This window comes from Burkholderia sp. Ax-1724 (assembly GCF_011752995.1).
In the GTDB taxonomy this organism is placed as follows: domain Bacteria; phylum Pseudomonadota; class Gammaproteobacteria; order Burkholderiales; family Burkholderiaceae; genus Paraburkholderia.
The window spans coordinates 338,883-383,812 of the sequence record NZ_VWWL01000003.1 but is presented as its reverse complement, the minus strand read 5'-3'; the positions used below and the strand labels follow the sequence as shown (position 1 = coordinate 383,812).

Sequence of the window (44,930 nt, the reverse complement as noted above, 5' to 3'; positions counted from 1 at the left end):
TGCTCAATATAGCCACGTCGATCACTCCGTTCCCCCGCCCGTTGCCGAGCAGGTCAGTGTTCTACGTGGGTCAAGATTCGATGCAAATTACTGCCGAGGGTGGGTCAGGATTCCGTGCAAATCAACAGCGAGCAGCTTCGGAGACACGCTGGCTAGCTTCATGCGCCGTCTGACCGTGAGCGGCGAGGCTGAGAACAGTGCCGCAATGTAATCGACGCTACGGCCTTCCTCCGCGAGCAGCCGGTAGGAGCGCAGCACGTCGAACGGATCGAGTCCTTCGCGCTCGCTGTTCTCGATCAGCGAAATGGCGAGGGCTTCGCCTTCGCTGACGATCCGCACGGGCACCGGATAATCGGCGGTGATGTGCTTCTGTTCGAACAGCAGGTCAAGCGCAGCCTCGCGACGCTGGCCCGCGCAGACACCATACTTGCGTTGCCTGCCACGTGATCCCTTCATCTCGTGGACGACGAGATTCTGCAGCAATCCCTTCGCACGGATATTGGCAGCGAGTCCCGGAATGCCCGACAGGGGATTCGTGCGCGCATTGAGCGGCGAGCGTCGCCGGCTGGCATACGGCACGGTCGCGATGGGCTGCTCGTTGCCGAAGTGGGTTTCGAGCGGGGAGGCCGCTTCGGCGGTTTCTACCTGAGTGGTTTCGATCTGGGCTTGCATGATTGACTCCCGAAGATTGAAAAAGCCGGGGCCGTGGTGTTGCCAGAACCTGTCAGGAACCGACCCGGCGAGGAGTCCTGACAGCTAAGGGCGCAATGGGCCGCGAGGCGTGCTCCTGGCGCTTACGCCTTCATCTGGCGCATGGCCTCAGCGAGCATCCACAGCGCGCGGTTGAGCTTCACGTTCTCGTCGATGCCGGTGATGGGACGCGTGGACATGGCGCGACCGGTGCGCGAGCGGCCATGCAGTCCGCCTTTGGTGAGGTTTTCCTGCACGCGGTTAAAGACCGTCCAGAGGTCGTCGCGGCGATCCTCGAAGCGACGCGGAGCGAGCAACTGGTTTTCGGTGATGGGGGCCGGTGCCTCTGCGTCGGTCGGGTCGTAGCGCAGGGCGAGCGCGGAGCGGGCAAACGCCTGCTGTTCGTCGCGATCGAGCGTCACGTCGCGCATGGCGTCCTTCTGCTCGCGGATCAGGTCGAAGCCGTCGAGCACATCGAATGCGCCGTTGATGACGTTCTGCACGATGTTGCCCTTGTGCGGCACGCGGATATCGACAACGTTCTCGCCCGCGACCATGCCGTTCTGGCAGACGAAGCGCAGCACGCCCGCGAGCATCTGGTAGCTGCTGGTGCCGTCGTGCGAGTTCAGGAGGACGATGTCGTTGGCTTCGTCGCCGTTGATCTGGTCGGCGTGGCGAAGGCGAAGCATGTGCTTCGTGTATTCGCGTCTGCCCTGATCGCGCACGCGGGTCTGACAGATCATGAACGGCTGGAAACCTTCGTTGCGCAGGCCGCGCAGTACGTCGATGGTGGGAATGTAGGTGTAGCGTTCCGAGCGGCTTGCGTGCTTGCCGTCCGCGAAGATGGACGGCGCGACGCGCAGAATCTGGTCGTCCGACAGGGGCGAGTCGGCCCGAAGCATCGGTGAACCGTAACGGAAAGAGGAAGTGAGTTGCATGACTATCTCCACAGCTAGAGGGTTGACGTACGGGCTGTGGGATGGCCCTGGTGCTTACGCGGGAAACCTTCCCGGTGGAACTCGGGGTTGGCTTCTGCTTTTGCCTGACACCCTGTTTCCTGCCCGTGCGACCCAGGGAGCCGGGGGCGGGGCGGTGTCAAGGAAAGAGGCGAGGGATGGTGCGGGCAACACGGTTCTTCGCCCCCGCCCTCGGCTACGGTCGCGGGACAGGGCAGGAAACGGGGCGGCAGGCAGATGCCAAGGTGCGAGTTCGACGGAAGGAATGGCGAACGCGTTTTCTGCAGCGTCAGATTGAGGTCGAGCGCGTAATCGAGTGTGTGCGCGGCCAGACGCCGCAAGCGACCCCGGCGGCGCTGCAAGATGATCCTAGGCAACTGCTTTCGGCCGCAGGCCCTCGGCGGGATCGGAGATGAGACGGTGCGTCAGCGCGAACGGGCGGGAGAGCTTTTTTCGATCCTTCGCCCGGGGCGCAAGCGGGCGCGGGAGTATCCGGCCTTGCAGGCATGGGCGGGTATTACAGGTGAGCCGTTGCGGCAGGTTCTGAAGGCGCTTGACGAGCCGGGATGCGCCGAGGCATACGCGTTTTTCACGTCGCCCAACGATCTGCTGGGTGGCCTGACACCCATCGAAGCGATGCTTGGCAAGATAGGTTCGGAAAGGGATGTCGACGACGATGCTCGACGGCTTCTGTCGACATCCCCGAGCGATCGAACGGAAGCGGTCTCTCACGCAGCCTAGGCCTATGCGGCGGTGCTTGCGTCATGAGTGCTGCGTCGTCGGGCGGATTCCGAGGCCGGGACCTGGAACTTGAGCTGCTGGATGCGAACAGTGAACCCCTGGTCCGCCTGTTCGCGCATCCGGGTGGGGATTGGGACCCGCCAGAAGAAAAGTACCGGAATCTGCGCGTCGACCCGCCGGCTGGCCACAAGGATGCGTTTGCGGTTCTTTATACCGGCAACACGCTGGCGACAGTCGCGATCGAGTGTCACATCCTTGCGGCGGACGCGGCCGACCGGTACCTATTTGCACCGGAGCCTTCGAAATCAACGCGAAGCGCGATGAAGACGCGAACGGATTGATGCGCCTCCAGTTCAAAATGAACCTCAGTGAAACTCGGATTCCGACGTGGGTTTGCCATCAAGGACGCCGCTAGCCCCGTTGGTCTCCCTGCGAGGATATGGACCGGTGTAGCCAAGCCTCCGGGATATGTCTTCGCCCGTGCGTTGAGTGAGTTCGCGGATGTGTGCTTCCTGTGGGCGAAGCCGATAAGTCGGCCCCGTGACGCTGACGCCGGCCAGCATGTGCCCGACTTCATTCCAGATTGGCGCCGTAATTCCGCTCATGCCTTCGAACATGTTCTCATGCGAGATCGAGATCCCGCGCTCGCGAATACGCTCCAGTTCCACGAGCAGGTCTTCTTCGTCGATGATGGTGTGCGGCGTAAATGCTTCCAGAGGGCTGCGCCTCAGATAGGTCTGGCTCCATTCGACAGGCTGATAGGCAAGCAGCAGCTTGCCTATCGAAGTGGAGTGAAGCGGACGGCGCAGTCCCACCGGAAGGGAGAATCGCACCGGCTTGCGCGTTTCAATGATCTCGATGGTTTCGGCAAGCTCTTCGTCTTCGGCGAGAATGCCGAGCTGCACCGTTTCGCCGATATTCGCGAAGAGCGCCTGCAATGCAGGGCGCGCAGTCGGCAGGAAGCGTTCCTTGGCGGTTATCGCCGCGGCGATCGCGTAGGTCTCCGTGCCGAGACGGTACATGCCCGATACGTTGATGACGTAGCTCGATGCCTCGAGCGAGCGGAGGAGCGTGAGGAGGCTGGTCTTCGGCAGGTGCGTCAGGGCGGCCAGTCTGGCCAGCGTCAAGCCGTTCGTGCTGATCGCCAGTTCGTAAATTACCTGCAGCACCCGGGCGGGCGAGCGTGTCGTCTCGTATTGTTTGCGCGAAGTTATGCCTTCCGCGTCGGACTTGTATCTGTTCATCACCGTGTCTTGGCGGAATCCGGGAATTGCGTTGACCTGTGTTCCGCGCCGGGCGGCGGGCTCCCGTTCACCGCAGCCACCGGCAGGCCATTATAGCGGAAGCAATTTTCCGGAGGCCGGGGCTCGAGTGGGCCTCCGCGCGGCGTCGCGCGGAGGTGCGGGCCGCGTCGGCCGTGATGCGGCGATCAGCCTTGCTGGTCCTGGAAGTAAAGCTGAGCGGGGTTGTCGACGAGGATGCCATGAAGCGTTGCCGGATCCTGCGCCCACTGCGCGAGCCGGTTCAACAGTTGCCCGTCGTCCGGAACGTCCTCTTCGTACGAGACGTGCGGCCAGTCGCTGCCCCACAAAACCCGTTGCGCATTGATGGACACGAGCGCGCGGGCGCGTTCGTCGTCGGGCGAGAAACGCCATGCCGAGAGCTTGACCCACGCCTTGCCTTCAGAGAGCAGATCGTGAAGGCCGCGAAAGCCCGGTGATGTCATCGAACTTCCCTGATACACATGCGCCATGTGATCGAACACGACCGGCACGGGCAGCCGCCGCAACAGGGGGATGAGTGCTTCGATATCCTCAGAATCGATGAAAAGCTGGACATGCCAGCCGAACGGCTGGATTTTCGCGGCGATCTCAGCGATCTCATCCACGCTCGTTCCCCCCGCCACGACGCGCTGGAGCCGCACGCCTCGTGCGCCGCGCGCATGCATGGCGGCGAGCGTATCTTCATCGACGTCCGGCTCGACCACGACCACCGCGCGGGCATGCTCGCCCATTTGCTCTGCCGAGTCCAGCGTGCACGCGTTGTCTTTCGCGAAGAAGCTCGGTTGGACGATCACGTTTCGTTCGATGCCGGTTGCACGCTTCATGCCGAGGTAGTCGCCCAGCGTCGACTCGGGCGGTTGCAGCGAGCGCGTTTCGCGCAACGGGTACTGCCCGAATGGTCCGACGATGTGCATGTGGGTGTCGCACGCACCGGGCGGAACCGCGAAGGACGGCGGTTGGATATCTCGACGGAATCCGAGTGGGTTCGCACGGGGTGGCGTTCGATTGACGGTCATGGTCTTGGGTCGGGAGGGCCGGTTCACTCAGGCTCGGTGTTTTCGGAACGGCGGTGGCCGGTGGCCGGGTCGCCAGCTTGTGTTTTCATGCTAGGCATTCCGATATCGGACGTCAATATAAAATTCGGAACAAAACTTGTTGACGGTTCCTGAACTCGTGCGGTTTAATGTTCCGAAATAAGAACGAATATTGATTTTCGGAACAAAATTTGCCGAAACAGGAGACATGACATGGCGGGACAAGTGGTGCGTATCGGCGCTGGGGCAGGCTTTGCCGGAGACCGGATCGATCCGGCGCGCGATCTCGCCGAGCGCGGCAATCTGGACTACCTCATATTCGAGTGCCTGGCGGAGCGCACGCTGGCCTATGGGCATTTGCAGCGGGCGCAGGACTCGGCCCGTGGCTACAACCCGCTGCTGGAGAAGCGGCTGAACGCGGTGCTTCCCGCCTGCATGGCGTACGGCACGACGATCGTCACCAACATGGGGGTCGCGAATCCACGGGCCGCAGCCCACGTCGCGATTGAGGCCGCTCGCAGGATGGGCCTGCGCATTCGCGTGGCCGTGGTCGAGGGCGACGACGTGACTGCCCGCATTTCCGATGCGACGTTCTTGCCCGAGATCGGCAGGACGGTTGGCGAGTCCGGCTTGCGCCTTGTCGGCGCGAACGCGTATCTGGGCGCGGAAGCCATTCTTCCGGCGCTGGACGCGGAACCCCACCTCGTGATCACCGGACGCGTCGCCGATCCCTCGCTCTTTCTCGCGCCGCTGGCGCATCGTTACGGCTGGAAGCTCGACGACTGGGCGACGCTCGGGGCGGGCACGGCCGTGGGCCATCTGCTCGAATGCACCACACAGGTCACGGGCGGCTACTTTGCCGACCCGCCGTATAAAACCGTGCCAAATCTCGCGTACGTGGGTTTTCCGCTTGCCGAGGTCGATGCCGACGGAAGCGCCGTCATTACGAAGCTGGAACGGACCGGTGGATGCGTCACCGACCTGACCGTGAAAGAACAATTGCTTTACGAGGTGCATGACCCGAGCGCGTATCTCACGCCTGACGTGACCGCCGACTTTTCCAACGTCCGCATCGACGATACCGGCGGCGACCGGGTCGCTGTCAGCGGTGCAACAGGGCGCGCGCGTCCCGACCGGCTGAAGGCGATCGTCGGCTTCGACGGCGGCTTCCTGGCGGAGGCGGAGTTCAGCTATGCCGGCCCTGGCGCGGTGCAGCGCGCGCAGCTCGCAGCGGCAATCGTCGAAGAGCGCATGCGCAACGTTCACGGCTGCGACGAACGCATCCGCCTCGATCTGATCGGCGTGAATGCGCTGCACGCCACCGCCATCCGCCGGCCGGTCGAGACGCAGGACGTGCGTTTGCGGGCGGCGATGCGTACCGGTAGCCGCGACATGGCGCAGACGCTTCTGTCCGAAGTCGAAAGCCTGTGGGTTGCGGGGCCCGCGGGCGGCGGCGGTTACCGGGGCAGTGTCAATGCTTCGGTCACGACACAGGCCGTGTATGTCGGCCGCGATTCTATCGAGACGAAGGTGGAGGTGTTGCAGTCATGAAAAGAACGGTTCCGCTCCGTGAGATTGCGTCGGCCCGTACCGGCGACAAGGGCAATGTGTCCTGTGTCTCGGTCTGGCCTTATGACCCTAAGCATTACGAAGATATCAAGGCTTCCTTGACGGCGGAGCGCATCGCGAAAGCCTGGCCGGATCTATTCCGGGGCCCGGTCGAGCGTTTCGAGATCCCCGCGCTCCAGGGTCTCAATTTCGTGATCCACGATGCGCTGGAGGGCGGCGTGAACGCTTCGCTGAATCTGGATTTTCATGGCAAATCGTTCAGCTTCCTGCTGCTGGAGCTACCAGTCGAAGTGAGCGATCTCTAACTTTGCGGCGGGAACGGACGGTTATCCGAATACATAAAATAAATTCAGGAGACAAAAATGCAGAACACGGTTTATGCCGCGACGCGGCTCGACAGATTACCGCTGAGCGCTTTTCACTGGCGCCTGTTTTTTCTGATCGGAACCGGGTTATTTCTCGATGCGTTCGACGTTTATCTGGGCGGTGTCGTCACCGGCACGCTGCTCAAATCCGGCTGGTCGACGCTGGAGTTGAATGCCTGGTTTACGACACTCACCTTCGCCGGCCTGACGGTGGGCGCGTGGTGCGCGGGTGTGCTCGGCGACCGCTTTGGCCGGCGCTTTTCGTATCAGCTCAATCTGCTCATTTTCGGTGGCGCGTCGATTGCTGCGACCTTCGCGCCGAGCATGTACTGGCTCATCGCGCTACGGTTCATCATGGGAATTGGCATGGGGGCCGAGATCGTCGTCTCGTACGGCATGCTCTCTGAGTTCGTGCCGCCCCGCTATCGCGGCCGGCTGCTGGCCGCGCTTTCCCTTTTTGCGAATTCAGCGGTGTTTGTCGCGTCACTGGCCAGCCTGTGGATCATTCCGGCTTTCGGCTGGCGCTACATGTTCGCGGTCACCGGGGTGGCCGCCGGCATCGTCTGGTTGATGCGCAAGAAAATGCCCGAGTCGCCGCGCTGGCTCGTCAGCCAGGGGCGCTTCGACGAAGCGCAGGCGGTGCTGGAGGCGATCGAATCTTCCGTTGCCCGCAAGCATGCTCTGCCCGACTACCTGCGCGAAGATCCCGTGCAGCCCGAGGCCGTGCCGCTCGGCGTGCTCTTCAGGACGCCGGTGGTGTGGCGCACGATTGTCGGCTCACTGATCATGGTGACGATCGGATACAGCATCTACGGGCTGATCAACTGGCTGCCGTCGTTTTTCGTGCACCAGGGTTTCAATATCGTGAAGTCGCTGACCTATAGCACGGTCATGTCGCTCGGCGCGCCGGCCGGCACGATTATCGGCATATTCGTTGCGGACCGGTTGGGCCGGCGCCCGGCGATCATTGGCGCGGCGCTCGCAACGGCCGTCATCGGGCTGGCCTACCAGCACACGACGTCGAGCACGGCGCTGCTGTTCGCCGGTTTTTGTCTCGTTGCGGGAATCTACGTTCTGGTGGCGGTCGGCCAGGGCGCCTACGTGCCGGAGCTGTTCGCAACGCCGTACCGGCTGCGTGGCAGCGGCATTTGCGGCACGGCTGGCCGCGCGGCCAGCGCGCTGTGCCAGTTCTTCGTGCTCTGGCTCTTCACGGTGGGCGGCGTGAACATGGTGGTCGGGTCGGTGGTGGGCATCCAGTTGCTGTTGGCGGTGATGGTCTGGCTACTGAAAATCGAGACGAGCGGATTGCGCCTGGAGGAGACAGTGGGCGATGGCGGGAGCTTCGGGGCACAGGATCAGCAAGGCGCGGTCAATGTCAGTCACTGAGCGCTAAAGAGCGACGGCAGTGCGGATTCGGTGGGGTTCAGAGTATAGATTATTTAGTCATGCGAACTTAAAAGATGGCATGAACCACCGTAGCGGAACAGATCATCGGAGGCAGGGCGTTGCCATGAAAATACGTTACATGATCGGGGCAGTGGCATTGAGTCTTTATGCTTCGAGCGCGTGGAGCCAGTCGTCGGTCACGCTTTACGGGTTGATTGACGAAGCGATCCGGTACGACAACCATCAGACGCCGTCCGGTGGTCACAACATCACGATGGGTACGGGCGGTGCGATTTTGGGGAGCCGCTGGGGATTGCGCGGCGTCGAAGATCTGGGCGCCGGGACGAAGGCCATCTTCACGCTGGAGTCGGGCTTCATTGCGAATACGGGCGCCATGGCGTTTCCCACGCCGAGCGGGCAAACCCGCATATTCGGGCGGCAAGCCTTTGTCGGACTGTCGAAAACGGGCTGGGGCACGCTGACGTTCGGCAGGCAATATCTGCTCGCCTATTTAATGGGTGCGTCGCACGACACATTCGCATTCGCCAACTATGCGGCGACCTGGGGGTTCCAGGCGGCCGGGCTGATGGGCGGCGCGCGGCTCGACAACACCGTGCAGTACAGCTCGGACAACTTTCACGGATTCAGGCTGAACGGGGCTTACACGTTTGGCGGCGTGGCCGGTGACATCCATCGCAATTCGTCGCCGGCGGTGAGTGTCGGCTATGACAACGGCGCGCTCAGCGTGGGCGTCGCGTACCAGATCGTCAACGACATCGGCGGCGAAGTACCGGCGAATAGCGGGTACGGGAACACGTATTTCGGCATTGCCATTCCACAAAGCTTGCAAAAGATTTTCATGGCCGGCGCGACCTGGACGCTCAGCAACGCCGCACTGTACGCGCAATATATTTACAGCCATGTTTATCCGGCGGATTACCGGAACGATTCGATGTCGCTGGGCGCAGCGTACCGGTTCAGCCCGGCATGGGAAATTCGCGATGCGGTCTACGTCGATATCTTGCATCACGCGGCAGGCGAGGGCGCGAGAATTACCACCGGCCCCATTCTGTTCTATCACGTCTCCAAGCGGACGGACCTCTATACCGGATTCAACTACAACCACCTGAGCGGCCAGTGGACGAAGCTGGCGTCGACCAGCGGATTTACCCAGTCTTTTAACGGCTACAACTCGCTGTTTGAAGGCGTGCTTGGGATGATTCACCGATTCTGACCGGATATGCGTGCGTACGCGGCTTCTCGTTCGCGAAGCACAGCATTTCTGTTTTACGCAAGCGCAGCTAGTTTGGAGGAAACGCAATGAACTCGGCAGGAAGGCTGGAAGGCAAGATCGCGCTCGTCACGGGCGCTGGATGCATCGGACCCGGATGGGGCAATGGGCGCGCAATCGCTGTACGGTTTGCCGCCGAGGGCGCGCATGTCGTCGCGATCGATCGCGACCTCGCATCGATGGATGAGACGCTGGAGCTGATCCGGCAGTCGGGAGGGCAGGTCACGCCATACGAGTGCGACGTGACCGACAGCGGGGCGATCGCCCAACTCGTCGCGCAAAGCACGGCGCGCCTGGGCCGCATCGACGTGCTCGTGAACAACGTGGGGGCGCCGGCGCCAGGGGGGCCTGTGCAGCTGAGCGAGGCGCAGTGGGAAAAGCAACTGGAGCTGAACCTGACGACAACCTACCTGATGTGCCGGCACGTGTTGCCGGTGATGGAGCAACAGGGCGCCGGCGTGATCGTCAATATCGCTTCGACGTCGGGCATTCGCTGGACGGGCGCTGCGCAGGTCGGTTATGCGGCAGCCAAAGCCGGCGTGATCCAGATGACGCGTGTCGTGGCGGTCGAGTACGCGCAAAAAAATATCCGCGTGAACTCGGTGGTGCCAGGGCTGCTGCATACGCCGCTGGTCGACACGACGGTCGCCCGCAACCAGACCGGCGGCGATGTTGAATTGCTGCTGAGCAAGCGTAAGGCACGCATCCCGATGCCATTCATGGGCGATGGCCGGGACACGGCCAACGCCGCGCTGTTTCTCGCGTCGGACGAGGCCCGTTTCATCACGGGCACCGAAATCGTCGTAGACGGCGGCATGAGCGCGCGCTGCGACTGACGCGAAACGGCGCTTGCGCATTTCGCCCCTTTCTGCAACTCAATACGGAGTTTCCATGGCACGCATTCCCTATCCCGATCTCAGCGCCGGTGAAATCGCGCCGCTGGTCGATCGCATCGTCGCCGAGCGCGGCCGGATGCTCAATCTCTATTCCATGCTGCTGCACAGCCCGCCCGTTTGTGAGGGCTGGCTCTCGTTCCTGACCGCGATTCGCCAACGTTCTTTGCTGCCCGCGCGGGTACGCGAGATGATCATCATGCGTATCGCGGTCATCAACGACGCCGACTACGAATTCCAGCAGCATCGTCCTATTGCGCTGTCCGTTGGCGTGAGCGAGGAAGAAATCGACGCGTTGCGAATGGGCCGTCTGAACGGATTCGACGACCGCGACCGGGCGGTGCTCGCCTACTGCGACTCGATGACGAAAAACGTGCACGTGCCGGACGACATCTTCGCGGCTGTACGGCGTCACTTTGATGATCGGGAACTTGTCGAAGTGACCGCGACGGTCGGAGCATACAACCTGGTGTCGAGGTTTCTCGAAGCGCTCCATGTGGATCACGACGATTAGCGTGCTCGCGCGCATCGATATCGCTTTACGACGAAACTGTCTGGAAGAACATCCATGAATCATTCAAGGAAGGTCATCATTACCTGCGCGGTCACGGGATCCATTCATACGCCCACGATGTCGCCGTATCTGCCCGTTACTGCTGAGCAGATCGCGCAGGCGGCGGTGGACGCTGCCGAAGCGGGCGCATCGATCGTCCACCTTCATGCAAGGAACCCCGCCGACGGGCGGCCGACTCAGGACCCTGAAGCATTCGGTGCGTTTCTGGGCGAGATCCGGCGACGCTCCAACGTGGTCGTCAACATTACGACCGGCGGCAGTCCGCACATGAGCGTGCAGGAGCGCCTGAGGCCAGCGCTGCACTTCGCGCCGGAACTGGCCTCGCTGAACATGGGGTCGATGAATTTCGGGCTGTATCCGATGCTGGACCGATATGCGCAATTCGATCACGCATGGGAGCGCGAGCATCTCGAGAAAAGCCGCGATCTGGTCTTTCGCAACACGTTCGCCGATATCGAAACGGTTCTCACCTCATGCAGTGCGCAGGGTACGCGTTTCGAGTTCGAGTGCTATGACACATCGCACCTCTACAATCTCGCGCATTTCGTCGATCGCGGGCTCGTCAAACCGCCATTCTTCGTGCAGAGCGTTTTCGGGCTGCTTGGCGGGATCGGCTCGCATCCCGAAGACCTTGCGCATATGAAGCGGACGGCCGACCGGCTGTTTGGCGCCGACTACGTATGGTCCATTCTCGGTGCGGGACGCAACCAGATGCGCCTCGCCGCGATCGGCGCGGCTCAGGCATCCTGCGTGCGCGTGGGGCTTGAGGACTCGCTTTGGATCGCCCCCGGCGAACTCGCGAAAAGCAACGCTTCTCAGGTTGAGCAGGTGTGCAAGATTTTGGCAGGGCTTGCGCTCGATGTGGCAACGCCGGACGAAGCGCGGGCGATGCTGGGGCTCAAAGGCTCGGACAACGTTCGGTTCTAGATCGCGCTATCGGCGACGTTCAGGAGCCGCTCGCACGGCAGGGATCTGGTGCAAATCGCGCGGATGTGAATCGGTTAGTCGTGCAGAAGGGCAAGTCACTGATGCATGTGGCACCGGATCGTGGCAAACGTAGCGGAGGGCCGTGTCGGGTTGAGTAGTTTTACGGCAAGCGGGGGCAGGGAGGACAAATCTGGAGGGTGACGGAACAGCAGTTTCAATCGACTGCGCCACCGGCTGGCGTTGTTCTGCATAGCCCGTCGATATAGTCCGCCCACTCCTGCATCACGCGGCGACGATTGTCGTCGAAAGTTGTCCTGTCATAGGCCTTCTGCACGTCGCCTCGTTTCGCGTGTGCGAGTTGCGCTTCGAGAACATCGATGTCGATGCCGAGTTGCTCCCGGCCAACGGTCCGCAGCATGCCGCGGAACCCATGAGTAGCGTGTTTTCCCTGGAAACCCATCTCGCGCAGGGCCTTGCTTAACGCGTCGCGATGTAAATGCGGAGTCTTCTGACGAGCCGGAGACGGAAACACATAGTGTCCGCGGCCTGTAAGCGACTGCAATTCGCCGAGCAACGCAACCGCTTGCTTGGGTAGAGGCACAATATGGTCGTGGCGCATCTTCATCCGCACGGCCAGAACATGCCATTCGCCCGCTTTCAGGTCAATTTCGTCCCACGGTGCAGATGCGACCACGCCGGGGCGTAAGCTCGTGAGCATGGTCAGTTTCAGTGCGGCCCTGGTAATCGGCGACTTGTAGGTATTGATGGCTTGCACTAGCGAGGCGATCTCGGTGGGTTTCGTAATCGCCGGGATGTGGCCTTTCTCGTGTCGCGGGATGACGCCGCGCAGCGACAACGGAACACCGTCGTCTCGCAGGCTATGGTGGATCGCATACGTCACGATGCCGCCGACGTATTGGCGAGCCTTCGTTGCGAGATTGGGGGCATGCGCCGCTATTGCTTCCAACACCGGTTTGACTTCCGACGTCGCGAGCGTCGAAATGGGCTTGCTGCGTAATGGCGGGATCAGGTATTGCCGAACTACGAACTCCGCTTTGCGGTAAGTCTCGTCGGCCCACTCCTTGCGCTTGAACGCGAGCCAATTCTCCGCGACGAGACCGAACGCTCCTTCAGCGATGCGTTTGCGTGCAGCGGCCTCGGCTCTGCGATGCTCGACCGGATCAGTACCATCACGCACGAGACTACGCGTAATCGCAGCTGACTTGCGCGCGTCGACGAGTGTAACTTCGGGATAGGGACCAAGACTGAGAAAGTTCTCCTTTCCCGTACTCGGGCGACGATAACGGAGCAGCCACGTTTTGCTTCCGTCCGGCCAGATGCGCGGGGCAAGCCCGTTACCGTCCGAGAGCAGGTAAGGGCGTTCGCGCGGTTTGGCGACGCGAAACACTACTTCGGACTTCGGTTCGGCGTGTTTGGGCATCGCTCGGTACCTCGATTCCGTGTATACGCAAGAAAGAGTGTACGCAAAAATCGCCGATGCCACCGGTATATGACGGCTGTCCACGGAAACAAAAAACCCCGTAAGACTTTGATCTTACGGGGTTTCTCGAACTACTGCGGCTTACGCCGGAACAACCGTTGGTGCCCAGGAGAGGACTCGAACCTCCACGGTGTTGCCACCGCTAGGACCTGAACCTAGTGCGTCTACCAATTCCGCCACCTGGGCACGTCTTCAAGCTAGACCGCTATTTTAGCGTGACGATCAAGTTTGTCAATCCCTGCTTCAAACAAACTTTCCTGTCCGCCCGGTCGAATCGCGCAGCGAAGTTGCTTTCGCGACCGATCCCCCCGTCCTGCTCATCCGAGCCGACCGATCGTAAAACAGCCTGTCGGACTACCGGGTCTTACACAAAAAAGTAGAGCCGCCCAGAAGGCGGCTCTACTTTTGAATCTGGTGCCCAGGAGAGGACTCGAACCTCCACAGTGTTGCCACCGCTAGGACCTGAACCTAGTGCGTCTACCAATTTCGCCACCTGGGCAGGTGATGAACAGCAAAGAACGCCATTATAGCGACCGATTCAGGTCTGTCAAGCATCGCGCCAAAGTCGATCGAAGCCCGGCGCAAGCTGTCGCGCCATGTCCGGCAGAGGTCGCAGACGCCCCGCTTGGCGCGCGGCACGGGTGTTAGAATGCCTCGCAGTACTGCGTTGGCCTCTGTCGTTCGTTGGCATATCGGCAGGGCCTCGAGCGGGAGCCGGCGCTTCGCCGTCTCCGGTGAGTTTGCAACGCAGTCGCAGTAGAGCACGGCAGGCGCAACAACCGATGCAACGAGAGGCGCTGTGCAGTTGCAGCTTGCAACCGAGCGCATATCGCAAACGTCTAACAGGCCGGGCCCTCACGTCGGCCGACGTCCATGCAACGAGAAAAAATCATCGACAAGCCCTTGAGCAAATTTCCGTATCCGATTCCAAGCCGCGAAGAAATCCTCGGCGTGCTGCGCACGAGTGAAACGCCGCTTGCCGCGAACGACATCGCCGAAGCCTTGTCGATCAAGCGCCAGGAGCGCGAAGGATTTTTCAAGCGTCTCGGCGCGATGGAGCGCGACGGCCAGATCCGGCTCGATCAGCGCAACCTCTATCAACTCACCCATCCGTCGAACTTCGTCGCGGGCCGCGTGCAGGGTCATCGCGACGGCTACGGCTTCCTGATTCGCGACGACGGCCAGGACGACCTGTTCCTGCCCAACGGCGAAATGCAAAAGGTCATGCACAACGACCGCGTGCTCGCGCGCATCGTCGGCTATGACCGGCGCGGGCGCCCGGAAGGGCACATCGTCGAGGTCACTGACCGCGCCAACAAGCGCGTGATCGGGCGTCTGCTCAACGAGAACGGCGCGCTGATCGTCGCGCCTGAAGACAAGCGCATCGGCCACGACATCCTGATCACGCAGAACACCAAGAAGGCCAAGGTCGGCCAGGTCGTGGTGGTCGAGCTGACCGATTTCCCGAGCCGTCATTCGCAGCCGCTCGGCCGCGTGGTCGAAGTGCTCGGCGATATCGACGACCCCGGCATGGAAATCGAAATCGCGGTGCGCAAGTATGGCGTGCCGCACGAGTTCGGCGAGGCCGCGCTCGACGAAGCCGCGCGCCTGCCCGACGAAGTGCGTCCGGCCGACGTTCACCATCGCGTCGATCTGCGCGACGTGCCGCTCGTCACGATCGACGGCGAGGACGCGCGCGACTTCGACGACGCGGTCTATTGCGAGCCGGTCAAGGTCGGCCGTGGCGACGGTTTCCGCCTGATCGTCGCGATCGCTGACGTGTCGCACTACGTGCATCCGAAGAGCGGGCTCGACACCGACGCGATCGAGCGCAGCACCTCGGTGTATTTCCCGCGCCGCGTGATTCCGATGCTGCCGGAGAAGCTGTCGAACGGGCTGTGCTCGCTCAATCCGCAAGTGGACCGCTGCGTGCTCGTGTGCGACATGATCGTCACCGCGCGCGGCGACGTGAAGGCCTACCAGTTCTATCCCGGCGTGATGCATTCGGCCGCGCGGCTCACTTATACGGAAGTCGCCGCGGTGCTGAAGAACACCAAGGGCCCCGAGGCGACGCGCCGCGCCGCGCTGCTGCCGCAATTGCAGAATCTGTACGGCGTGTACAAGGCGTTGTTCGCGGCGCGCCAGAAACGCGGCGCGATCGACTTCGATACGACCGAGACGTACATCGTCTGCAATGCGCAGGGCAAGATCGAGCAGATCGTGCCGCGCACGCGCAACGACGCGCATAAGCTGATCGAGGAATGCATGCTGGCCGCGAACGTGTGCGCGGCCGACTTCCTCAAGCGCAACAAACATCCTGGCCTGTTCCGCGTGCATGCGGGACCGAGCGCGGAAAAGCTTGAGAATCTGCGTACGTTCCTGCGCGGCATGGGCCTGACGCTCGGCGGCGGCGACACGCCGCACGCGAGCGATTACGCGGCGCTGATGGCGCAGATCCGCGACCGGCCCGACGCGCCGATGCTGCAGACGATGCTGCTGCGCTCGATGCAGCAGGCGGTCTACAGCCCCGACAACATCGGCCACTTCGGTCTCGCGTACGAGGCCTATGCGCACTTCACGAGCCCGATTCGCCGTTACCCGGACCTGCTCACGCATCGCGCGATCTACGCGATTCTGCAGGGCCGTAAGTATCAGCCCGAGCCGCCGCACGGCGTCGAACTCAATACCGCGCTCTCACCGCGTGCCCGCGCGATGCAGCAGGCCGACGAGGAAAAGCGCGGCACCCGCGCGCGGGCGAACAACGTCGCGATCTGGGAGGAACTCGGTCTGCACTGCTCGGCGAACGAGCGTCGCGCGGACGAAGCATCGCGCGACGTCGAAGCCTGGCTCAAGTGCTATTTCATGCGCGACAAGCTCGGCGAAGAGTATGGCGGCATGGTCAACGGCGTGACGTCGTTCGGCATCTTCGTGCAGCTCGATTCGCTGTTTATCGAAGGTCTCGTGCATGTGACCGAACTCGGTTCGGACTACTTCCAGTACGACGAGATCAAGAACGAGCTGCGTGGCGAGCGTACCGGTATTCGTTATCGCCTGTCGGATCGCGTGCGTGTGCAGGTGAGCCGCGTCGATCTCGACGCGCGCAAGATCGACTTCCGCCTCGTGCGCGACACGCCGATCAAGCCGCCCGCGTCGCGCGGCGCATCGGCCGACCGCAGCGAAGGCGGCGGGCCGCGCGTACGTGCATTGCCGGCAGAGGACAACGGCGTGCCGGTGCCGGGTCCGCGGCGCAAGAAGGCCGCGCCGGCGCAGAGCGCGGCGATCAAGGAAGCGCGCGCGGCGCGCGGCGCGGCGAAGAAGCGTAGCGCCGCGACGAAGGCGACGTCGAAGCAGGCACGCAAGAAGCGCTGAGGTCGTCGCAGTGTCCGGGCCGCGCGCAGCGGGCACGTGAAGCGTGCCGGTTGCGCGCGGTCTGCATTTGGGTGGGCAGCGGTTTGGGCGGCTGAAGCGCGAGGCGCAACAACGCCGTACGCGCGGTGGCGCGCGTGCACACTACGCAGTACGACCTCGGCACGACACAGGTTTTTATCTTCATCACAGCGGCGCGTTTGACGCGCGCCCAATCAAAGGTTGTTCAGTCATGGCACGTCTCAAGGTTTTATACGGTTTCCACGCAGTGACCGCGCGTATCCGGCACGATGCGTCGACGGTCGAAGATGTCTATTACGACGCGACGCGCAAGGACCGTCGTATGACCGAGTTCCTGCATGCCGCGAAGGAAGCGGGCGTGCGCCTGATTGCCGCCGACGAAACGCGGCTGTGGGGGCTCGCGCATACCGAGCGCCACCAGGGCGTGGTCGCGCGCGCCGGCGATTTGCCGCTCGCGCAGAACCTTGCCGAACTGCTCGACGGCATCACCGGTTCGCCGCTGATCCTCGTGCTCGACGGCGTGACTGATCCGCACAATCTCGGCGCGTGCCTGCGTGTCGCCGACGCGGCCGGCGCACATGCGGTGATCGCGCCGCGCGATCGCGCGGTGGGCCTGAACGCCACCGCGGCGAAGGTCGCGAGCGGCGCGGCCGATACCGTGCCGTACATCACCGTGACGAATCTGGCGCGCGCGCTGCGCGAGCTGAAGGATGCGGGCGTGTGGGTGGTCGGTACGGCCGGCGAGGCAGAGAAGAGCGTCTACGAAACCGGACTCGACGGTCCGGTCGCGCTCGTGATGGGCGCCGAAGGCGAGGGCATGCGGCGTCTGACACGCGAAACGTGTGACGTGATCATGCACATTCCGATGGCGGGGACGGTGGAGAGTCTGAATGTTTCGGTTGCCAGCGGCGTGTGTCTGTTCGAGGCGGTGCGGCAGAGAGCGGTGAAGAAGTAATTCCTGTTGGTCAATGGCTTCCGCCCGGAGCGCACTGGTGTTCCGGGCGGGTTGCTCGTGATGTAGCGAGAGATTCTGTTGATTGATGTGGGTAATGACGTATTCTAAATATCCAGATAACCTCGGGGGCCGCTGCTCAGATATTGGATATTGGTTTTCCCTTTTTCTTTCAGGAAGGCGACTGCGTTTCTGAATAGTGGATTATTCATATCCTGTTCTTCTATTATTCGCCACAGATCTTCGCCTTCTGATTTCATTTTCAGAAAATGAGCGTTGAATGGTTCGTCCACGTAGGCTCTGGCTATATAGTGAACGTTTTCGTCGATAAACTCGTAAATGTCGTATTCGTAATAATAATCGTACATTCCATTTTCATCGGAGTCGCTGCTGTCGATGTGGCGTGCTGATATTACTTGCATGGATATGTTATTTGAAAAATATCTATTGTAAAAGATGGTTTTTATTTGATGTAAAATGTTGCGTCATGGTGTAATACCGCGTTAACGAGAAATTTTTAGATTGTGCTGCGTTATCCGATCCTTGTTACGCAGACTACATCATAGCCGTCGGCCCTGCATACGCATCGTAGGCGATAATCCGGCGGCTCAGCTACTCCTTATTATCGCGTCAACTTGCCTGCCAAAGTGGCAGGCAAGTTGACTATTGGCTCAATAGCCACTTTAATTCGTTGAGAAAAGAAGTAGTTGTGTGACCCCAAAGTTTTGGATAAAAGCCATTGTTATAGTTTTTTTCAAAGGCTGAATCAAGATCCACTGGATGTTCATCCATGAATAAATTTATCTCTTTGATCATTTCGTAATGGTAATCTCGTGGGCTATCTCTCTTGTAGCATGAGATGATTTCCGGAATTGTATTTCCCCATAAATCAAAATCCTGATTAAAATATGCTCCAAAGAGTTCATGCATCCGTGGATAGTGATCTGATAGCATGTTTTACCTTTGATCAATGCATGCGACCTGTCTTTCTCGGTTTATTTTGAAAAAGGAGACAATTTTCACAGTTTCACTCCGCAGGTCGGAATCCTAATCGAGATGCTTACTAAATAGAATCTGGGACTGCGGGTATGGTGTTTTGTCGATCATTTAATTGATTGCGCCCGGGTCATGCTAGTGTTTCCGGGCGGGTTGGGAGCGATATGATAAGCGACAGGTTACTCGTTTAAAAGCCGCTTTAATTCATCCAGAAAAGAAGCGGTTGTATGACCCCACAATGCCGGATCAAATTCCGCGCCATATTTAGTTTCAAATGTAGAATCAAGATCATTCGGGTGTTCGTCCATAAAATAATTTATTTCATTGATTAGTTCGTTATGGCGTTCTTGTGGATTATCTTTTTTATAGCAGGAAACAATTTCCGGGATTGTATTGCCAAACAAATCGAAGTCCTGACCGAAGTAGGCCCGAAAAACAAGGCTCATCTGTGAGTAGTGTTCCGAAGGCATCATTCACCTTTCATTGATGTAGGTAGTAAAAATCTAATATGGCATGCCATTGTAGACCTGGTATTTCAAAACGACGATCACCCTATTCATTGATGTCAGCTTCCCCGTCGATCTTGTTATTCCGTAACCAATTTCCCCCGGAACTGTTTTAACGAGATCGAGCGTCGAATTTCGAACTGCGGTCTTCGCCCAGGTTTGGATTCTTGTCGTATTGGCGCTTATAACTTCCGATATCGCCCATTCGGCTCGTTCCAGACTGGCAAAAGACGATACGACTTGCCGCCTTGGCTCAAGCTGCAGCCTTTCCCGCAACTGTGCCTCCGTTCTTTCAACGTGCTTCAGTATCGTATGCCCGCCAATCGAACTACCCATTTTCGCCTCATGCGCATGCAGATTAATACGCCCGATCGTAATCCGCGCCGCCCGCGCAGCCTTGATCGAACTGGCGAATCCGAACGGTACAGCGATATCGAGCGACAGACCGATCTGATTCGCTATGTCCGGGCGGGCTTTGAGCGTTTCGGCGAGTTTCGTCGCACTCTGCTGCGTTAGCGTGGCGATGTTCAGCCCCGTCAAAACCTGACGCAGTCCGGCCGCTGCGGTGTCCGAACCATGCACGCCGAACACGACGCAGCCGGCTTTGCCTGCCATCGTCGGCTCCGGCAGCACGCATGGCGTGCTCGCTCCGATCATTTCCACCACGCCGGCGGCGACCTGCAGGCCGCCCCAAAGCCGGTTGGAAAGCATCTCCGCGTGGCTGATCGACGCGCGGCCAGTATGGCGGCCAGTTGCGGCGCGCTGAGCACCACACGCACGCCATTCGAGCCATATTCTTGCGACATTCGAAAGTCCTCTGTCATTGAGTGGACCTGCGAAACTAGCAAGCGACAGGAGGATGCGGAATGGGCGAAGGATGATTCTGCGCTTCCGTTGCTTTTTATCATGGGCATCGACACAGCTTCGCTCGATGCGCGGCGCGCAACTGGCCCAAACGAGTGCTCGCCGAGCCACTCCGGTAAACTAACGCTTTTTCACGCTTTTCCCGCCTCTCTCATGACTCAAGACGAACTCAAGCAACTGGTCGGCCAGGCCGCCGCCGATTACGTGAACGCCAACGTGCCGCAAGGCTCGGTGATCGGCGTCGGCACGGGCTCCACCGCGAACTGCTTCATCGACGCGCTGGCCGCCGTCAAATCCCGCTATCGCGGCGCGGTGTCGAGTTCGCTCGCCACGACCGCGCGCCTGCAATCGCATGGCTTCAAGGTGCTCGATCTCAACGAGATCGATTCGCTGCCCGTGTACGTCGACGGCGCCGACGAGATCGACCGCAGCGGCGCGATGATCAAGGGCGGCGGCGGCGCGCTCACGCGCGAGAAGATCGTCGCGTCGGTGTCGGACGTATTCGTTTGCATCGCCGATGCGAGCAAGCTCGTCGACACGCTCGGCAACTTCCCCTTGCCGATCGAAGTCGTGCCGATGGCGCGTACCGCGATCGGCCGTCGCGTGACGGCGCTCGGCGGCGTGCCGGTCGTGCGCGTAACGAAAGAGGGCGTGCCGTTCATCACCGACAACGGCAACGAGATCATCGACGTGAAGGGCTTGAGCATCAGCGATCCGCGTACGCTCGAAACACACATCAACGCATGGCCGGGCGTCGTCACGGTCGGCCTGTTCGCGGGCCGTGGCGCGAACCTGTGCCTGCTCGGCACCGACACCGGCGTGCAGACGATCACGTACGGCGAGAAGTAAGCGAAGCGTTTCTATTCGCTCCAACGCGTGTGAGCCGTTCAGCCGGTTCACACGCGTTTTTTATGGCTCTTCCGGAAAGGATCGGACGGGCAAATGAGCGGGTAAATAAACCTACAAATAAACCCACAAATAAACCTGAAAATAAGCAGTCGAATCAATCAAGGCCCATCGGCTCCAGGCCGTGAACCGGCACTTTGAATTATTCGCGTACTGTCAGGCGTCGAATGTGGGCACCCGCACGCACAGCGATGAACGCGCCACCTACACTCTTTGCTAGTGACAGGTGGCGTTTTTGACAGGCAGGACGCGAGATGAGCGGCGATCGAGTGCAACCGGTTCGTCGCTCCCGGTGGTGCCAGGAAGAGACTCGACAGAATCATCGAGTGCCTTCTCGACACCGGCCTTCCCAGTCTCGCCGATTTTCTCGAAGATCGCGCGCCGCTTGCCGGCAAACCTGTCACCACGTCGTCGATCTCGCGTCTGCTGTTTGCGCACAGATGCGATTGCGCCTGTCTGCCGTCGATGCTGTGCATTCGCCGATGCGCCACGCGCGTGAGAAGCGTGCCGGCCGCACATCGGTTTCGTCGTAACGCAGTGACTTCGCAATGAGTAGCAGTCAGCCGTTCGGACCGGCGTGTCTGGGCGGCTATTGATGTGCCGGTTCGTTTCGTGTGGTCTTGCACGCGGGGCGCGCATCGTCGATGTGCGCTTCACGCGCGGGATCATCCGCGGCGGACCCTTTAAGAGAGAGCATGGCTGGATTGCATCAGCCAGCATTGAGAGGCGCGCCGTGCGCGGTTGAAGTGGGATTCATCGGCGCCGGCATGCCTCGCGTGGCCATAACGACCTGAAGCAGACGGCTCGCCGGCAAGGACTCTGGGCTACTTCGCCGTATCGTTTTCGATGTAGACGGTACAGGGTGCGACGGCGATTCACTACAACAGGCAGTCGCCATTCGTTCGTCAGGTGCTGACGTATTGCGAATGCGATCTTGGACGAGGACGAATTTAAACTCATGAACGCCGATCGCCTAGCGGGATCTTTTCCCGACATTTCCGAGGCTTGGGCTGCGTTGCAGGCTCAGTTGCCGATCAAGCCGATTCACAGCGAAGAGGACTATCAGCAGATGCTGCAAGTCGCGAACTCGCTCGCCGAACGTCTGAACGGCACCGACAAGGACCCGCTCGTCGATCTGCATGCGATCGTGCGGGAGTTGATCCGCCACTGGGAAGCGCACAACGTGATGCTGCCGAAAGCGGAGCCGCGCGAGGTGCTGCGCCATCTGCTGGTCACGCACGGACTCAAGCAGAAGGACCTCGCCGGAATCGCGTCACCGACCGTCGTCAGCGACATTCTCGCGGGGCGGCGCGCGATCAGCAAAAAAGTCGCCAAGGCACTCGCGGTGCGTTTTCAGACCGACGTCAGCGCGTTTTTGTGAAAACGGCGCGGCGCCGGCCGTGGGCCGTGCGCTGCGTTGCAGGGCTGACCGGTGACCGCGGTTCGCGGAAGGTTCTGTCCCTACGCGCCAACGCGGGCGGCTCATGATCCAGCCGCCCGCGTTGGCGTTTGTACCTGCATGCATGCGCTTGCTTTCGCGCTTACCGCGGCGGCGCCGACTAAATTAAATGAATGCTCTGCGAAACAAAAGGCTGCGCCCCGATCGAGGCGCAGCTTTTTTCTACTCCACATTCAAGCTTGAAGTATTCACCGCATGAATAGCCGGCGAATCGCCGACCCGAAGACGTGTACGCAAACGCGTGGCCGTTTCCGTATCGATCTGGTCAGAACGCATTGCGGCTGACAAAGCCCTTGAAGATCGTAATGAACACGATCTTCATGTCGAACCAGAACGACCAGTTGTGGATATAGAAGAGATCGAACTTCACGCGCGCTTCCATCTTCTCGACCTTGGTGGTCGCGCCGCGATAGCCGTTGACCTGAGCCCAGCCTGTGATGCCGGGCTTGATACGGTAACGGTGCATATAGCCGTACACCTGGTCTTTATAGAGGTCGTCGTGTTCGATCGCATGCGGACGCGGACCCACCACCGACATCTGTCCGAGCAGCACGTTGAGAAACTGCGGCAGCTCGTCGAGGCTCGTGCGGCGCATGAAGCTGCCGAGCCTCGTCACGCGCTTGTCGTTGCGGGTGGCCTGCGTCAGCTGGCCGTGCGCTTCCTTGTGCACGGTCATCGAGCGGAACTTGTAGATCGCGAACGGCCGGCCGTCCACGCCCTTGCGGACCTGGCGGAAGAACACCGGCCCGGGCGAGGTGAGCTTGATACCGATCGCGAGCGCGAGGAACACCGGCGCGAGCATGAGCAGCGCGAGCGCCGCGAACAGGCGGTCGAACATCAGCTTGGGCCACATCTGCGGCGGCGAAAACGACGGCGCGCTCAGATTGAGTGTCGGCAATCCGGCGACGTCGACGAGCGCGTGATTGAACAGCGAGAGGCCGCGTACGTCGGGAATGAAGCGCAGGTTGACGAAGTCATGTCTGAACATGCGCGTGAAGCGATAGATCGTATGCTCTTCGGAAAGCGGCAACGCGAGCCATACTTCGCTCACGCGTTCGTCGCGCACCTTGTCGGCGAACAGGTTCAGATCGGTCAGCACCGGCAGGCGCTTCAGACGCGCGCAAGACGCGGCGGCGTGCTCGACGTTCGTGGCGAGGCTGGTGTCGATGCTGGTATCGAACACGCAGACCGGCTTGAAGCCCGCCTGCGGCGCATGTTCGAGATGCGCGAGCAGCATGCGCGCGAAGCCGGGAGTCCCGACGATCGCGACCGTGCGCGTGTTCATGCCGCGGCGGCGCACGCTATGCAGCACCACGTGCATGATGCAGCGGGTCGCGATGATCGAGGCGCCGGAAATCAGCGTCGCATAACCGAACCACAGGCGCGATACCGCGTCCATCCGATGCAGCGAAAACGCGAGCATGAGCGTGGTGGCGACCACCATGAACCAGGCGGCGGCGATTCTCCCGAGCACGGGAGTCAGCGCCTTGCCGCGCGATGTTTCATAGACGCCGAAGGCCGGAAACAGCAGCAGTACGAGTACGCAGCTGAAGGCGATCAGCAGACGCTCGGTATCGGGCAACGCGATCGGTGACGAAAAACGCATCCAGTGTGCGAGCAGGCCGCCGGCAATCACGAAGAGGGCGTCGAGGCATCGCGCGGTATTCCTGAACATAGATAACGATCCGGTAATCGAACGGTGCAACCCAGGTTCGATGTTTATTCCACGGTCTCGGCTTGACGCAGACGCGGCAGCAGACGATCGAATTCGCGCTTGACGAGCCCATAGCATTCGCAGGCGCGGGCCTCGAGACCCTTGCGGTCGAGTACCTTGATATGGCCGCGGCTATGGTGAATCAGGCCTTCGTCGTGCAGCTTGCCGGCCGCTTCGGTGATGCCCTCGCGGCGTACGCCGAGCATGTCGGCGATCAGTTGCTGCGTGACGGTCAGATCGTTCGAGGCGACGCGATCGACTTCGATCAGAAGCCACCGGCACAGCTGCTTGCTGAGCGCGTGATGGCGATTGCACGCGGCGGTCTGCGCGACCTGCGTGAGCAGCGCGTGCATATAGAGCAGCATCAGGCGGCGCAGAAAGTCGGAGCGCGCGAACTGCTGCTTGAGCGCCTGGGCGCTCATCCGGTAGGCGAAGCCCGCGCATTGCACCTGCACGCGGTTCGGCATCGTTTCGCCGCCGGTGAGCACCGGCACGCCGGTCATGCCTTCGCGGCCGACCGCGGCGATTTCGACGGAACTGCCGTCTTCCATCGTCGAGAGCATCGAGATGATGGCGGTGGTGGGGAAGTACACGTGATGGATGCGTTGACCCGAGTCGCACAGTAACTGCTCGGTGCGCAGGTGAACCAGTTCGAGATGGGGAGCTAGCGCCTGCCATTCGTGCGACGGCAACGCGCCCAGCAGATGGTTACCGTGCAAATCGGATTGAAGTGTCAACATGATCGGTCCTCGCATGAAAGTCGCGTCTCATGCGACTTTCTGTTTATTTGATCCGATTCCCACATCCCCGAAACATGCTGCCTGGCGAGCAGCGATGGATGCAGGATCGGCCCCGTATGTGGCCTTTGCGCCGCAGCCCTTCTTGTGGCTCTCGTTTGCGACGGCGCTTGTGTTGCGCTCACCTAATAGCGAGGACCGTGCCAACCTTAATGAAAGCTTATGCCGACGCGGTGCAACGAATCAGGACCTGTCTCCGCACGGGGGCAATGGATCGTTTTTGTTTCATTCATGTACACCCCCCTGGTTCGGAGGATGCATGGCATGAGAACTTTCAGTTTGGCTCAATCCCTTGATATGACTGGATTTCAGCGAATTGGCAGGGGGCTGCCCAGAGTGTCGCAAAATTGAACCTGGCGTCTCATGCACGTTTTAATGCTCGGTTGGTCTCGTGCAGGAAATGATTCAGAACTGTTAAATGCGGTACATCGGCGCGCGCGCGCGGAGCCCTTTTTGAAGGGGGAAAAGTTGCGCGGCAACCAACAGTGGTTTGATGGACCCAACACCTGGCTGCGCGTGAAGCCGGGTTTTACGCGGTTCGTGAAGGTGCGCCAGCACCGGATGACCACTCGCTCCGGACGATGGCGGATAACGCATGGACCCCGCACACTTCACTCCGAATGCGGGGTTTGTTTCATCAGTTTTAAAGTCTGCGTTCGATGCATCTGCAACCATTTCGCGGTTGGTTGCCGGTTACGCGACGGAGAGCCTCGCAACGATACGCGGATGACTCGGCGCGAGATGAAGCCAGAGACGAAGCCAGTCGCGCGCGGGGAGCGCGGGCGGGGCAATGATATGAACGAAGTGCCGCGCTTCGATGCCGCGAAAACCGCTCGAACCCAAAGAGTGAGACGCGGCACGGTCGTCATCGAGTTGCAACGTCAGAGGATATAAAGTGGGCTCCCCGCATGTGCGGCCATTCGCGTTTCGCGTGGCGCACGCGCGGCTTGCCGGCTAGTGCATATGCATCGATCCATTGCAAGGACGAAACATGGCTGCGGTATCCGGGTGTCGGCGAGTGTCGCGCGACTTGCGACTGGCGGCGATGTTCAGGGAATGGACGAAACGTAACGTCAACGAAACAACGCCAATGCCGTGGTCGAGATGGCTCGTGAGGCCGAGCGTGTCGAATGCCTGCGGGGTGTGGGGGAGGTGCGCAGTGTGCGGTGCGAGGCCGGCAGGTCAACGCACCAGCGCGGCAAGCGGCGGCAGCGTCTTTTCATAAGCGCTTTCGAGCACGTCGAAGCAGTCCTCGCATGCGTCGCGACGTCCACGCGCGATCGCGCGGACGAGCCGGAACTGCATCACCATCGCCTCCGACGCAATGCGCTGCGCCGCGGCCGGAATCGTCGGTGGAATCTCGAAGCCTTGCGCGAACAGCCATAGCAGATGCTTCGAGAGACACTCGAAGTTCGCGCCGAGCTGGCGCATCAGATTGAACGCATAGAGGTCGAGGTAGGCCTCGCCGCGTTCGAACAGCGTGTCGAGATGCGCGGGAAACGCGGCACGCCATTGCGAAATCGGGTTGATAAGCGGACGCCGCTCCAGATGCGCGCACAGCAGTTCCGCCGAGGCTTCCGCGAGATCGATGCCTTCGAGTGCCGGCCGCGTCTGTTTCGCGAACTCGACGTAGGGGAACAGCAGACCGGCTTGCTCCGCGAAATGCGGCAGCTTGCGGAACACGCCGTCGTAGTCCTCGCCTTCCAGCAGGTGATAGCCGGCGTTGTGGAAGTAACCGATGCGGCGCGCGGCGACGTCGACGAAGTCGATCCCGATCGTGGTCTTCGGATGCGGGCTGCGATGCGAGGACGCGCGCATATCGGGCAGGTAATGGCCGTCCACTTCGACGAGCACGGTATGGCCGCGCAACGTTTGCGCGAGCACGCGCGTTTCGAGCGAGTCGTAGATCGCGAGCTCACGCACCTGGGTGCCGTACAGACGTTCCAGATCGTCGAGCGGAAACTTGAAGCAGGTGAACTGATCGCCTTCGAAATCCTGCGTGACCGTAAACGCGAGGGCGGCGCGCGGCTCGAAGCCGAAGCCATGCAGCAGTTCGATCCATAGATCGGCGTAGCAGTTGGTCTCCTGCCACACACGTTCGCCCTGATGCAGCGCATGCGGCACATGCTGGCGCGATGGCGCGCCGCAGAGCGGCTGCGTGCCGGCGAGCCGAGGCGTGGGTAGGCCGCCGGGCCGTCGCGGCAGCGGCGAGGTCGCCAGCGCGCTGGCGAGCGCGGGGGTCAGCAGGGGATTCATGCGCGGTCTCCGGCCGCGGTGCGCGTCGCCGGCATCGTGGACATTGCGCGCGCTGCGCTCGCGTTCCATCGCAAGACGCGTATATCGCCGGGACATGCGTCGGCGTCGAGCCGATGATTCGAGATGCGGGTCGTCGGTGTGTTCATATGCGATGCGAAGCTGAGTGGAGCCGCGAGCGGCGCGTCGGCCTGCTTGCGATGAAGGCCGCATCGTGATGCCGCCCTTCGTTAGGCGGCATTTAAGAATGATCAAAGTCCAGCGTCAGTGCGATGCCGTACGGAAACGGGCGTTTCACGCACGTAACGTGTTGCCATAACGAGGGGCCGTCATGCCATGCCATGCCGTCGGGCGAGGCATGACATGTACTGTCCCGCTGAACCTGTTGACCGTCGAGGGCATGATGAACTGGAAAACGCTGGAATTCGATCAGCTGTCAGCACGTGAGTTATATGTTGTGCTGCGCGCGCGTAGCGCGGTGTTCGTCGTCGAGCAGTCGCATGTCTGTCTCGATGCGGACGGCCGCGACGAGCACGCGCTGCACGTCTTCGCAGCCGACGACATGACGCGGCCGATGCCGATCCTCGCTTATGCACGCGTGCATCCCGGCGATGCGGAAGATCCGGAGATCATGATCGACAAGGTACTGACGAGTCCGCTGCGGCGTGGTGACGGCACCGCCGAGCTGCTGATCGAGCGCGTGCTCGACGCGGTGGCCGAGCGCTGGCCCGGACGCGCCGCGCGCGTGAGCGCACCGGTCGGACTGCGCGGTTTTTACGAGCAGTTCGGTTTTCGCAAGACCGAAGGGCCGTACCTCGAACACGGCGTGCCGTTCATCGGACTCACGCGCCAGGTGCACGGCAGTCAGCTGCGCTTCGGTCAGCGACGACGCGCCCGCGACGGCGAATCGTTCGTCGATACGTTCGAGTTGTTGTGATGCCGCGCATGCGCGTGACGACGTTGGGCGCGCGGTTGGGTCTGCCGCCACGTTGATCGGTGGCGACTGAGCGTGCTCATGCGGGTGTACCTGTTACGGAGATGCATCGGAATCCGTATCAATGTAGCGCAATACTTTTATCGCCGGGTGACGTCTGTCATACCTGAAAGAGAACGCCTTGTGCCCGTGCTGCGTGTCGACTATCCCGGTATCGGCGATGCGTCCGGCAACGCGTGAGCGTGACAACCCGGGAACACAAAACCGGCCGCCCGCGCGGCATGCCGGCGAGCCGGGTGGTGGGTCGAGTGGCACGCCGCTCAATTCGCGCGCGCATCGGCCACGCCATTCGGCCTTTCAACTTCCTTCGATACCGGTCGCAACCACGCCGGCGTTCAGTGCAACCGCAGCGCCACCAGGTCGCGTCCCCTTTCGTGAAAATCAGACAATTTCATCCGGCAACGTGCGTATTCGCACTATGCAAACTTCGCAATGCAGGCACGCTTGAGAGGCCAGTTTGGCGTTGATCGACAACACGCGCGTTGCAGGTACGAAACAAATCATCAGAGGGATAACCCTGTCAGGAAGTGTCCCACTGGCGCATCCGTTTCGAAGCTAGCAACGTATCGTTAAAAAATGTGAAATGCATAAAAACGATTTGTATGGGCCATTCAATCAACAGGCTACGCGGGGTTAACACCGCTTCGGGGAGATAGAGGTCATGGAACAGGCAAACAAGGATCGCTCGCTGGTGAGCAAAGTGATGGACGGGCTCGTCACCGGCATCGTCGAGGAGAAGTACGGCGCGATACTGCCGCCGCAGGACGTGCTCTCGAAGGAGTTCGACGTGAGCCGCACCGTGATGCGCGAGGCGCTCTCGATGCTGCTCGCGCGCGACATGCTGGACGTGCGGCCGAAGATCGGCACGCGCATCCGACCCATGAGCGATTGGCGCATGATCGACGAGGACGTCGTGAACTGGCGTTTTCGCGCGAAGCCTGATCCGCTGTTTTTGCGCGACGTGATCGAGTTCCGCATTCTGATCGAGCCGCGCGCGGCGGCGCAGGCGGCCGCGCGCGGCGGTGCCGTCGACGTTGCGGCGATCCGCGAGGCGTTCGAGGCGTTTCGCCTGATTCGCCCCGGCGAGCCCGGTTATCAGGAAGCCGATGAGCTGTTCCACACGCGCATCGTGATCGCAAGCGGCAACCAGTTCTTCAAGCAGATGGCGGCGATCATTCGCGGTGCGCTGTCGACCGTCAATCCGATCATGCACGACAAGGACGATCTGGGCGAAACCGCGATCGCCTCGCATCGACGCGTGGTCGAGGCGATCGAGCGGCGCGATCCGAAAGAAGCGGAAATCGCCTCGCTCGCGATGATCGACTACACCGCCGAAGAGCTCAGCGGCCGGTTTTCGGCGGAGCCGTCGACGCGCGCGTGAGCGCAACGGCGCAGGCGAGGGCATCGCCGCGCGCGGCTGAGCGGTGTGCGCGGGAGCGTGCGGTAGACGGAGCGCATTTCGCGCACGGCAGGCATGGGCGACATGCGTTTCGTGCGCGACAATGACGGCTCTCCTGAACCGCACGGACCCTGAAGACACGATGACAGATGCAACGTTGGCAGCGCACGAGCCGATGCACGAAGCCACGCCCGCGGCGGACACGCCGCGCGTGATCAGCTGGGGAATCGTCGGCACCGGGCGCATTGCGCGCCGTTTCGCGCAGGGGCTCGGCTATGTGCCGCAGGCGCGGCTTGCCGCGCTGTGGTCGCGTCGCGCGGAACCGGCGCAGGCCTTCGCCGACGAATTCGGCGGCGCCGTCTACGCCAGTTTCGAGGCGCTGCTTGCGAGCGGCATCGACGCACTCTATATCGCGACGCATCAGGACAGCCACGCCGACTATGCGATCGCCGCGTTGCAGGCCGGTCTGCACGTGCTGTGCGAGAAGCCCGCCACGATCAACCGGCCGCAGCTCGAACGCGTGCTCGCGGTTGCGTATGCTTCGCAACGGCTCTTCATGGAAGCGATGAAGCCGCCGTTCTATCCACTCTACAGAAAGCTGCGCGAGCAGCTCGCGGCCGCGCCGATCGGCGAGGTCGGCTTCGTGCGCGCGGGCTGTTCGGTGCCGGGCGTGCCGGCCGATCATCCGTCGCTATCGTTCGAGCATGCAGGCGGCGCGCTGCTCGATATCGGCATCTACGAAATGTTTCTCGCGGTGGACTGGCTCGGCGCGCCACGCGGCGTGCAGACGTTTGGCCGGCTCGGTGCGAGCGGCGTCGATACGTTCGCGAGCCTCAACAGCGAGCACGAGCGCGGCATCGCGCAGCTGTTCTGCGGACTCGATCTGCACGGCAAGGGCGATGCGCTGCTGATGGCGCAGGGCGGCCATGTGACGCTGCACGAGCCGTGGTGGAATCCGTCGCGCGCGACGATCCGCTATGCCGATGGCCGCGTCGTCGAACTCGACGAGCCGTTCGAAGGCGGCGGGCTGAACTACGAGACTGTGCACTTCTGCGAGCTGATTCGCGCGGGACGGCTCGAAAGCCCGCTGATGCCGCACGCGACGTCGCTGCAGATGATCGCGATGGCCGATGCGGCGCGCGCGGCGCTCGGGGTGAAGTTCGCCGGGGAGTAAGGGGACGAACGAGGGGACGAACGAGTCGATGAATGGGCCGGCGTGCGAGCAGAAATACGAGCGGAAATCCGGGCCGGCCAGAGAGCCGCGGACCGCGCGGCGCTCAATGCCGCGTCGGCAGCGACAGACGCCGTTCGTACCAGCGCTGCGCCCATTCGAGCACCTGGCATAGCACCCAGTACACGGCCGCGGCGGCGAGATAAAGCGGCAGCGGCTGATAGGTCGACGCGATCATTTCCTGCGCGCTGCGCAGCAGTTCGGTCACGGTGATAACGGACACGAGCGAGGTGTCCTTGATGAGGCTGATCAGGCTGTTCGACAGACTCGGCACGGCGATGCGCAGTGCCTGCGGCGCGATCACGTAGCGCAGCGTCTGACGGCGCGACAGCCCGAGGCTATACGAGGCGAGCCATTGGCCCTGGTGGATGCCGAGAATCGCGCCGCGCATGCTTTCCGACAGATACGCGGCGACGTTCGCCGACAAGGCGATCACGCCGGCCGGGGTCGGATCGAGCGAGATGCCGAAGCTCGGCAGCCCGTAATAAATCACGAAGATCTGCACGAGCAGCGGCGTGCCGCGCATCACGCTCACATAGATGCGTGCGATCCAGTTCAGCGGCCGGCTGTGGCTGATGCCCATCAGCGCGAGCACGGCACCGCCGATCAGGCCGAAGATCATCGACAGGATCGCGAACTTGATCGTCAGCAAGGCGCCCTGCGCGAGCACGGGCAGCGATTGGATCAGCAGGGAAGTGATGGACATGGGCGGTGTTCTTGGGGATGCGCAAAGCGCACATCATAAACTTTGGCGGGCGTGACGGCGCGGCTTGCGCGGTGCGGCTCGGGGTATACGCGACGCGCGGATCGGGTCCCGCACCGCGCTCGCCGCAAAAACGCGAAGGGCGGCATCGCCAACGATGCCGCCCTTCGTTTCACCATTTACGACGCGCGTGTTACTGGATCGGCTTGCTGACGTCGATGCCGAACCACTTGTCCGAGATCTTCGTGAAGGTGCCGTCCGCTTCGAGCTGGGTCATCGCGTCCTCGATCGCCTTGGCGAACTTCGGGTTGCCCTTTCTGAACGGAATGCCCGACGGGGGGGCGGTGCCGACGTTCGCGCCGGTGCGCAGCGGCAGTTGCGAGTTCTTCAGCAGGTACGCGAGCATCAGACGGTCGTTCAAGGCCGCGTCGAGCCGGTCGGCGGCCAGATCGCGCAGATACTCGGGCGCGCCCGGGTAGGTCTTCACGTCGATGCCCGGCACCGACTTCGCCATGTCCATGTAGTTCGTGCCGAGACCGACGCCGAGCTTCTTGCCCTTCAGGTCGTCGAGCGACTTGAACTGGCGCGTGTCGTCCTTGCGCTGGATCAGCTGCGCGGCCGAATACGTGTAGGCCGGCGAGAAGTCGAGCGCTTGCTTGCGCGCATCGGTGATGCCGACCTGGTTGACGATCACGTCGAACTTGCCCGCCTGCAGACCGGCGATGATGCCGCTCCACTCGGTCGTGATGAACTCCGGCTTCAGGCCGAGCTTCGCGGCGACGGCCCTGGCGATGTCGACGTCATAGCCGACCAGCTCGCCCGACGGCGCTTTCGAGTTGAACGGCGGGAAGGTGCCTTCGAGGCCGATGCGCAGCGTGCCGCGCTGCTTGACCTGGTCGAGCAGGTCTTCCGCGTGCGCGGTGACGGCGGTCAACGACGTGCCGATCAAGGCGGCAACCAGCAGTTTTTTCAACAGGCCAAATTTCATTGGGTTCCTTTTTGTTCGTTTGGCATTGTGACGGCGGTGAGCATAACAAACAAAACTATCGAAGCAAAAATATCGTTTGTTTATGTCTATATTCCGGGGCGGCGCGCCGGCTGATTTCAGCGCAACGCCTGTGCGCATTCGGCGACGAGCGCCGGCCCCCGATAGATAAAACCGGTATAGAGCTGCACGAGCGACGCGCCGGCCGCGAGCTTCGCGTGCGCGTCCTCGCCCGAGAAAATGCCGCCGACGCCGATGATCGGCACCGTCTCGCCGACCTCGGCGCGCAGTTTGCGAATCACCTCGTTCGACGCGTCGAACACCGGCTTGCCCGACAGGCCGCCGGCTTCGTCGCCGTGCTGCAGGCCGGCGACCGCGGTGCGCGAGAGCGTCGTATTGGTCGCGATCACGCCTTCGAACCGGTGGCGCAGCAGGGTGCCGGCGATCGACTTGATCTGCTCGTCGTCGAGGTCCGGCGCGATTTTCAGCGCGAGCGGCACGAGCTTGCCGTGCAGGTCGGCGAGACGCTGCTGCTTGTCCTTGAGCGCGGCGAGCAGCGCGTCGAGTTCGTCGGCGCCTTGCAGCTGGCGCAGGTTCTTCGTATTCGGCGAGGAGATGTTGACCGTCACGTAGCTCGCGAACGGATATACGCGTTCGAGGCAGTAGAGATAGTCTTCGGCGGCGCGCTCGATCGGCGTGTCGGCGTTCTTGCCGATGTTCAGCCCGAGGATGCCGCGATAGCGCGCGGCCTGCACGTTCTGCACGAACTGGTCGACGCCGGCGTTGTTGAAGCCCATCCGGTTGATCACCGCGTTCGCTTGCGGCAGCCGGAATATGCGCGGGCGCGGATTGCCCGGCTGCGCGCGCGGCGTCACGGTGCCGATCTCGATGAAGCCGAAGCCGAGCGCGGCGAGGCCGTCGATGCACGCGCCGTCCTTGTCGAGCCCCGCCGCGAGTCCGACCGGGTTGCGGAACGTGAGGCCCATCACGGTGCGCGGCGCGTCCGGCACGCGCGGCGCGAGCGCGCTGGCGAGGCCGGTGCGGCCGATGGCGCCGAGCATGCGCAAGGTCAGATGATGGGCGTCTTCCGCGTCCATGCGAAAGAGCCGGGCGCGAACAAGCGGGTAAAGGGAGCTGAGCACGGGACGAGGCAGCCGGACGGCCGGAAAATGGGAACCCGTTATTTTACCGGCTTTGGGCTTCGATGAGACCGATTGGGGGCGTGATCGGGGCGTAGGAAGGCGCCGGAGCGTGGTGGACGCGGCATGCACATGGGCCGCGCCGGCGAGCGGGGCCGGCGTCGACAACGCGGTTTGCCTGCTCCGGGCCGTTGCTGTCAGGGAGCCGCTACGGCCGCAGCGGTCCGCGCCGGCCGTGCATCGCGAGATCGACCGGCGGCAGGTCGACACTGGTTGGATCGAGCACCCGCCAGGCGCCGTCGAGCAAACCTTCGAGCGGCCGGAAATTCGCCTTGTAGGCCATTTTCGGGCTCTCGCGAATCCAGTAGCCGAGGTACACGTAGGGCAGGTTCAGGCTGCGCGCCTGCTCGATCTGCCAGCAGATGTTGTAGGTGCCGAAGCTCGCGTGCGGCAGGCCGGGCTCGAAGAACGTGTACACCGACGAGAGCCCGTCGCCGAGAATGTCGATCATGCTGATCATGCGCAGCGTGCCCGGTGCGCCGGGGTGCTCCGGCGACGGTTCGCGAAATTCGACGAGCCGCGAGTTGATCCGGCTTTGCAGCAGGAACTGCTCGTACTGGTCGCGGCTGTCGCGGTCCATGCCGCCGCCCGCGTGGCGCGCCGACTGGTAGCGCATGTAGAGCGTGTAGTGCTCCTCGTCGTAGTGCAGCGGTGCGACGGTGGCGACCAGCTCGCCATGCTTTTTCCACACGCGGCGCTGCGTGCGGTTCGGCTGGAAACGCTCGACCGGCACGCGCACCGGCACGCAGGCGCGGCAGCCGTCGCAATAGGGGCGATAGGTGAAGACGCCCGAGCGCCGGAAGCCCGCTTTCACGAGTTCCGTATAGACGTCCGAATTGATGAGGTGACTGGGGGTGGCGACCTGCGAGCGGGCGATGCGGCCGTCCAGATAACTGCAGGGATAGGGCGCCGTTGCATAAAATTGCAGCGCTGAAAGCGGGGAAAGAGGCAGCTCGTTGGGATGAGTCACGTTGGCAGCTCTCAATGCGTCTCTGGTAATGCAAACCCGGCGCGCCTGGCGGTTCATGGCCCCGGTCCTGATGGGCGCGGGCGGCGGAGCGGATTCGGCCTGATTCTTCCTATGCGGCGCGCGCGAAGAGTTCGACCCATGCGGTCTTGTCGAAGCGCCACGGAATCGCCGGTGCGCCAACCGACGCGCGAACGTGCGCGACGAACGCCTTGCGCGCTATCTCGCGCCCGCCCAGCGACGCCAGATGCGATGTGTTCTGCTGGCAGTCTATCATTTCTACTTCGTGACGTCGCAGGTGCCCGACCAGCGCGGCCAGCGCCATTTTCGAGCCGTCGGTGACCTCGGTGTACATCGATTCGCCGAAGAACATGGTGCCGAACGACACGCCATACAGACCGCCCACGCGCCGGCCCTCGAACCAGGTTTCGATGCTGTGCGCATCGCCCATCCGATGCAGCGACGAATACGCCTCGACGACGTCGGCCGTGATCCAGGTGCCGCGCTGTCCGCGTCGCGGCGCTTGCGCGCAGGCGCGCATTACGGCGGCGAAATCGTGATCGACGCGGATTTCCCATGCATCGTCGCGCAGCACGCGCTTGAGCGTCTTGCGCAGCGACGGCGACAGCTTGAATTCGGCGGGGCGCAGGACCATGCGCGGATCGGGGCTCCACCACAACACGGGCTGGCCGTCCGAGTACCAGGGGAAGATGCCGCGCCGGTAAGCGTCGATAAGCCGCGACGGCAGCAGGTCGCCGCTCGCCGCGAGCAGTCCCGGCGCGCCGCTCGACGCGCCGAGCGCGCGCTCGACAGGCGGAAACGGATCGTCGACGCCGAGCCAGGGAACCATGTGCGCTCGTTAGCCTTCGCGCAGCGAGCGGAAGATGTCGCCCGTGTGCAGGCCGAAGCTGCCGGCCGTGCGGTCGGCGAAGAAGAAGCGCAGGGTCTGGCCGACGGTCGGAAAGGCGATCTCGTCCCACGGAATTTCGTGTTCCTCGAAGAGCTTCACTTCGAGGCTTTCCTCGCCGGCGGCGATGTCGAGATCGAGCAGGCGCGCCATGTAGAACAGATGCACCTGATGCACGTGCGGCACGTTCAGCAGCGAGAACAGGTTTTGCACCTCGACGCGCGCGCCGGCTTCCTCGAGCGTTTCGCGCGAGGCGGCCTCGGCGGTCGTCTCGCCCATTTCCATGAAGCCGGCGGGCAGCGTCCAGTAGCCGTAGCGCGGCTCGATCGCGCGACGGCACAGCAGCACCTTGTCGTCCCAGACCGGGACGGTGCCGACCACGTTACGCGGATTCTGATAGTGCACCGTGCCGCAACTGCCGCATACGAAGCGCTCGCGATTGTCGCCCGGCGGAATGCTCAGACTGACGCCGTGGCCGCAGACAGAACAGAATTTCATTGGAAAGGGGACGAGAAAGGGTGATAGGAGTTTATCACCGGGGCGCGGGATTATTGAGGCACGGACGCCGCGGGGGTGCCGTGCTTGCATCGCTTCAGGCATGGGATTGCCAGAAAAACAAAAAGTCTTGCAAGGCTCAGAACCTATACATACCGATGGATGCGCCCGGACGGTTCGATGGGCCGCTTTACCGTGGGCCGGTGGCCGGATATGAACCCGGCGAAGCACGCGAAGCAGCCCGCCGTGAGTCGGAACTACAGGACCGCAAAGGTGATTCCCTGCCTACTGTTGCCGTGCGCAAGGTGAAGCGCTCGCAAGTCGCCAAGGCAACGCGCGGCATTCCGACCCTGCGCGGCTACCTCGAAGACACCTGCCTTGCCGAATTGCGCACGTCCTGCAAGACGGCCAATCACGGCGACGCCAACGTGCAAATCATCCTGCAATCGTTTCCCGATTTCCTCGATTTGCCGCTCGATCACCTCCCTGCCGCACCGCTCTACGGCGTAGCGCAGCGCATCGCGCAAGGCGGCAGCGTGACTGGCGTAGCGGTCGCGCATGGTGCGCTTTTCCGGGGACAGGTACGGCCGAAAACGACAAGGCCCGCGCTGCGCGGGCCTTGACACGCCACGGCGGGCGATACGGGCCGTGATGCCGCGCTGCCTCAGGTAACGACGGCAGCGTGCAAAGTCATCACCCTTGTCCGCATGCAGCTTGCCCGGGCGTTTGCGTGGCTGTCCGTTCAGGCCTGGCACCGCAGGAATGGCATCAAGCGTGGGCTCGAATGCCATCGAATCGTGCCGGTTAGCACCCGTGACCGTGATGGCCAACGGAATGCCGCGCGCATCTACGACGATGTGCCGTTTCGACCCGAGCTTGCCCCGGTCTGTCGGGTTAGGGCCGGTTTCCTGGCCCCCCGGGGGCTGGAAACACTGGCGGCATCAAGACTTGCCCGTTCCCAATCAATCTGGTCATGCTCACGCAATCGGCAAAGCATCGCCAGATGCAGTTTCTCCCACACGCCTACGGCTTGCCAGTCGCGTAGCCTTCGCCAGCAGGTCATCCCGCTGCCGAAGCCCAGTTCTTTCGGCAGGTATTCCCATGGAATGCCTGTTTGCAGGACATACAGGATGCCGTTCAATGCTGTGCGGTCATCCACCGTCCGGCGGCGTCCGCCTTTGGGCGACGGCGTGAACACTGGAATCAACGGCTCCAGAGCCGCCCACAACTCGTTACTGATTTTTCGTCTTGCCATCTCGCCAGGATATGGCGTCCATCGCTTGATGTCCAGGTTGTGTTGGCGACTCTAATGCGGGCAAAGCCGGCGCGAAGCTCAATGCGTTGAAACATGGCATGTGCTCGACGTACTGGCGCGAGGAGCGGCGGCGGGTGCATGCACTGCTACGCGAGTGCCGGGATCGGTGTACGCGGTCATGGTGACACGTCTGGGTACATCGTAACCAGACGGCCGGTTTCAACACCTTTCGTCGATGAACTGCTGGTGTCCGTTTTAACTGCCCGTCCCGCACGGGCTTTTTATTTCAGCATAAAACATATCCGTCTGAAATAAGATAAATCCTAATTCGTTATTCACGATGTATTAATGCGAAATTTAACGGTTATTCATCTTTTTATTCTGGATTTAAAACCCGTCAGTCATTAGTTTACGAACCCTGATTGCTTCGTAACGTGAATTGGCAAAGTGAATAAAGATAGTTATCGGCTGGTATTCAGCCATCTGGGAAACATGCTCGTTGCCGTTGCGGAGACTGCCACGGCAACAGGGAAGGAAGCCGGACAGACCCCAGTTTGCAGTCACGGTAATGCGCGCGGGGTCACCAGTGGCAGGCGGTGGCGGCGAGAATCGTCGAGGGCAGATGGTGTCCGCGTTGCGCGAGCCAGCGGCATGGCGAAAACCAGCGTGACCCGAACGGGATGGCGCGACTCAGGGCGCTCGCGCAATCGTACGGCGGCGAGTGCCTGGACGAAGGCTATTCCACGGTCGCGGCCCGCTACCGTTTCCGGTGCGCGCACGGGCACGAGTGGAGCGCTCGGGCGCATCTGGTCATTGCGGGAAGCTGGTGCCGGCATTGCGCGAACGAGTCGAAGCGCTCGACGCTCGAACAGATGCGGGCGGTCGCCCATGAGCGCGGCGGCCAATGTCTCAGTACCGTGTATCTGGGCAGCAAGGCCAGACTCGTATGGCAATGTTCGATGGGGCATGTATGGGAAAGCCTGCCGGGCAACGTGATCCATCGTGGTGCCTGGTGCCCGGCGTGCTTCCGGCTGCGTATCACGAAGAAGCCGCATCTGCGCTCGCGTTATGACGTGCGGGGGGGAGCCGGATAAGGCCGCGCTCTGACACTGCACGGATCGACAGGCACCGCAGCCTGCAAAAATGATAGCTTTTGATAACGGATTTGGGAGAGGGCTCAATGTCTTGCGAGCGGATTCCGGGGCGTTTTCCCGGAATGCGGGGATTCACGATTGCGCGTCTACCAGATGGTATGGCAGGTCGCCGGGGAATGATGGTCAGGGTTCGCCATTCCACGCGCCCTGATCGGGATGCGGAAATCATCGGGAGCGGACGGCGCTGTTTCAGGCCCGAGCGGCGACAGGTCGCCTCAACCCCGTTTGGCATGGTACGTACAGGCGCAGATTCGCGTCGACGCCAGCGGGTTACATGGTGGTTACACGAAGCCGGAAAAGACAAAAGGGTTACGCGCAAAAATGCTGTAACCCTTTGATTTGACTGGTTGCGGGGGTAGGATTTGAACCTACGACCTTCGGGTTATGAGCCCGACGAGCTGCCAGACTGCTCCACCCCGCGTCCGTCGAAGAAAAGATTATAGAACAACCCGACAGCCGGCGCAATAGCCATGTAAGGATTAGCTTCATTACGCTTCGCGCGGGCGGCTCGTTGCCGCGCGAGTCCTCTGCCGTACCGCTGCTTGCGCGAGGCCGCCCGCAAACGCTGCGCTAGAATTCCGGTTCCTTACGCGCCTCGCCATGCTTCACGACGGCGAGCGCTTCAACTCTTTCCTCGCTCCGGATTTCATGGATATCGCTCACGATCTGCAGGTGATTGCCACTCAGGAAAAGACCCTCGTGTTTCCGCGTTTCGATGCCGACCGCGCGTGGCAGGTCGGTGTCCATTTGCGCGAGGTCGCGAAGGCGCGCGGCGTTGCCGCCGCGATCGACGTGCGCACTTTCGGCCAGCCGCTGTTTTTCAGCCTGCTCGACGGCGCGACGCCCGATAACGTCGACTGGGCGCGCCGCAAGGGCAACACGGTCGCGCACTTTCGCCGCAGTTCGTACGCGATCGGCCTGAAGATGCAGCTGGCCGGCGCGACGCTCGCCGACCGACACGGTCTGCCGGTGGCCGAATATGCGTCGCACGGCGGCGCGTTTCCGCTGACGGTGGAGGGCGCCGGCGTGATCGGCTCGATCACGGTGTCGGGGCTGCCGCAGCGCGCCGATCACGAGTTCGTCGTCGAGGCGCTGTGCGCGCATCTCGGGCACGACTACGGCAAGCTCGCGCTTGCGAAGGTCTGACGCGATGCGGCTACCTCCGTATGCCTTGCTCGCCATCGCGATCGTCGCCGAAGTGATCGCGACCTCTGCGATGCGCGCCTCCGACGGCTTTTCGCGGCTGCTGCCCTCGACGGTCGTGGTGGCCGGTTACGGCATCGCGTTCTACTGCCTGTCGCTCACGCTGAGGAGCATTCCGGTCGGCATCGTCTACGCGGTGTGGTCAGGCGCGGGCATCGTGCTGATCACGCTGGTCGCGCTCCTGTTCTACCGGCAGGTGCCTGATCTACCGGCGATGATCGGGCTCGGGCTCATCATCTCGGGCGTCGTCGTGCTGAATCTTTTTTCGAAGATGCAGGCGCATTGAGCGGGCGATCCGTACTCGCGCACGTCGAGCGCCGCGCCGCTTACTTGCAGCGCACGATCATCGAGCGGTTCTTGACGTTGGCCGACACGACGTTGGTGACGCTGCCGCCCGCGGTGCCGCCTTCGTCGTTGTCCTTCGAGACGATGTCGTAGCCGGTCGCGCCGCATGCCTTGCCGGCCTGCACGTAGCACGAGGCCCAGCTCGAACCGGCGTCGGCGCCGCTGCAATTGACCGCGAAGCCGGTCTGTCCGTTCGGCAGGTTGATCAGGGTGGTGGTGTTCGACGACGCGCAGCCCGCGAGGCCCGCGGCGAGCAGCAGGGCGGCCGCCGGCGCGATCGCCCGCGACGCGCGGCGCACGAGGGCAAGCGCGGCACCTGGCCGGAGACGGTGGAGGCGGCCGGCGTGTCGCGGTTGCGTCGTGAAATGCATCGTGAAGTTTCCTTTCGTTCGGATAAAGAGAGGCGCTGCCGGGCCAAGGGTCTTGTGCCGGCCCGGCAGCGCGCGGCGCGCGTGGCGCCTGCGCCGGTTAGCGTATTTCGATCGTAATGCCCGCCGCGCTGACGAGCCGGCGGCTTTCCACGCCGGCCGCGGTGGCCGCGTCTTCCCAGATGCCGATGGCTCTCGGGATGTCGATGTCGTGACTTTCGGCGTAGGCAAACCATCGGTTCGCCGCATCCGGCTCGGGCAGTTCCTGATTCTGCAGAAAATATTTTCCCATATTGCGCTCGCTGATTTCGGAATCGTGCCGCCGAGGTCAAACCTGTCGACGGGATGGAGTGGGCCGATCGGACGGTTCGACCGGCGGGAGCCGCATAAGTGCGGCGGGCGGTGGCCGGTCGGCGCAGAATCCGGCGCTTCCGGTACTGCCTCGGGCGAGCCGCCGCCCGCTGGACCCCGGTCCGGCGGCACGAGTACCATAGCGTGACTCGCGGAGGCCGGCCGCGTCTGGCCGATTATCGCTGGCGCAGCCTTCCCGCCGGAACCTTTTGATGAGGCGATCATGGACATTCGCTTTCCCGCGGACGCGCCCGCTTATCGCGACTCGAATCTGACCGTCGTCTTTCCCGCGCTGGTGGACGGCGAACCGGTGCCGTGCGCGATCTCGGTCGAAGCGCTCGAGGACCATTTCGGCGCCTATAGCGAGGATCTCGAAGGCTGGCTGCGCGCATTCGACGCCGGCCGGCCGCGTATCGAAGCGGTGGCGCGCGAGCATCTGCAGATCAGCAACGGCACGCCGGTGTTGCTGAAGAGCGGGCATTTTCCGCCGGGGCAGGTGGCGGGCTAGCGCCGAATCTGCCCGTAAGGCGCAAAGCCGCGAGCCCGTGATAACGTTCAGTTCCCTCTCACCTCGCGCCGCCGCGCCCTGTTTCCCATGTCCATCTCCGTCTCGCCTGCCGCCAGCGACGAAATCGCGACTCACGTAGCCAACCGCATCGGCTTTATCGAACTGGAGCGGCCCAAGGCGCTCAACGCGCTGTCGACCGGCATGATCCGCGCGATGCACGCGGCGCTCGATCAATGGCGCGAAGACCCCGAGGTGCTCGCGGTCGTGGTGCGCAGCCAGCATGCGCGCGCGTTCTGCGCGGGCGGCGACATCCGCTTCATGTACGAGGCGGCGCAGCGTGGCGATCAGGCATCGCGAGATACATTTTTCACCGAGGAATATCGCCTCAATCACGCGATTTTCACGTATCCGAAGCCCTATGTCGCGCTGATGAACGGCATCGTGATGGGCGGCGGCATGGGTATTTCGCAGGGCGCGCATCGCACGGGCGGCCTGCGGGTCGTCACGCAATCGACGAAGATGGCGATGCCCGAAACGCGCATCGGCCTCTTTCCCGACGTCGGCGCGAGCTGGTTTCTCGCGCGCACGCCGGGGGCGATCGGCCGTTATCTGGCGGTGACCGGCGAGACGATCGGCGCGGCCGACGCGCTCTACGCGGGTCTCGCCGATACCTATATCGACGAGGAGGCGCTGCCCGCGCTGCTCGACACATTGCGCTGCGAACTGTTCGAGCGCGGCGCGGACGTGGTTGCCTGCATCGAGCGCGAGGCGCGCGCGTATCAGGTCGCGCCGCAGCCCGACGAGTCGCCGCTCGCGGGGGCGCGCGCATTGATCGACCGGCATTTCGCGCTGTCCGATGTCGCGCGGATTCTCGCCTCGCTCGACGAAGCGCGCGAGCGGGGTGGCGACGCGGCGGAGTGGGCCGAGCAGACGATCGCGGTGTTGCGCGAGCGCTCGCCGTTGTCGATGGCGGTATCGCTGGAAGTGGTCACGCGCGCCGAGGGTTCGATGGCGGATGCGCTGCGCGTCGATCTCGATCTGACGCGTTCGAGTTTTTTAATTGGCGACACGGTGGAAGGGATTCGCGCGCGCATCATCGACAAGGACAACGCGCCGACCTGGCGAGTCGCTCGCATCGAGGACGTGCGCGCGGCCGACGTCGAGAAGATGTTCGACAGTCCGTGGGCGGAGAGCGAGCATCCGCTGCGCGATCTGCGTGGCTGAAGCACGCTCGAACCGCTGAAGAAGCAAGCGGAGCGAGGCCGGCGCGAGCCGATTCGCCCGCGCTTACGCTTCCTCTTCGCTCGCCATGAACGCGCGCATGAACACGAGCGCGCCCCAGCCCCACATCGCGTTGGCCGCGAAACCGACCGCGAGCCGCGGCAGCATGTTGCCGCTCGGCCAGATGCCGCGCAGCGGATCGACGACGAACACGCTCGCTGCCGTCAGCACGATGCCGCCGAACACGAAGGCCGGCACCCACGGCGCGCGCCGCTGCGGCGCGACGCGCAGCAGCCACGCCATCAGCACGGCCCAGAATGCGCTCCAGATCGCGTTGGCGATGAATTCAGGCAGTCCGAGCGGCAGGAACGGCGCGGTCGAAAAGCCGCTCGGGTCGATGAGGCCGGCGGCGTGCAGCAGCGCCAGCGTTGCTTCGCGAAAGAACAGGGAGGCCAGAAAGCCGGCGACGAACGGCAGGATAAGTTTTTGCATGCATTGCACCGCGCAAGGTACAGGCGGCGCGAATCTGCAAAGCCTGTAGCGGATGATCGGAAAACGTGCGCCATTATATCGACAGGGTTGGCGCCGCCCGTCGCCGCGTGCATAAAGCGCAACACCTGTATGCGCGCGAACCCGTATGCTCGGGCGTCGGGCTAATCACGAAAGCGGAAAACCTAAGCTCAAAAAAAATCGTTCAAAAGCCTCGGGCCGCTCCATAGACTGTTTCCTCATGCAGACGGCGCCGGTCGCCGTCATCCGTTGAATCGGGCGCGTTACGCGCACGTTGGTCGAGGAAAGCCGCCGCGATGTTCAGCCTGCCGCCGTCGAAGTATTTCCATTGCCGCGTCGGCATGCGCGCGCGGCCGTGCCACGGCTCGCGGGGCGGTTCGCTCCGTAGCTCGCGCTGTCCGCCTCGCCGCGAGTAAGCCGCCTCCGGCCTGAACCGGCCGGCCATTTTTCAATTTCCCCATGCGTTGCAGCGCGTGGCCGCATACCGGCTCGATGCGCGCGGCAGGCGCTCGCGCAGCGTTTTCCCATTACTTCGTTAGAACAGGCAGGAGCAACAACTCATGAATGTGTTCTGGTTCATTCCGACTCACGGCGACAGCCGGTATCTCGGTACGTCCCAAGGCGCGCGCGCAGCCGATTACGATTACTTCCGACAGATCGCCGTCGCCGCCGACACGCTCGGCTACGAAGGCGTGCTGCTGCCGACCGGGCGCTCGTGCGAGGATGCATGGGTGGTCGCCTCGAGCCTGATTCCCGCGACCCGGCGGCTCAAGTTTCTCGTGGCGATCCGCCCGGGGCTCTCGTCGCCGGGGCTGGCCGCGCGCATGGCGGCGACGTTCGACCGATTGTCGAACGGGCGGCTGCTGATCAACGTCGTGACCGGCGGCGACGCGGCTGAACTTGCGGGCGACGGCGTGTTCGTCGATCACGACACGCGCTACGAAATCACCGACGAATTCCTGCATATCTGGCGCAAGCTGCTGAGCGCCGCGCATACCAACGACGCGATCGATTTCGACGGCCAGCATCTGCAATCGAAGGGTGGCAAGGCGTTGTATCCGCCGGTGCAGAAGCCGCATCCGCCATTGTGGTTCGGCGGTTCGTCGGCGGCCGCGCACGACATCGCGGCCGAGCACATCGATACGTACCTGACCTGGGGCGAGCCGCCCGAAGCGGTGGCGAAGAAGATCGCCGACATTCGCGCACGCGCCGCGGCGCGCGACCGGCAGATCCGCTTCGGCATCCGCCTGCACGTAATCGTGCGCGAGACCGAAGAGGAAGCGTGGGCCGCCGCCGACAAGCTGATCAGCAAGCTCGACGACGACACGATCGCGCGCGCCCAGGCCTCGTTCGCGAAGATGGACTCGGAAGGGCAACGCCGCATGGCCGCGCTGCACGGCGGCAAGCGCGGCGGGCGCGAGCAGCTCGAAATCTATCCGAATCTGTGGGCGGGCGTCGGCCTCGTGCGCGGCGGCGCGGGCACGGCGCTGGTCGGCAGTCCGGAGCAGGTGGCCGCGCGCATGAAGGAATACGCGGAACTCGGCATCGAAACGTTCATCCTGTCGGGCTATCCGCATCTGGAGGAATCCTATCGTTTCGCCGAACTCGTGTTCCCGCTGCTGCCGAAGCGGCTCAACAAGGTCGCGAACGGACCGCTGTCGGGGCCGTTCGGCGAGATCGTCGGCAACCACCATCTGCCGAAGGCGGCGAGCGCGAGCTGAATGGCGCCGTGAGGCGCGCGGATGTCGCGGCGCCCGCGCGCCAGCGCCACGACGACTTTCGACAGGCCGACTTTCGACAGACAACAAGGACAGCCATCATGACCCCAACCACTTTGAGCGCGGGGCAGCGCGCCGGCGCTGCGGCGCCGGCGGCCGGTACGCACGCGAATCCGTTGCGCCGCTTCGGCGCGCATCTGCTGCCATGGCTCGCGCCGCTCGCGATTCTGCTCGCATGGGAAATCGCGGCGCGCAGCGGCGTGTTGTCGACGCGCGTGCTGCCCGAACCGCTCGCGGTCGTGAAGGCCGCCTGGTCGCTGATCCAGTCCGGCGAAATGTGGGCCGACGTGCGGGTCAGCACGTGGCGCGCGGT

The 44,930-nt window shown here is 62.5% G+C and carries 43 protein-coding genes, 3 tRNA genes and 3 pseudogenes (1 of these 49 only partly in view); 24 read left to right on the top strand and 25 right to left on the bottom strand.

Annotated elements, in window-relative coordinates; translation table 11 throughout:
- Positions 1-123: 123 nt before the first annotated feature.
- Positions 124-672 (bottom strand): annotated as a pseudogene (locus tag F3J19_RS05805) (ParB/Srx family N-terminal domain-containing protein); the annotation flags it as partial.
- A gap of 122 nt (positions 673-794) precedes the next feature.
- Positions 795-1,628 carry a DUF932 domain-containing protein gene (locus tag F3J19_RS05800; protein WP_167038669.1) on the bottom strand — a complete coding sequence of 278 codons (834 nt, stop codon included), beginning with the start codon at positions 1,626-1,628 and terminating at the stop codon, positions 795-797.
- A gap of 381 nt (positions 1,629-2,009) precedes the next feature.
- Between F3J19_RS05800 and F3J19_RS05795 the strand changes: the two genes are divergently transcribed.
- Positions 2,010-2,387, top strand: a complete 378-nt coding sequence (locus F3J19_RS05795; RefSeq protein ID WP_167038667.1) for a hypothetical protein — start codon at positions 2,010-2,012, stop codon at positions 2,385-2,387.
- A gap of 23 nt (positions 2,388-2,410) precedes the next feature.
- Complete coding sequence (locus F3J19_RS05790; RefSeq protein WP_167038665.1) at positions 2,411-2,728, top strand: hypothetical protein; 318 nt, start codon at positions 2,411-2,413, stop codon at positions 2,726-2,728.
- A 24-nt stretch (positions 2,729-2,752) separates the two neighbouring features.
- Here F3J19_RS05790 and F3J19_RS05785 read toward each other — a convergent pair whose 3' ends face one another.
- Positions 2,753-3,631 carry an IclR family transcriptional regulator gene (locus tag F3J19_RS05785; RefSeq protein ID WP_167038663.1) on the bottom strand — a complete coding sequence of 293 codons (879 nt, stop codon included), beginning with the start codon at positions 3,629-3,631 and terminating at the stop codon, positions 2,753-2,755.
- Positions 3,632-3,816: 185 nt separating this feature from the next.
- On the bottom strand, positions 3,817-4,713 hold the full coding sequence (locus tag F3J19_RS05780) for an amidohydrolase family protein (RefSeq protein ID WP_345889915.1): 897 nt from the start codon (positions 4,711-4,713) through the stop codon (positions 3,817-3,819).
- Between the two features lie 204 nt (positions 4,714-4,917).
- Here F3J19_RS05780 and F3J19_RS05775 point away from each other — a divergent pair, with 204 nt between their 5' ends.
- The 7 genes from F3J19_RS05775 to F3J19_RS05745 all read left to right on the top strand — a co-directional run bounded on the left by F3J19_RS05775 (position 4,918) and on the right by F3J19_RS05745 (position 11,709).
- Positions 4,918-6,255, top strand: coding sequence for an acyclic terpene utilization AtuA family protein (locus F3J19_RS05775; RefSeq protein WP_167038661.1), 1,338 nt, complete (start codon positions 4,918-4,920; stop codon positions 6,253-6,255).
- A complete protein-coding gene (locus F3J19_RS05770) occupies positions 6,252-6,578 on the top strand; it encodes a hypothetical protein (RefSeq protein WP_167038659.1) in 327 nt (108 codons plus the stop codon). Before F3J19_RS05775 ends, F3J19_RS05770 begins: the two co-directional genes overlap by 4 nt.
- A gap of 57 nt (positions 6,579-6,635) precedes the next feature.
- Positions 6,636-8,024 carry an MFS transporter gene (locus F3J19_RS05765; RefSeq protein ID WP_167038657.1) on the top strand — a complete coding sequence of 463 codons (1,389 nt, stop codon included), beginning with the start codon at positions 6,636-6,638 and terminating at the stop codon, positions 8,022-8,024.
- A gap of 139 nt (positions 8,025-8,163) precedes the next feature.
- Positions 8,164-9,258: a porin gene (locus tag F3J19_RS05760; protein WP_240158761.1), complete on the top strand. Its 1,095-nt coding sequence runs from the start codon at positions 8,164-8,166 to the stop codon at positions 9,256-9,258.
- An 86-nt stretch (positions 9,259-9,344) separates the two neighbouring features.
- Entirely contained in the window at positions 9,345-10,151 is an 807-nt protein-coding gene (locus F3J19_RS05755) for an SDR family NAD(P)-dependent oxidoreductase (protein ID WP_167038655.1), read from the top strand.
- Between the two features lie 55 nt (positions 10,152-10,206).
- A complete protein-coding gene (locus F3J19_RS05750) occupies positions 10,207-10,722 on the top strand; it encodes a carboxymuconolactone decarboxylase family protein (protein WP_167038653.1) in 516 nt (171 codons plus the stop codon).
- A gap of 54 nt (positions 10,723-10,776) precedes the next feature.
- A complete protein-coding gene (locus F3J19_RS05745) occupies positions 10,777-11,709 on the top strand; it encodes a 3-keto-5-aminohexanoate cleavage protein (protein WP_167038651.1) in 933 nt (310 codons plus the stop codon).
- A 214-nt stretch (positions 11,710-11,923) separates the two neighbouring features.
- Here F3J19_RS05745 and F3J19_RS05740 read toward each other — a convergent pair whose 3' ends face one another.
- The 3 genes from F3J19_RS05740 to F3J19_RS05730 form a co-directional block, all read right to left on the bottom strand.
- Entirely contained in the window at positions 11,924-13,150 is a 1,227-nt protein-coding gene (locus F3J19_RS05740; RefSeq protein ID WP_167038649.1) for an integrase arm-type DNA-binding domain-containing protein, read from the bottom strand.
- A 159-nt stretch (positions 13,151-13,309) separates the two neighbouring features.
- Positions 13,310-13,396, bottom strand: a tRNA-Leu gene (locus F3J19_RS05735).
- A gap of 226 nt (positions 13,397-13,622) precedes the next feature.
- Positions 13,623-13,709 (bottom strand) — tRNA-Leu (locus tag F3J19_RS05730).
- A gap of 374 nt (positions 13,710-14,083) precedes the next feature.
- Between F3J19_RS05730 and rnr the strand changes: the two genes are divergently transcribed.
- On the top strand, positions 14,084-16,579 hold the full coding sequence (gene rnr, locus F3J19_RS05725; RefSeq protein ID WP_167038647.1) for a ribonuclease R: 2,496 nt from the start codon (positions 14,084-14,086) through the stop codon (positions 16,577-16,579).
- Positions 16,580-16,808: 229 nt separating this feature from the next.
- The gene (gene rlmB / locus F3J19_RS05720; protein WP_167038645.1) at positions 16,809-17,552 is read left to right on the top strand and encodes a 23S rRNA (guanosine(2251)-2'-O)-methyltransferase RlmB; all 744 of its coding nucleotides are present in this window, start codon (positions 16,809-16,811) and stop codon (positions 17,550-17,552) included.
- 104 nt (positions 17,553-17,656) lie between these two features.
- Here the strand turns inward: rlmB and F3J19_RS05715 are convergent, their stop codons facing one another.
- From F3J19_RS05715 to F3J19_RS05700, 4 genes and pseudogenes are all read right to left on the bottom strand, one after another.
- Positions 17,657-17,971: a hypothetical protein gene (locus F3J19_RS05715; protein WP_167038644.1), complete on the bottom strand. Its 315-nt coding sequence runs from the start codon at positions 17,969-17,971 to the stop codon at positions 17,657-17,659.
- A 241-nt stretch (positions 17,972-18,212) separates the two neighbouring features.
- Positions 18,213-18,479: a contact-dependent growth inhibition system immunity protein gene (locus F3J19_RS05710; RefSeq protein ID WP_240158770.1), complete on the bottom strand. Its 267-nt coding sequence runs from the start codon at positions 18,477-18,479 to the stop codon at positions 18,213-18,215.
- A gap of 245 nt (positions 18,480-18,724) precedes the next feature.
- Positions 18,725-19,018: a contact-dependent growth inhibition system immunity protein gene (locus F3J19_RS05705; protein ID WP_240158760.1), complete on the bottom strand. Its 294-nt coding sequence runs from the start codon at positions 19,016-19,018 to the stop codon at positions 18,725-18,727.
- Between the two features lie 30 nt (positions 19,019-19,048).
- Positions 19,049-19,857 (bottom strand): annotated as a pseudogene (locus F3J19_RS05700) (RNase A-like domain-containing protein).
- A gap of 211 nt (positions 19,858-20,068) precedes the next feature.
- Here F3J19_RS05700 and rpiA point away from each other — a divergent pair.
- Together rpiA and F3J19_RS05690 are read left to right on the top strand one after the other, a co-directional pair.
- On the top strand, positions 20,069-20,764 hold the full coding sequence (gene rpiA, locus F3J19_RS05695) for a ribose-5-phosphate isomerase RpiA (RefSeq protein WP_167038638.1): 696 nt from the start codon (positions 20,069-20,071) through the stop codon (positions 20,762-20,764).
- A gap of 1,015 nt (positions 20,765-21,779) precedes the next feature.
- Positions 21,780-22,202, top strand: a complete 423-nt coding sequence (locus F3J19_RS05690) for a transcriptional regulator (protein ID WP_167038636.1) — start codon at positions 21,780-21,782, stop codon at positions 22,200-22,202.
- Positions 22,203-22,545: 343 nt separating this feature from the next.
- Here F3J19_RS05690 and F3J19_RS05685 read toward each other — a convergent pair whose 3' ends face one another.
- The 3 genes from F3J19_RS05685 to F3J19_RS05675 all read right to left on the bottom strand — a co-directional run bounded on the left by F3J19_RS05685 (position 22,546) and on the right by F3J19_RS05675 (position 27,047).
- The gene (locus F3J19_RS05685) at positions 22,546-23,955 is read right to left on the bottom strand and encodes an undecaprenyl-phosphate glucose phosphotransferase (RefSeq protein WP_167038634.1); all 1,410 of its coding nucleotides are present in this window, start codon (positions 23,953-23,955) and stop codon (positions 22,546-22,548) included.
- 44 nt (positions 23,956-23,999) lie between these two features.
- The gene (locus F3J19_RS05680) at positions 24,000-24,734 is read right to left on the bottom strand and encodes a Crp/Fnr family transcriptional regulator (RefSeq protein WP_064269966.1); all 735 of its coding nucleotides are present in this window, start codon (positions 24,732-24,734) and stop codon (positions 24,000-24,002) included.
- A gap of 1,239 nt (positions 24,735-25,973) precedes the next feature.
- Positions 25,974-27,047, bottom strand: a complete 1,074-nt coding sequence (locus F3J19_RS05675; RefSeq protein WP_167038632.1) for a DUF1839 family protein — start codon at positions 27,045-27,047, stop codon at positions 25,974-25,976.
- A gap of 400 nt (positions 27,048-27,447) precedes the next feature.
- On the opposite strand from F3J19_RS05675, the gene F3J19_RS05670 reads away from it, so the two are divergent.
- From F3J19_RS05670 to F3J19_RS05660, 3 genes are all read left to right on the top strand, one after another.
- Complete coding sequence (locus tag F3J19_RS05670) at positions 27,448-27,981, top strand: GNAT family N-acetyltransferase (protein ID WP_167038700.1); 534 nt, start codon at positions 27,448-27,450, stop codon at positions 27,979-27,981.
- A gap of 718 nt (positions 27,982-28,699) precedes the next feature.
- Complete coding sequence (locus F3J19_RS05665) at positions 28,700-29,419, top strand: FCD domain-containing protein (protein ID WP_167038630.1); 720 nt, start codon at positions 28,700-28,702, stop codon at positions 29,417-29,419.
- Between the two features lie 193 nt (positions 29,420-29,612).
- Positions 29,613-30,611, top strand: a complete 999-nt coding sequence (locus F3J19_RS05660; protein ID WP_167038698.1) for a Gfo/Idh/MocA family oxidoreductase — start codon at positions 29,613-29,615, stop codon at positions 30,609-30,611.
- Positions 30,612-30,714: 103 nt separating this feature from the next.
- Here F3J19_RS05660 and F3J19_RS05655 read toward each other — a convergent pair whose 3' ends face one another.
- The 6 genes from F3J19_RS05655 to F3J19_RS05630 all read right to left on the bottom strand — a co-directional run bounded on the left by F3J19_RS05655 (position 30,715) and on the right by F3J19_RS05630 (position 35,927).
- Positions 30,715-31,374: an amino acid ABC transporter permease gene (locus tag F3J19_RS05655; protein WP_167038628.1), complete on the bottom strand. Its 660-nt coding sequence runs from the start codon at positions 31,372-31,374 to the stop codon at positions 30,715-30,717.
- A gap of 190 nt (positions 31,375-31,564) precedes the next feature.
- A complete protein-coding gene (locus tag F3J19_RS05650; RefSeq protein ID WP_167038626.1) occupies positions 31,565-32,359 on the bottom strand; it encodes a cystine ABC transporter substrate-binding protein in 795 nt (264 codons plus the stop codon).
- A 116-nt stretch (positions 32,360-32,475) separates the two neighbouring features.
- A complete protein-coding gene (locus tag F3J19_RS05645; protein ID WP_167038624.1) occupies positions 32,476-33,498 on the bottom strand; it encodes a quinone-dependent dihydroorotate dehydrogenase in 1,023 nt (340 codons plus the stop codon).
- A gap of 205 nt (positions 33,499-33,703) precedes the next feature.
- Positions 33,704-34,525, bottom strand: coding sequence for an arginyltransferase (locus F3J19_RS05640; protein WP_167038622.1), 822 nt, complete (start codon positions 34,523-34,525; stop codon positions 33,704-33,706).
- Between the two features lie 109 nt (positions 34,526-34,634).
- The gene (gene aat, locus F3J19_RS05635) at positions 34,635-35,372 is read right to left on the bottom strand and encodes a leucyl/phenylalanyl-tRNA--protein transferase (RefSeq protein ID WP_167038620.1); all 738 of its coding nucleotides are present in this window, start codon (positions 35,370-35,372) and stop codon (positions 34,635-34,637) included.
- Positions 35,373-35,381: 9 nt separating this feature from the next.
- Positions 35,382-35,927, bottom strand: coding sequence for an NUDIX hydrolase (locus tag F3J19_RS05630; protein ID WP_167038618.1), 546 nt, complete (start codon positions 35,925-35,927; stop codon positions 35,382-35,384).
- A gap of 80 nt (positions 35,928-36,007) precedes the next feature.
- On the opposite strand from F3J19_RS05630, the gene F3J19_RS05625 reads away from it, so the two are divergent.
- On the top strand, positions 36,008-36,547 hold the full coding sequence (locus F3J19_RS05625; RefSeq protein ID WP_167038052.1) for a hypothetical protein: 540 nt from the start codon (positions 36,008-36,010) through the stop codon (positions 36,545-36,547).
- Here F3J19_RS05625 and F3J19_RS05620 read toward each other — a convergent pair.
- Positions 36,548-37,179 (bottom strand): annotated as a pseudogene (locus tag F3J19_RS05620) (IS5 family transposase); the annotation flags it as partial.
- 680 nt (positions 37,180-37,859) lie between these two features.
- On the opposite strand from F3J19_RS05620, the gene F3J19_RS32535 reads away from it, so the two are divergent.
- The gene (locus F3J19_RS32535; RefSeq protein ID WP_240158758.1) at positions 37,860-38,273 is read left to right on the top strand and encodes a hypothetical protein; all 414 of its coding nucleotides are present in this window, start codon (positions 37,860-37,862) and stop codon (positions 38,271-38,273) included.
- Between the two features lie 404 nt (positions 38,274-38,677).
- Here the strand turns inward: F3J19_RS32535 and F3J19_RS05610 are convergent.
- Positions 38,678-38,754 (bottom strand) — tRNA-Met (locus tag F3J19_RS05610).
- A 227-nt stretch (positions 38,755-38,981) separates the two neighbouring features.
- Here F3J19_RS05610 and F3J19_RS05605 point away from each other — a divergent pair.
- Positions 38,982-39,479 carry a heme-degrading domain-containing protein gene (locus tag F3J19_RS05605; RefSeq protein ID WP_167038696.1) on the top strand — a complete coding sequence of 166 codons (498 nt, stop codon included), beginning with the start codon at positions 38,982-38,984 and terminating at the stop codon, positions 39,477-39,479.
- Between the two features lie 4 nt (positions 39,480-39,483).
- Positions 39,484-39,822, top strand: a complete 339-nt coding sequence (locus tag F3J19_RS05600) for a multidrug efflux SMR transporter (RefSeq protein WP_167038614.1) — start codon at positions 39,484-39,486, stop codon at positions 39,820-39,822.
- Positions 39,823-39,862: 40 nt separating this feature from the next.
- On the opposite strand, the gene F3J19_RS05595 is transcribed toward F3J19_RS05600, so the two are convergent.
- Together F3J19_RS05595 and F3J19_RS05590 are read right to left on the bottom strand one after the other, a co-directional pair.
- Positions 39,863-40,252, bottom strand: coding sequence for a hypothetical protein (locus F3J19_RS05595; RefSeq protein WP_167038612.1), 390 nt, complete (start codon positions 40,250-40,252; stop codon positions 39,863-39,865).
- A gap of 97 nt (positions 40,253-40,349) precedes the next feature.
- On the bottom strand, positions 40,350-40,541 hold the full coding sequence (locus F3J19_RS05590; protein ID WP_167038610.1) for a hypothetical protein: 192 nt from the start codon (positions 40,539-40,541) through the stop codon (positions 40,350-40,352).
- A 282-nt stretch (positions 40,542-40,823) separates the two neighbouring features.
- Here F3J19_RS05590 and F3J19_RS05585 point away from each other — a divergent pair, with 282 nt between their 5' ends.
- Together F3J19_RS05585 and F3J19_RS05580 are read left to right on the top strand one after the other, a co-directional pair.
- A complete protein-coding gene (locus F3J19_RS05585; protein ID WP_167038608.1) occupies positions 40,824-41,108 on the top strand; it encodes a DUF1488 domain-containing protein in 285 nt (94 codons plus the stop codon).
- Positions 41,109-41,195: 87 nt separating this feature from the next.
- Entirely contained in the window at positions 41,196-42,332 is a 1,137-nt protein-coding gene (locus F3J19_RS05580; RefSeq protein WP_167038606.1) for an enoyl-CoA hydratase/isomerase family protein, read from the top strand.
- 63 nt (positions 42,333-42,395) lie between these two features.
- Here F3J19_RS05580 and F3J19_RS05575 read toward each other — a convergent pair whose 3' ends face one another.
- Positions 42,396-42,821 carry a hypothetical protein gene (locus F3J19_RS05575; RefSeq protein ID WP_167038604.1) on the bottom strand — a complete coding sequence of 142 codons (426 nt, stop codon included), beginning with the start codon at positions 42,819-42,821 and terminating at the stop codon, positions 42,396-42,398.
- Positions 42,822-43,399: 578 nt separating this feature from the next.
- Here F3J19_RS05575 and ssuD point away from each other — a divergent pair.
- Positions 43,400-44,560 carry an FMNH2-dependent alkanesulfonate monooxygenase gene (gene ssuD, locus F3J19_RS05570; RefSeq protein WP_167038602.1) on the top strand — a complete coding sequence of 387 codons (1,161 nt, stop codon included), beginning with the start codon at positions 43,400-43,402 and terminating at the stop codon, positions 44,558-44,560.
- Positions 44,561-44,658: 98 nt separating this feature from the next.
- A protein-coding gene (gene ssuC, locus F3J19_RS05565; protein WP_167038600.1) for an aliphatic sulfonate ABC transporter permease SsuC crosses the window boundary here: on the top strand, positions 44,659-44,930 show its 5' portion. The gene runs 580 nt beyond the window's last position; 272 of the gene's 852 nt are visible here — the first part of the coding sequence; the start codon lies at positions 44,659-44,661; the stop codon falls past the right edge of the window.

Bases quoted from the DNA above. Each gene is read 5' to 3' on its own strand.
- rpiA (WP_167038638.1), top strand. From the start codon at position 20,069: ATGACTCAAGACGAACTCAAGCAACTGGTCGGCCAGGCCGCCGCCGAT.
- F3J19_RS05650 (WP_167038626.1), bottom strand. From the start codon at position 32,359: ATGAAATTTGGCCTGTTGAAAAAACTGCTGGTTGCCGCCTTGATCGGC.
- F3J19_RS05605 (WP_167038696.1), top strand. From the start codon at position 38,982: ATGGATATCGCTCACGATCTGCAGGTGATTGCCACTCAGGAAAAGACC.
- rlmB (WP_167038645.1), top strand. From the start codon at position 16,809: ATGGCACGTCTCAAGGTTTTATACGGTTTCCACGCAGTGACCGCGCGT.
- F3J19_RS05690 (WP_167038636.1), top strand. From the start codon at position 21,780: ATGAACGCCGATCGCCTAGCGGGATCTTTTCCCGACATTTCCGAGGCT.
- F3J19_RS05755 (WP_167038655.1), top strand. From the start codon at position 9,345: ATGAACTCGGCAGGAAGGCTGGAAGGCAAGATCGCGCTCGTCACGGGC.
- aat (WP_167038620.1), bottom strand. From the start codon at position 35,372: ATGGTTCCCTGGCTCGGCGTCGACGATCCGTTTCCGCCTGTCGAGCGC.
- F3J19_RS05630 (WP_167038618.1), bottom strand. From the start codon at position 35,927: ATGAAATTCTGTTCTGTCTGCGGCCACGGCGTCAGTCTGAGCATTCCG.
- F3J19_RS05795 (WP_167038667.1), top strand. From the start codon at position 2,010: ATGATCCTAGGCAACTGCTTTCGGCCGCAGGCCCTCGGCGGGATCGGA.
- F3J19_RS05760 (WP_240158761.1), top strand. From the start codon at position 8,164: ATGATCGGGGCAGTGGCATTGAGTCTTTATGCTTCGAGCGCGTGGAGC.
- F3J19_RS05715 (WP_167038644.1), bottom strand. From the start codon at position 17,971: ATGCAAGTAATATCAGCACGCCACATCGACAGCAGCGACTCCGATGAA.
- F3J19_RS05745 (WP_167038651.1), top strand. From the start codon at position 10,777: ATGAATCATTCAAGGAAGGTCATCATTACCTGCGCGGTCACGGGATCC.
- F3J19_RS05600 (WP_167038614.1), top strand. From the start codon at position 39,484: ATGCGGCTACCTCCGTATGCCTTGCTCGCCATCGCGATCGTCGCCGAA.
- F3J19_RS05655 (WP_167038628.1), bottom strand. From the start codon at position 31,374: ATGTCCATCACTTCCCTGCTGATCCAATCGCTGCCCGTGCTCGCGCAG.
- F3J19_RS32535 (WP_240158758.1), top strand. From the start codon at position 37,860: ATGGCGCGACTCAGGGCGCTCGCGCAATCGTACGGCGGCGAGTGCCTG.
- F3J19_RS05660 (WP_167038698.1), top strand. From the start codon at position 29,613: ATGCACGAAGCCACGCCCGCGGCGGACACGCCGCGCGTGATCAGCTGG.
- F3J19_RS05665 (WP_167038630.1), top strand. From the start codon at position 28,700: ATGGAACAGGCAAACAAGGATCGCTCGCTGGTGAGCAAAGTGATGGAC.
- F3J19_RS05675 (WP_167038632.1), bottom strand. From the start codon at position 27,047: ATGAATCCCCTGCTGACCCCCGCGCTCGCCAGCGCGCTGGCGACCTCG.
- F3J19_RS05685 (WP_167038634.1), bottom strand. From the start codon at position 23,955: ATGTTCAGGAATACCGCGCGATGCCTCGACGCCCTCTTCGTGATTGCC.
- F3J19_RS05770 (WP_167038659.1), top strand. From the start codon at position 6,252: ATGAAAAGAACGGTTCCGCTCCGTGAGATTGCGTCGGCCCGTACCGGC.
- F3J19_RS05590 (WP_167038610.1), bottom strand. From the start codon at position 40,541: ATGGGAAAATATTTTCTGCAGAATCAGGAACTGCCCGAGCCGGATGCG.
- F3J19_RS05740 (WP_167038649.1), bottom strand. From the start codon at position 13,150: ATGCCCAAACACGCCGAACCGAAGTCCGAAGTAGTGTTTCGCGTCGCC.
- ssuD (WP_167038602.1), top strand. From the start codon at position 43,400: ATGAATGTGTTCTGGTTCATTCCGACTCACGGCGACAGCCGGTATCTC.
- F3J19_RS05750 (WP_167038653.1), top strand. From the start codon at position 10,207: ATGGCACGCATTCCCTATCCCGATCTCAGCGCCGGTGAAATCGCGCCG.
- F3J19_RS05705 (WP_240158760.1), bottom strand. From the start codon at position 19,018: ATGATGCCTTCGGAACACTACTCACAGATGAGCCTTGTTTTTCGGGCC.
- F3J19_RS05680 (WP_064269966.1), bottom strand. From the start codon at position 24,734: ATGTTGACACTTCAATCCGATTTGCACGGTAACCATCTGCTGGGCGCG.
- F3J19_RS05585 (WP_167038608.1), top strand. From the start codon at position 40,824: ATGGACATTCGCTTTCCCGCGGACGCGCCCGCTTATCGCGACTCGAAT.
- F3J19_RS05575 (WP_167038604.1), bottom strand. From the start codon at position 42,821: ATGCAAAAACTTATCCTGCCGTTCGTCGCCGGCTTTCTGGCCTCCCTG.
- F3J19_RS05775 (WP_167038661.1), top strand. From the start codon at position 4,918: ATGGCGGGACAAGTGGTGCGTATCGGCGCTGGGGCAGGCTTTGCCGGA.
- F3J19_RS05595 (WP_167038612.1), bottom strand. From the start codon at position 40,252: ATGCATTTCACGACGCAACCGCGACACGCCGGCCGCCTCCACCGTCTC.
- F3J19_RS05790 (WP_167038665.1), top strand. From the start codon at position 2,411: ATGAGTGCTGCGTCGTCGGGCGGATTCCGAGGCCGGGACCTGGAACTT.
- F3J19_RS05670 (WP_167038700.1), top strand. From the start codon at position 27,448: ATGAACTGGAAAACGCTGGAATTCGATCAGCTGTCAGCACGTGAGTTA.
- F3J19_RS05785 (WP_167038663.1), bottom strand. From the start codon at position 3,631: ATGAACAGATACAAGTCCGACGCGGAAGGCATAACTTCGCGCAAACAA.
- F3J19_RS05710 (WP_240158770.1), bottom strand. From the start codon at position 18,479: ATGCATGAACTCTTTGGAGCATATTTTAATCAGGATTTTGATTTATGG.
- F3J19_RS05765 (WP_167038657.1), top strand. From the start codon at position 6,636: ATGCAGAACACGGTTTATGCCGCGACGCGGCTCGACAGATTACCGCTG.
- F3J19_RS05580 (WP_167038606.1), top strand. From the start codon at position 41,196: ATGTCCATCTCCGTCTCGCCTGCCGCCAGCGACGAAATCGCGACTCAC.
- rnr (WP_167038647.1), top strand. From the start codon at position 14,084: ATGCAACGAGAAAAAATCATCGACAAGCCCTTGAGCAAATTTCCGTAT.
- F3J19_RS05800 (WP_167038669.1), bottom strand. From the start codon at position 1,628: ATGCAACTCACTTCCTCTTTCCGTTACGGTTCACCGATGCTTCGGGCC.